General features: G+C 68.9%; 50 protein-coding genes and 2 pseudogenes. 31 read left to right on the top strand and 21 right to left on the bottom strand.

The features are described 5' to 3' along the window. The 5 genes from Q7W02_24390 to Q7W02_24370 form a co-directional block, all read left to right on the top strand. The coding region (locus Q7W02_24390) for a helix-turn-helix domain-containing protein (protein MDO8479272.1) at window positions 1–369 on the top strand (369 nt) is incomplete at its 5' end. Between the two features lie 417 nt (window positions 370–786). After that, window positions 787–1,149, top strand: a complete 363-nt coding sequence (locus Q7W02_24385) for a CHRD domain-containing protein (GenBank protein MDO8479271.1) — start codon at window positions 787–789, stop codon at window positions 1,147–1,149. Window positions 1,150–1,458: 309 nt separating this feature from the next. Beyond that, window positions 1,459–1,956, top strand: a complete 498-nt coding sequence (locus Q7W02_24380) for a hypothetical protein (GenBank protein ID MDO8479270.1) — start codon at window positions 1,459–1,461, stop codon at window positions 1,954–1,956. Continuing rightward, a complete protein-coding gene (locus tag Q7W02_24375; GenBank protein ID MDO8479269.1) occupies window positions 1,956–2,396 on the top strand; it encodes a GNAT family N-acetyltransferase in 441 nt (146 codons plus the stop codon). The genes Q7W02_24380 and Q7W02_24375 overlap by 1 nt, the downstream gene beginning before the upstream one ends. Beyond that, window positions 2,393–3,379 carry an aminotransferase class III-fold pyridoxal phosphate-dependent enzyme gene (locus tag Q7W02_24370; protein MDO8479268.1) on the top strand — a complete coding sequence of 329 codons (987 nt, stop codon included), beginning with the start codon at window positions 2,393–2,395 and terminating at the stop codon, window positions 3,377–3,379. The genes Q7W02_24375 and Q7W02_24370 overlap by 4 nt, the downstream gene beginning before the upstream one ends. Before the next feature lie 98 nt (window positions 3,380–3,477). Here the strand turns inward: Q7W02_24370 and Q7W02_24365 are convergent, their stop codons facing one another. The 7 genes from Q7W02_24365 to Q7W02_24335 are packed head-to-tail and all read right to left on the bottom strand — an operon-like array spanning window position 3,478 to window position 8,085. After that, complete coding sequence (locus tag Q7W02_24365) at window positions 3,478–3,963, bottom strand: GNAT family N-acetyltransferase (GenBank protein ID MDO8479267.1); 486 nt, start codon at window positions 3,961–3,963, stop codon at window positions 3,478–3,480. Continuing rightward, window positions 3,963–5,291 (bottom strand): M20/M25/M40 family metallo-hydrolase, encoded by a 1,329-nt coding sequence (locus tag Q7W02_24360; protein ID MDO8479266.1) that lies wholly within the window; start codon window positions 5,289–5,291, stop codon window positions 3,963–3,965. Before Q7W02_24360 ends, Q7W02_24365 begins: the two co-directional genes overlap by 1 nt. Continuing rightward, a complete protein-coding gene (locus Q7W02_24355) occupies window positions 5,291–5,494 on the bottom strand; it encodes a hypothetical protein (GenBank protein MDO8479265.1) in 204 nt (67 codons plus the stop codon). Before Q7W02_24355 ends, Q7W02_24360 begins: the two co-directional genes overlap by 1 nt. A 5-nt stretch (window positions 5,495–5,499) precedes the next feature. Further along, on the bottom strand, window positions 5,500–6,477 hold the full coding sequence (locus Q7W02_24350) for an alpha/beta fold hydrolase (protein MDO8479264.1): 978 nt from the start codon (window positions 6,475–6,477) through the stop codon (window positions 5,500–5,502). A gap of 22 nt (window positions 6,478–6,499) precedes the next feature. After that, complete coding sequence (locus Q7W02_24345) at window positions 6,500–6,727, bottom strand: hypothetical protein (protein MDO8479263.1); 228 nt, start codon at window positions 6,725–6,727, stop codon at window positions 6,500–6,502. Window positions 6,728–6,748: 21 nt separating this feature from the next. Then, window positions 6,749–7,036: a hypothetical protein gene (locus Q7W02_24340; GenBank protein ID MDO8479262.1), complete on the bottom strand. Its 288-nt coding sequence runs from the start codon at window positions 7,034–7,036 to the stop codon at window positions 6,749–6,751. Beyond that, entirely contained in the window at window positions 7,036–8,085 is a 1,050-nt protein-coding gene (locus Q7W02_24335) for a hypothetical protein (GenBank protein ID MDO8479261.1), read from the bottom strand. The genes Q7W02_24340 and Q7W02_24335 overlap by 1 nt, the downstream gene beginning before the upstream one ends. Before the next feature lie 74 nt (window positions 8,086–8,159). On the opposite strand from Q7W02_24335, the gene glgP reads away from it, so the two are divergent. After that, entirely contained in the window at window positions 8,160–9,749 is a 1,590-nt protein-coding gene (gene glgP / locus Q7W02_24330; GenBank protein MDO8479260.1) for an alpha-glucan family phosphorylase, read from the top strand. Window positions 9,750–9,782: 33 nt separating this feature from the next. Next, complete coding sequence (locus Q7W02_24325) at window positions 9,783–10,598, top strand: mechanosensitive ion channel (GenBank protein MDO8479259.1); 816 nt, start codon at window positions 9,783–9,785, stop codon at window positions 10,596–10,598. A gap of 15 nt (window positions 10,599–10,613) precedes the next feature. Here the strand turns inward: Q7W02_24325 and Q7W02_24320 are convergent, their stop codons facing one another. The 4 genes from Q7W02_24320 to Q7W02_24305 form a co-directional block, all read right to left on the bottom strand. After that, entirely contained in the window at window positions 10,614–11,858 is a 1,245-nt protein-coding gene (locus tag Q7W02_24320) for a hypothetical protein (protein MDO8479258.1), read from the bottom strand. Between the two features lie 63 nt (window positions 11,859–11,921). Then, on the bottom strand, window positions 11,922–12,200 hold the full coding sequence (locus Q7W02_24315; GenBank protein ID MDO8479257.1) for a hypothetical protein: 279 nt from the start codon (window positions 12,198–12,200) through the stop codon (window positions 11,922–11,924). A 2-nt stretch (window positions 12,201–12,202) separates the two neighbouring features. Beyond that, window positions 12,203–13,414: an MFS transporter gene (locus Q7W02_24310; protein ID MDO8479256.1), complete on the bottom strand. Its 1,212-nt coding sequence runs from the start codon at window positions 13,412–13,414 to the stop codon at window positions 12,203–12,205. Next, window positions 13,411–14,598, bottom strand: coding sequence for an MFS transporter (locus tag Q7W02_24305; GenBank protein ID MDO8479255.1), 1,188 nt, complete (start codon window positions 14,596–14,598; stop codon window positions 13,411–13,413). Before Q7W02_24305 ends, Q7W02_24310 begins: the two co-directional genes overlap by 4 nt. 23 nt (window positions 14,599–14,621) lie before the next feature. On the opposite strand from Q7W02_24305, the gene Q7W02_24300 reads away from it, so the two are divergent. Genes Q7W02_24300 through Q7W02_24285 form a run of 4 tightly spaced genes read left to right on the top strand, consistent with a single transcriptional unit; the run spans window position 14,622 to window position 16,703 of the window. Then, a complete protein-coding gene (locus Q7W02_24300; protein MDO8479254.1) occupies window positions 14,622–15,356 on the top strand; it encodes a sulfite exporter TauE/SafE family protein in 735 nt (244 codons plus the stop codon). 51 nt (window positions 15,357–15,407) lie between these two features. Next, window positions 15,408–15,803, top strand: a complete 396-nt coding sequence (locus Q7W02_24295; protein MDO8479253.1) for a thioesterase family protein — start codon at window positions 15,408–15,410, stop codon at window positions 15,801–15,803. After that, window positions 15,803–16,258, top strand: coding sequence for a MaoC family dehydratase N-terminal domain-containing protein (locus Q7W02_24290; GenBank protein MDO8479252.1), 456 nt, complete (start codon window positions 15,803–15,805; stop codon window positions 16,256–16,258). Before Q7W02_24295 ends, Q7W02_24290 begins: the two co-directional genes overlap by 1 nt. Before the next feature lies 1 nt (window position 16,259). Further along, window positions 16,260–16,703 carry a MaoC/PaaZ C-terminal domain-containing protein gene (locus Q7W02_24285; GenBank protein ID MDO8479251.1) on the top strand — a complete coding sequence of 148 codons (444 nt, stop codon included), beginning with the start codon at window positions 16,260–16,262 and terminating at the stop codon, window positions 16,701–16,703. Between the two features lie 6 nt (window positions 16,704–16,709). On the opposite strand, the gene Q7W02_24280 is transcribed toward Q7W02_24285, so the two are convergent. Then, window positions 16,710–17,246 (bottom strand): NUDIX hydrolase, encoded by a 537-nt coding sequence (locus Q7W02_24280; GenBank protein MDO8479250.1) that lies wholly within the window; start codon window positions 17,244–17,246, stop codon window positions 16,710–16,712. A gap of 109 nt (window positions 17,247–17,355) precedes the next feature. On the opposite strand from Q7W02_24280, the gene Q7W02_24275 reads away from it, so the two are divergent. The 13 genes and pseudogenes from Q7W02_24275 (at window position 17,356) to Q7W02_24215 (ending at window position 29,175) form a co-directional block, all read left to right on the top strand. Then, window positions 17,356–18,642: an ABC transporter substrate-binding protein gene (locus tag Q7W02_24275; protein MDO8479249.1), complete on the top strand. Its 1,287-nt coding sequence runs from the start codon at window positions 17,356–17,358 to the stop codon at window positions 18,640–18,642. A 15-nt stretch (window positions 18,643–18,657) separates the two neighbouring features. Next, complete coding sequence (locus tag Q7W02_24270) at window positions 18,658–19,539, top strand: branched-chain amino acid ABC transporter permease (protein ID MDO8479248.1); 882 nt, start codon at window positions 18,658–18,660, stop codon at window positions 19,537–19,539. Between the two features lie 13 nt (window positions 19,540–19,552). Next, complete coding sequence (locus Q7W02_24265) at window positions 19,553–20,524, top strand: branched-chain amino acid ABC transporter permease (protein ID MDO8479247.1); 972 nt, start codon at window positions 19,553–19,555, stop codon at window positions 20,522–20,524. Continuing rightward, entirely contained in the window at window positions 20,511–21,236 is a 726-nt protein-coding gene (locus Q7W02_24260) for an ABC transporter ATP-binding protein (protein ID MDO8479246.1), read from the top strand. Before Q7W02_24265 ends, Q7W02_24260 begins: the two co-directional genes overlap by 14 nt. Then, window positions 21,223–21,927 carry an ABC transporter ATP-binding protein gene (locus Q7W02_24255; GenBank protein MDO8479245.1) on the top strand — a complete coding sequence of 235 codons (705 nt, stop codon included), beginning with the start codon at window positions 21,223–21,225 and terminating at the stop codon, window positions 21,925–21,927. The genes Q7W02_24260 and Q7W02_24255 overlap by 14 nt, the downstream gene beginning before the upstream one ends. Window positions 21,928–21,940: 13 nt before the next feature. Further along, a complete protein-coding gene (locus Q7W02_24250) occupies window positions 21,941–23,164 on the top strand; it encodes a Zn-dependent hydrolase (protein ID MDO8479244.1) in 1,224 nt (407 codons plus the stop codon). A gap of 15 nt (window positions 23,165–23,179) precedes the next feature. After that, window positions 23,180–24,295: pseudogene (locus tag Q7W02_24245) on the top strand (acyl-CoA dehydrogenase family protein). After that, window positions 24,269–25,459 carry an acyl-CoA dehydrogenase family protein gene (locus Q7W02_24240; GenBank protein ID MDO8479243.1) on the top strand — a complete coding sequence of 397 codons (1,191 nt, stop codon included), beginning with the start codon at window positions 24,269–24,271 and terminating at the stop codon, window positions 25,457–25,459. Before Q7W02_24245 ends, Q7W02_24240 begins: the two are co-directional and overlap by 27 nt. Further along, entirely contained in the window at window positions 25,456–25,938 is a 483-nt protein-coding gene (locus Q7W02_24235) for a MaoC family dehydratase (protein MDO8479242.1), read from the top strand. Before Q7W02_24240 ends, Q7W02_24235 begins: the two co-directional genes overlap by 4 nt. Window positions 25,939–26,005: 67 nt before the next feature. Then, window positions 26,006–27,253: a CoA transferase gene (locus Q7W02_24230; protein MDO8479241.1), complete on the top strand. Its 1,248-nt coding sequence runs from the start codon at window positions 26,006–26,008 to the stop codon at window positions 27,251–27,253. Beyond that, complete coding sequence (locus tag Q7W02_24225; GenBank protein ID MDO8479240.1) at window positions 27,250–28,533, top strand: acyl-CoA dehydrogenase family protein; 1,284 nt, start codon at window positions 27,250–27,252, stop codon at window positions 28,531–28,533. Before Q7W02_24230 ends, Q7W02_24225 begins: the two co-directional genes overlap by 4 nt. Then, window positions 28,530–28,847, top strand: a complete 318-nt coding sequence (locus Q7W02_24220) for an ATP-dependent Clp protease adaptor ClpS (protein ID MDO8479239.1) — start codon at window positions 28,530–28,532, stop codon at window positions 28,845–28,847. Before Q7W02_24225 ends, Q7W02_24220 begins: the two co-directional genes overlap by 4 nt. 190 nt (window positions 28,848–29,037) lie before the next feature. Beyond that, complete coding sequence (locus Q7W02_24215; GenBank protein MDO8479238.1) at window positions 29,038–29,175, top strand: hypothetical protein; 138 nt, start codon at window positions 29,038–29,040, stop codon at window positions 29,173–29,175. A gap of 142 nt (window positions 29,176–29,317) precedes the next feature. Here the strand turns inward: Q7W02_24215 and Q7W02_24210 are convergent, their stop codons facing one another. Then, window positions 29,318–29,605 carry a hypothetical protein gene (locus tag Q7W02_24210; GenBank protein ID MDO8479237.1) on the bottom strand — a complete coding sequence of 96 codons (288 nt, stop codon included), beginning with the start codon at window positions 29,603–29,605 and terminating at the stop codon, window positions 29,318–29,320. A gap of 279 nt (window positions 29,606–29,884) precedes the next feature. Then, on the bottom strand, window positions 29,885–31,429 hold the full coding sequence (locus Q7W02_24205; protein MDO8479236.1) for an altronate dehydratase family protein: 1,545 nt from the start codon (window positions 31,427–31,429) through the stop codon (window positions 29,885–29,887). A 213-nt stretch (window positions 31,430–31,642) separates the two neighbouring features. Here Q7W02_24205 and Q7W02_24200 point away from each other — a divergent pair, with 213 nt between their 5' ends. From Q7W02_24200 to Q7W02_24190, 3 genes are read left to right on the top strand one after another with little or no spacing between them, the layout of a single operon-like run. After that, a complete protein-coding gene (locus Q7W02_24200) occupies window positions 31,643–32,962 on the top strand; it encodes an adenylate/guanylate cyclase domain-containing protein (GenBank protein ID MDO8479235.1) in 1,320 nt (439 codons plus the stop codon). Window positions 32,963–32,972: 10 nt separating this feature from the next. Then, the gene (locus tag Q7W02_24195) at window positions 32,973–34,139 is read left to right on the top strand and encodes an MFS transporter (protein ID MDO8479234.1); all 1,167 of its coding nucleotides are present in this window, start codon (window positions 32,973–32,975) and stop codon (window positions 34,137–34,139) included. After that, the gene (locus Q7W02_24190; GenBank protein MDO8479233.1) at window positions 34,136–34,531 is read left to right on the top strand and encodes a Rid family hydrolase; all 396 of its coding nucleotides are present in this window, start codon (window positions 34,136–34,138) and stop codon (window positions 34,529–34,531) included. Before Q7W02_24195 ends, Q7W02_24190 begins: the two co-directional genes overlap by 4 nt. A gap of 195 nt (window positions 34,532–34,726) precedes the next feature. On the opposite strand, the gene Q7W02_24185 is transcribed toward Q7W02_24190, so the two are convergent. Genes Q7W02_24185 through Q7W02_24165 form a run of 5 tightly spaced genes read right to left on the bottom strand, consistent with a single transcriptional unit; the run spans window position 34,727 to window position 38,188 of the window. Beyond that, the gene (locus tag Q7W02_24185; protein ID MDO8479232.1) at window positions 34,727–35,368 is read right to left on the bottom strand and encodes a sulfite oxidase-like oxidoreductase; all 642 of its coding nucleotides are present in this window, start codon (window positions 35,366–35,368) and stop codon (window positions 34,727–34,729) included. A gap of 59 nt (window positions 35,369–35,427) precedes the next feature. Continuing rightward, window positions 35,428–36,105 (bottom strand): response regulator transcription factor, encoded by a 678-nt coding sequence (locus tag Q7W02_24180; protein ID MDO8479231.1) that lies wholly within the window; start codon window positions 36,103–36,105, stop codon window positions 35,428–35,430. Window positions 36,106–36,107: 2 nt separating this feature from the next. Next, window positions 36,108–37,604: a HAMP domain-containing sensor histidine kinase gene (locus Q7W02_24175; GenBank protein MDO8479230.1), complete on the bottom strand. Its 1,497-nt coding sequence runs from the start codon at window positions 37,602–37,604 to the stop codon at window positions 36,108–36,110. Continuing rightward, entirely contained in the window at window positions 37,601–37,909 is a 309-nt protein-coding gene (locus Q7W02_24170) for a redoxin domain-containing protein (protein MDO8479229.1), read from the bottom strand. The genes Q7W02_24175 and Q7W02_24170 overlap by 4 nt, the downstream gene beginning before the upstream one ends. 15 nt (window positions 37,910–37,924) lie before the next feature. After that, entirely contained in the window at window positions 37,925–38,188 is a 264-nt protein-coding gene (locus Q7W02_24165; protein MDO8479228.1) for a hypothetical protein, read from the bottom strand. A gap of 200 nt (window positions 38,189–38,388) precedes the next feature. Here Q7W02_24165 and Q7W02_24160 point away from each other — a divergent pair, with 200 nt between their 5' ends. Continuing rightward, window positions 38,389–39,150: an NYN domain-containing protein gene (locus tag Q7W02_24160; GenBank protein MDO8479227.1), complete on the top strand. Its 762-nt coding sequence runs from the start codon at window positions 38,389–38,391 to the stop codon at window positions 39,148–39,150. A 45-nt stretch (window positions 39,151–39,195) separates the two neighbouring features. Here Q7W02_24160 and Q7W02_24155 read toward each other — a convergent pair whose 3' ends face one another. Further along, entirely contained in the window at window positions 39,196–39,573 is a 378-nt protein-coding gene (locus Q7W02_24155; GenBank protein MDO8479226.1) for a phage holin family protein, read from the bottom strand. 90 nt (window positions 39,574–39,663) lie between these two features. On the opposite strand from Q7W02_24155, the gene Q7W02_24150 reads away from it, so the two are divergent. The 3 genes and pseudogenes from Q7W02_24150 (at window position 39,664) to Q7W02_24140 (ending at window position 40,610) form a co-directional block, all read left to right on the top strand. Continuing rightward, window positions 39,664–39,801, top strand: coding sequence for a hypothetical protein (locus tag Q7W02_24150; protein MDO8479225.1), 138 nt, complete (start codon window positions 39,664–39,666; stop codon window positions 39,799–39,801). A 12-nt stretch (window positions 39,802–39,813) separates the two neighbouring features. Continuing rightward, window positions 39,814–40,242, top strand: a pseudogene (locus Q7W02_24145) (thioredoxin domain-containing protein). Between the two features lie 35 nt (window positions 40,243–40,277). Then, window positions 40,278–40,610: a cupin domain-containing protein gene (locus tag Q7W02_24140; protein MDO8479224.1), complete on the top strand. Its 333-nt coding sequence runs from the start codon at window positions 40,278–40,280 to the stop codon at window positions 40,608–40,610. A gap of 179 nt (window positions 40,611–40,789) precedes the next feature. Here the strand turns inward: Q7W02_24140 and Q7W02_24135 are convergent, their stop codons facing one another. Beyond that, window positions 40,790–41,596 (bottom strand): alpha/beta fold hydrolase, encoded by an 807-nt coding sequence (locus Q7W02_24135; protein ID MDO8479223.1) that lies wholly within the window; start codon window positions 41,594–41,596, stop codon window positions 40,790–40,792. Window positions 41,597–41,746 lie beyond the last annotated feature (150 nt).

Here is a 41,746-nt window from a genome sequence, read left to right as displayed (position 1 = left end):
GAGTTTGATCGATGCGGTCCGCTTAATAAGTTAGTGTTGCACTACCTGCATACCTTGATCGTGGTGTTGTCTCAGTCGGGCGCCTGTAACCGGTTTCACACCATACAGAAACGCCTCTGTCGCTGGCTGCTGACGTCCCAGGATCGCGCGCGATCCAGCGAGATCCAGTCCACTCAAGAACTCCTGTCGCAGATGCTGGGAGTAAATCGCGGGAGCGCCAGTCAAGCGGCCAGCGCCTTGCAAAGGGCAGGGCTGATCAGCTACCGGCGTGGCCGGATCACCATCCTCGATCGCGCGGGTTTGGAAGCGGCAGCTTGTGAGTGCTACCGCATTGTCAAAGGCGAGTTCGATCGCTTCTTTCGCGCTTAGTACCGGGGGGTGGATGCGATATCAGTCCAGGGAGAGCAAGGACTTCCCAGGCGCCTGGATTGTCGAGGCGGTGGACCTCGCTGACGGCGACTCCCCTCGGTCAGTCCGGTTCTGCGGTTTCGAAGCCCGCGAGCGAGCCGACGCATATGCAGCCGAGAAGAATGCGGCGCTTGGTCGCGACACTCCTGAGTGAGGGGGGCCATCGCTCCGGCTGTGCCAGGTCGTGCATTGCACCAAGGTCCAATAGATACCGTTGCTGGATGGCTGTTAGCTTGTAGCACGCAGGCCAACACTCTTCTTTTGCACCATCAACCAAACGGAGACAGGACAATGCATCCACTACAACAGGTCGTGAGGCGGGTCCTCTGGGCGAGCGGCATGGGCGCAGCGGCACTCCTCGCCGCGGGATGTGCCCAGATGTCGAGCCCCGCGCCTAGCGGCGCGAACGTCATACTCAACGGCAACCAGGAAGTACCTCCCGTGAGCACCGCCGCGACGGGCAGCGGCACCATCAGGGTCCTCATGGACAGGTCGGTCAGCGGCAGCGTGATGACCTCCGGCGTCGCCGGCACCGCGGCCCATATCCATCTGGGTGTGCCGGGTGAGAACGGGCCGGTGATCATCCCCCTGAACAGAACAGCCGACAACACGTGGTCCGTTCCGGCGAGCATCCGACTCAACGACACCCAGTACGAGGCTTTCAGGTTGGGAAACCTCTACGTCAACGTGCACAGCGCCGCCAATCCGGGCGGAGAGATCCGCGGTCAGCTGACGCCGTAACGCCCCTCGATTTCTCAGCCCTGAGAAACAGCCCGCCGCCAACGCGGGCTTTTTCTTTTCCACCACGCTCGTGCCTACCAGCGCAGCGCGCCAACCCACGCCAGGACCGACCGGATGATCGAGCGGCGCACCTTCATAGCGATGGTCGCTGGCGGCCCTCTCGCGTCCCCGCTCCCCTCCGAGGCGCAGCAGGCGGGAAACGTGTATCGGATCAGTGCGTTTAGCCCGACTCCGGCCCCTTCCTCCTGCAGCGTGCCCCCGTGAGATCTGACTTGACAACGGCCGGCGGATGGATAATTATCCATAATAATGAATAAAAATAACGATGCAGGCTCGCTCCGGCGGCAAGAGGCGATCGCAGGACTCGTTCGGGTGGGACACGTTCGCTCCCAGGCCGAGCTGCAGCGCCTGCTGCGGCATCGCGGCATCGTCGTCGCGCAGCCGACGCTGTCGCGGGATCTCCGGGAACTGGGCCTGGCCAAGACGCCGAGGGGATACGTCGCGCCTGACGCCACGCTCTTTCAGTTCGCGCCGGCCGACCTGCGCGAGGCGAAGCTGGACCGCGTCCTGCGGAGCTCGGCGCTGTCGGTGCGGGCGGCGGGCACGCTCGTCGTTGTCAAGACGCCGGCGGCCGGCGCCCACCCGGTGGCGCGCGCCCTCGACGAGGCGAGCCTGCCGGAGGTCGCGGGGACGATCGCGGGTGACGACACCATCTTCCTCGCGACGCACAGCGAGCGGGCGGCGCGGCTTCTCGCCCGGCGGCTCACGGCTGCGCTCGAGAAGCGGGCCGTCAGGAAGGGCGCGTGATGGAGGCCACGGCGCGGGACATCCAGATCACCACGGACGCCTCACGGTTTGATCTCGAGGCGATCCATGGCTTCCTGACCACATCCTACTGGTCGCCCGGGATTTCGCGCGAGGTGGTTGAGCGGGCCGTCGCGCACTCGCTGTGCTTCGGGGCTCTCGATGGGGACCGGCAGGTGGGATTCGCCCGGGTCGTCAGTGACCGGGCTACCTTCGCCTACGTCTGCGATGTCTTCGTGCTGGAGTCGCTCCGCGGGCGCGGAGTAGGCAAGAGCCTCATGGCCGCCATCATGGCGCATCCCGACCTCCAGGGGCTGCGGCGCATCATGCTCTTCACCCGCGACGCTCACGGCCTCTACGCGCAGTACAGATTCGGAGCGGCGCGGTATCCCGATCGGCTGATGGAAGTCTTCAACCCCCATCCCTACGGAGCCCGCAGATGATACATGCGCGCGACCTGGAGTTTCCCGTCCAGAGCCTCATGGAGGTGACGGAACGACCGGAGATCGTCTTCGTCAAGGGGCAGGGCGCCTGGCTGACCGACCATCGCGGGAAGCGCTATCTCGACTTCGTCCAGGGCTGGGCGGTCACGTGCCTGGGGCACTGCCCGCGCGTGGTCGGGGACGCCCTGGCCGCCCAGGCGCGGGAGCTCATCACGCCGAGCCCGGCGTTCTACGTGGAGGGCTTCCCCAAGGCCACGCTGAACGACCTGGCCTCCGTGGAAGAGCGGATCACGGGGCGGACCGCGGCCGTGATGCTGGAGCCCGTCCAGGGCGAAGGCGGCGTCGTCCCGGCCACGGTCGAGTTCCTGCGCGAGCTGCGCGCGCTCACCCGGCGGCGCAACTGCCTGATGATCGTCGACGAGGTGCAGACGGGCGTCGGTCGCACCGGCAGGCTCTGGGCCTACGAGCACTTCGCGCGGAGCGCCGCCGATGCGCCAGACATCATGACGCTCGGCAAGGGGTTCGGCGGAGGCGTGCCGCTGGCCGCCCTGTGCGCGACGGAGAAGGTCTCGGTCTTCGAGCACGGCGAGCAGGGCGGCACCTTCAACGGCAGTCCCTTGATGACGGCCGTCGGCTGCGCCGTGCTGGAGGAGGTCCTGAGGCCGGGGTTCCTGCGGAGCGTGGTCGACGCCGGGAACTATCTCGGCGCGCAGCTGACCACCCTGGTGCGGGAGCTCGGCCTGTCCCACGAGCGGGGTCTGGGCTTGCTGCGCGCGCTCGACCTGGACGCCGGCTTCGGGAGCAGGGTGGTGACCTACGCGCGGGACGAGCTCCAGAAGCACCCGGGCTGGGAGAACACGGGCCTGCTGCTCAACTCGCCGCGGCCCGACGCCATCCGCCTCATGCCGGCGCTCAACGTCACGGGCGCCGAGATCGACCGGATGATCGAGGGTCTTCGGGTCGCGATCGACGCCGTCCGATAGAACAGGCCGGGGAGCGCAAATAACATAAAACCCGTTCTCGGTCATGGCGCCCCGCGGCCCAGGGCGTCAGCGCCGCCCAGGTCCGGAAGCGTGGCCGCTCATCGCGCCAGGCGGCGGAGCGCCGGGCCGGTGAGCCGCGTCAGCACCCACTCCTTGTGGAGGCGGGCGCCCAGGCTCTTGTAGAAACGGATCGACGGCGTGTTCCAGTCGAGCACCGTCCACTCCATCCTGCCGCAGCCGCGCGCGACCGCGATCTTCGCAAGCGCCCTCAGCAGCGCCTTGCCGGCGCCCCGGCCCCGCTCCTCGGGCAGCACGAAGAGGTCTTCGAGATAGAGGCTCGGGCGGCCGAGGAAGGTCGAGTACGTGTAGAAGTAGAGCGCGAAGCCCACGGGCGTGCGCCCACGCCGGCAGACGAGGGTCTCGAAGTACGGCCGCCGTCCGAAGCCGTGGCGCCTGAGCCTGGAGGGCGTCGCCTCCATCTGGTGCGCCAGGTGCTCGTACTCGGCGAGACCGCGGATCAGGGCGAGGATAGTCGGCAGGTCCCGCGCCGTCCCGCGGCGGATCGCGAGCCGCGGCCGCGCCATCAGGCCGCGGCCATGTCCAGCAGCATCTCCGTGTAGCAGCGCACGCCGGCGCATAGGTTCTCCACGGAAATGCGCTCGTCGTTGCCGTGGACCCGCCGCCACTCGGCTTCGTCAAGGACGAACGGCCCGAAACCGTAGGCGTGTAGCCCGCAGCGCCTGAATACCCAGTTGTCCGTGAACCCGGTCATGATCTCGGGCGCCACCACCACGCCGGGCGCGCGGCGGCGCAGCGCGTCGGCCAGGCTCTTGTACAGCTCCGTGTCCGGCGGCGAGAGGTTCGGCACCTTGGGCGTGGATGTCACGCTGACCTCGACGTGGGGATCGGCGATGACCTGCCTCACCCAGGCCATGATCTCCTCGGGGTCTTCTCCCTCGAGCATCCGGCAGTCGAGGTCGGCGACCGCCTCGGGCGGGATGACGTTGCGCTTCTCGCTGCCCTTGAGCATGGTGACGGCGAACGTGGTCCGCACGAGCGCGGCGCGGTGGCGGTCGTCGAAGAAGCGGGCGCGGAAGGCCGGATCGCGGAGCGACGCTTCGAGGCGCTCGTAGCCGGCGCCTTCTCCCGCCGGCAGGACCGAGGCCATGCGCGCGAAGTATTCCTGGATCTCCGGCAGAATGCGCGGCGGCCGCTCCGCGGCGAGGAGCCGGCCCAGAGCGCGGACCAGTCGGTGGGGCGCGGTGTCCGGCCATGGCATGGACCCGTGGCCCGGGTCGCTCCGCGCCGTGAGCCTGAGCGGCAGGCCGGTCTTCTCCGAGATGACGATGGAGCCGAAGGGCGCCCGGTGCGGCGCGTCGCCGGCCGCGATCAGCCCCAGCTCGGAGAGCGCGTACTCGGCACCTTCGAGCCAGACCCGACGCTCATCGGCGACCCATTGGGCGCCGAAGCGGCTCCCGGCTTCCTCGTCCGCCGTCGCGAGCACGATGAGGTCTCGCTTCAGGGGCACCTTCGCGCGCTTGATGGCGAGGACGGCCGCCAGCTGGAGGATCCCCGTGGACTTCATGTCGAGCGCCCCGCGGCCGTAGACGTAGCCGTCCCGAAGGAGGCCGCCGAAGGGGTCCACGGTCCAGTAGCGCTCGTCCGCGTAGACCACGTCGATATGGTGGTGAAGCACGATGCCGCCGAGCGATCCGTCGCCCTTGAGGCGCGCGACGAGGTTGGCGCGCCCGGACGCCGACTCGGCCGTCTCGCTCGCGATGCCGTCGCCCTCGAGCACCTGGGCCAGGAAGCGCGCGCCCTCCAGCTCGTTTCCCGGGGGGTTGGTCGTGTTGATCCGGAGGTAGGCGCGCATCAGGTCGACCGTCTCGTCGCCGATCTTCGTCCAGTCCATCAGGCGCGGGCCTCCAGCCAGTGCCGTCCCGGGTTGGGCCGCTTGGCGACGCGCCGATCGAGGAGCGCCTCGACGGCCGCGCGGAAGTCGTCGATGACGGAGGCGCCGAAGCCGAGGAGGGCGCGCACGCCGCGGTCGTACGCGTCGACGGCCGCCCTAGAGGACGAGGAGACTGGGTTGCCGTAGGCATCCTTTAATCCCACGGCGGTCATCCTGGCAGGTGACGCTTGAGGAACTCGACGGCGCGAGCCTCGGCCCACGAGCGCGCGCCCGAGGCGCCCTGAAGGAAGCCCGCATGCCCGCCCCCGGCCACGAACGCGGCCTCGAGCCAGCGCGACTTGGCGATAAGGGCGCGCGGCAGCGCCGAGGCCGGCATGAACGGGTCGTTGAGCGCGTTGATCAGGAGTGTCGGCCGGCGGATCTGGAGCAGCAGCGGCCCGCTGCTCGAGCGCGCCCAGTAGTCGCGCTCGCTGGCGAAGCCGCCGAGCGGCGCCGTCACCAGCCGGTCGTACTGGGCAAAGGTCTTCGCCTTCCGCGCCGCCGGCAGGTTGATCACGCCCTCGTAGAGCGCCGCCTTCTTATCGAGCTTGACCTTCATGGTCGCGAGGAAGTTCACCGTGTACAGCGCCCTGTTGAGCCCGCGGTCGAGCGCGGCGGCGCAGGCGGCCAGGTTGAAGGGCGTAGAGATGGCCACGGCCCCCGCCACCTGCGCCGGGGCCTCGTCGCCGCGCTCGGCGAGCCACTTGAGCGCGACGTTGCCGCCGAGCGACACGCCCACCAGCCCGAGGCGCATGTTGGGCTCGCGCCCGGTCAGGCGGCGGAGTACGAAGTCGAGGTCTTCCGTCTCCCCGGAGTGGTACATGCGGCGAGAGCGGTTGACCTCGCCGCTGCACCCGCGGAAGTTGACGACGACGCCCCGCCAGCCGGCCTGCTCCACCTCGCGCAGCAAGCCAGACGCGTAGTGCGAGCGTGACGATCCTTCGAGGCCGTGGAGGATGACGACCAGCGGGGCGCCGCGGTCGCGCCCCGTCAGCCAGTCGAGGTCGAGAAAATCGCCGTCGGGCGTCTCCACCCGTTCGCGGCGGAGCGCGGGCTGCCGGCCGCGCCTGAGCAGCGGGCCCCAAAGCGTCTGGAGATGGCGGCCCCGATACCACCAAGGCGGGCGGTAGTCGGGGCCGATGGTCACGCTCGAGGCTCCCGTGTCGCGCTTACTCTTGGCCCTGGAGGAGCAGCTTGACGATCTCCGGCACGATCTCGCGCGCCCGCTGGTCCAGCTGCGCCTCGCTGAGGTTGGCGATCGGGTGCGGCAGCGAGAGGAACTTGTAGTCCGGCAGGCCCCAGGACTGGGCCATCGCATGACCCGTGCCCTCGAAGACGTCGGTCACGATGGACGCGGCGGGGATGCCGGCCTTCTCGAACAGGATTCCGTCGAGCACACTGCCCGACGAGCAGGACCCTCAGTCGCCGACGCCGGCGACGACGCAGTCGACACCGCGTTTCGCCTCGTCGATGATCTCGTCGTGCGCCGGGACGCTCGAGTTGTGCTTGCGCCACATCTTGTACTCGGCGGCGCCGTACTCCTTCTTGAGGATCTCGCCGACCTTCGCCAGCAGCTTGTCGGAGTTGAACTTGGTGTTCTCAACGAGGCCGATCCGCTTGCCCTTGAGCGAGCCGGGCCTCGGCACGTACGTCAGCGCCTGTTTCCGCGGCTCGACCGTCGGGTCGAGGATTTCGAAGCCTGCCATCATGCCCTCCTGTCCTGGATGAGTTTCGAAACGCTCTGGCTCGATTTCTTGCCGCCGGCCCACGCGGGGATGTAGCAGGAGAACGCCCCCGCCCGGCCGCCCGCCGCGATCACGTGCACATCCTCCGGGCTCGGCACGAGCGGCCGCATCGTGGTCTCGTCTTCGGGGGTCACGGCCCCCGCCAGCCGCTCCACGCGCTTGATGTGCGCCAGCGAGTTCTGCGTGTTCTCGAAGACGAACTTCTGGATGTCGGCCTTCGACCAGCCGTCCCTGGCGATGGTGCGCATATGCTCGCCCGCGAGCACGACGACGTACTGCGGCTGGCCATTGGTGCTGCCGTGATGCTTCATGTCGTCGCAGAGCGAGGTCAGCACGCCCTTGGCCGTGCTCGAAAGCTGGTTGTAGAACTGGTGCGGCCCCTCCGCCGCCATGACGGTCACCACGCTCTGCTCCGCCTTGAAGCCGCGCTCAACGTGGAACGGCGTCCACGGGCTGTCGGCCTCGTTCTCGGCGATGACGTAGCTGTACTTGCCCGGATGCCCCACCGTCCCCCGGTCGAGCGCGCCCGGCAGCGTGCCGATGACGTTGCGCATCACCAGGCGGACGGCGCGGCCCGTCGTGGCGTTGGCCCGCCAGCCGGGTCCGAAGAGGTTGTCGCCCGAGTTGAAGCCGAGCCGGGCCGCGATGGGACCGTTGACGATCATGAGGACGGCGGCGCCACCCGTGGACGTGGCGGGGCCGTGGTACCCCCACTTCGGCTCGGCGAGCGCCTCGACCGCCGCCACGACGATGGGCATGTACTCCGGAAGGCATCCTGCCATGACGGCGTTCACCGCGACCTTCTCGGCGGAGACGGCGACCTGGCGGTTGGTGATGAAGGCGACCTGCTTGTCGGGCTCGAGGCCGGCCGCGTCCAGCATGGCGCGGACGGCGCGCTCGGTCGGGGGGACGACGGGAAGGCCGTCGGTCCAGCCCTGCTGGTAGCAGAACTCGATGGCGTGGTTCAGGTCTTCGACGGCATAGCGCTTGGAGGCGAGTTGGGTCGTCATACGCGGGATTATACTCCAGCCCGGCGCCTTCGCGAGGCTCGCGCCGAGGCGCGCTTTGTCGTATCCTTTCGCCTGTGACGCCGCTCGTCGCCTACATCTCGATGGAGTACGGGCTCCACGAGGAGTTCCACTCCTACGCCGGCGGGCTCGGTATCCTCGCCGGCGATTTCATGAAGTCGGCCGGCGACCTCGGCCTCCCCGTCGTGGGCATCGGCCTCCGCTGGGCGCAGGGCTACACCGTCCAGCGGATCGGGCCCGACGGGTATCCATACGACGAGTGGCGCGACTACCCGCCCGACGCGCTCACGGACACGGGCGTCCGCGTCCGGGTGCGCGTGGCCGCGCGCGAGGTCGAGTGCCGCGTCTGGCGCGTCGGCCGCTACGCCATCGCGCCGCTCTTCCTGCTCGAGTCGGTGGACACGCGCGACCGCTGGATCACCCGCCGCCTCTACGACCCCGCACCCGACTGCCGCATCGCCCAGGAGATGCTGCTCGGCATCGGCGGCGTGCGGGCGCTCCGCGCCCTCCACCTTCCCGTCGATCTCTACCACTTCAACGAGGGGCACGCGGTCTTCGCCGGCATCGAGCTGATCACCGACCGGATGGAGGCCGGGACGGACTTCCACTCGGCATGGCGGGAGGCGCGGGAGAAGATCGTCTTCACCACCCACACGCCCGTGCCCGCCGGCAACGAGGTCCACGCCGTTCCGGACCTGCGGCGGCTCGGCGCGGGCTGCGAGCTCGTGGACGCCGAGCTGCGCGAGATCGGCGGCGATCCGTTCAACATGACCGTGGCCGGGTTGAGACTCGCCCGCCGCGCGAACGCCGTGGCGCAGCTCCACGGCGAGACCGCGCGCGCCATGTGGGCACACGTGGACGGCGGCGCGCCCATCATCGCCGTCACCAACGGCGTGCACCGCGGCACCTGGCAGGACCCGCGGATCGCCGCGGCGGCTTCGGCTCACGATGACGCGCTCCGCGCCGTGCGGCGGCAGATGAAGGACGAGCTGCTGGCCGAAGTCGAAGCCCGCACACGAGTCAGGCTCGACAGCGACGCGCTCACCATCGGCTTCGCGCGCCGCGCGGCGACCTACAAGCGCCCCGATCTCCTCCTGCGCGACCCCGACAGGCTGGCGCCGCTCCTCAAGGACCGGCGCGTCCAGCTCGTCTTCTCGGGCAAGGCGCACCCGGCCGACCAGGCCGGCAAGTCCGTCATCGCCCTCCTCGTCGAGACAATCCGGCAGTGGCCCGAGTCCATCGTCTTCCTCGAGGACTACGACATGGCGCTGGGCAGGCTCATGACCCGAGGCTGCGACGTGTGGCTGAACACCCCGCGGCGGCCCATGGAAGCGAGCGGAACCTCGGGCATGAAGGCCGCCATGAACGGCACGCTCAACCTCTCCATCCTCGACGGCTGGTGGCCGGAGGGGTGCGAGCACGGCGTCACCGGCTGGGCGATCGGCGACGAGCGCGTCGGGGGCGACCAGGACGCGCGCGACCTCGAGGCCCTCTACGCAACCCTCGAGCGGGACGTGCTCCCCGCGTGGGCCGACCCCGGGCGCTGGGCGCGCATGATGCGCGCCTCGATCGCGATGGCCGTCGAGCGCTTCTCCTCGAACCGCATGGTCAGCGAATATTTCACCCGTCTCTACACCGCGCCGTAGCCTGCTGCGGCGCCATCCTCGAAGGAGGCCCTCATGAACATGAACATGAAAGAGATGACGATGGAGCTCCTGCTCCGCTACGGCTTCCAGGTGTTGGGCGCCATCGCGATCCTTGCGGTCGGTTTCCTGGTCGCGCGGTGGCTCGGCGGGATGGCGGACCAGCGCTTCCAGAAGCAGCAGATGGAGCCGCCCATGCGGATCCTCATGGTCCGCGTGATCAAGATCCTCGTCCTGGTCATGGCCTTCGTGGTGGCGCTCGACAAGTTCGGCTTCTCCATCGCGCCGCTGGTGGCCGGCATCGGCGTGGCGGGCATCGGCATCGGCTTCGCGCTGCAGGGCGTGCTGGGCAACATCATGGCGGGCCTGACCATTATCTTCACCAAGCCCTTCCGGGTCGGCGAGTATATCGAGATCAACAACGTGCGCGGCGACGTGGCCGCGGTCGAGCTCTCCACCACGACGTTGATCCAGGCGGATATGTCGCGCGTCATCGTGCCGAACAGGAAGATCGTCGGCGAGATCCTGCACAACTTCGGCACCATCCGCCAGCTGACGCTGACGCTGCGCGTGCCGCACGCGACGGATCTGAACGCGGCGCTCCGCGCGGCCAGCCAGGTGGTGACACAGAGCGCGCGCGTGCTGAAGGACCCGGCGCCGAGCGTGGGCATCGCGTCCGTGGAGGACACCGGGATCAAGATCGCGGCCTGGGCATGGGTCCGCGTGGTGGACGTGGTCCCGGCCGAGCCCGAGCTCTACCAGTCTCTCGTCGAGGCCTTTCGCGCCCTCGGCATCGGCGCCCCGGCCAGCGCGCACGACGTGCGTTTGCGCGAGGGGGCCGTCTCACGCTGAGGCGGGCGTCGCTGATCAGTCTGCGATGCGTCGGGTGACCGACCGCGTGCTGCCGAAGGTCGGGATGAACACCGAGTGCTTGCCCGCGCCGCCCGCCACGATGACCATGACGTCCCGCCAGTCGCGCGCGATGGGCGCCAGCGTCTCGGGCGGCCTGTCCTTGAAGCCCTCCGGGTAGATGGTCGCGAAGCGCTCGATGTTCTCCGGCGCCAGGCGCGCGAGCGGCACGCGGGCCCTGTCCCACACCGCGCGCTTGAAGTCTTCCTTGCTCCAGCCGGAGGACGCGGCGGTCGCGGCGTGCTCGGGCCCCAGGACGATCAGCGGCTCGCCGCCCAGGTAGATATTGTTGGAGCCGGCGATCGCCGCCGTCCCCGCCACGGTCGTCACGATACCCTCGGGCGTGGTCGAGCCGTGGTCGTTGATATTGTGCGGCCCCTCCGACCCGCAGACGGTCACCGTGCTGTCCCGGGAGGAGAAACCCCGCTCGACGGACAGCGGTTCCCAGGGAGACGCGGCCTCGTTCTCGGCAATGCAGTAGGCGTACTTGCCCGGCTGGCCGTGGGTGGCGCGGTCCTCCTTGCCGGGTCGCGCGCCGCCCACATTCTGGAGCGCCAGCCTGAGCGCCCGTCCGACGGCGGCGTTGGCGCGCGTCCCCTGCCCGAAGACATTGCCCCCGGCGTTCATGCCGAGACGCCCCGCGATCGGCCCGTTGACGATGCAGAGCGGCGAGCAGGGGTGGGTCGTCGTCTGCACGGCCTGCAGGTTAAAGGATGCGTCTGCCACGGCCTCGACGGCTGCCAGCACCACGGGCAGGTGCTCGGGAAGCGCCCCCGCCATCACGGCGTTGGCGGCTATGGCCTCGACTGTCGCCCTACCGAGCCTCGGCACCAGGAGTGCGACGACCTCGTCGGGATTCCTGCGAGTGCCCGCGAGCATCGCCGCGACGCGCTCGCGGGTGGGCGGGATGGCGGGCAGGCCGTCGCCCCAGCCCCGCTCCATCAGCCATGCCTGGAAGCGGTCGAGATCGTCGGGCGCCTCGACGTCGCCCGCGGCCGCGCTCGCCGCGTGTACAGCCGCGGCAGGGTCGGATGTGAGCGCGCGCAGCACGCTCTCGACGATCGGCGCGGCCTTGGCGGCCGCGGTCGCCGCCGGGATCCCGCCGATCGGATGCGGCACGGTGACGATGGGAAGCCCGGGCAGGCCCTGGGCCGCCACCTGGGCGCGCGCCAGCGGAATGAACTCGTCGGTTCCCAGCACCACGCAGGCTACTCCCCTCGCCTCCAGCTCCGCGGCGTCGTGGACACTCCACGACGTACAGGAGCCTCAGTCGGCCGAGGCGGTCAGCGCGACGCGCGCGGCGGCTGCGATCTCCTCGATGACGGCCGGCGCGGCGCCCGTCGAGGCGCCGGGCTTGCTCCATGCCCGTACCGCGCGGGCGCCGCCGCGTGCGGCCAGGAGCGCGCCCACGCGCTCGAGCAGGACGCCCGCGTTCGGCTTGGAGTTGTCGAGCAGCGCGATGGTCACGCCCTCGAGCGAGCGCGGCCGGGCCGCCAAGGACTTGGCGGAGACGGCGCTGCTCCCGATCGGATCGACGATGCGCATGGTCAGGTCACCATGACGGGGCGCCGGTGCATTCCCGTCTCACGGGTGAAGGCGGCGCTCGCGAGCGCCACGGCCTCGAAGGCCGCGCACGCCGTGAAGGCCGCCGGGAAGCTGTCGCTCATGTCGAGTATCTTGCCGACGAGCACGGGAATGAGCAAGCTTCCCACGAAGCAGAACGTGTTGACGACGCCCGAGGCCGTGCCGATGAGGTCGGCGGGGAACAGCTCGACCACCATCACGAAGGGCGTCACGAGCCCGCCCAGCATGAAACCGGTGAAGAGCGCCACGAGGGCGGCGCCGGCCCACCCCGTGCCCGGGACGAGCAGGGCGAAGGCCAGGCACGAGAGCACGCACATGCCCTGGCTGAAGAGGTAGATGACCTTGCGCCGGCCTACCCAATCCGAGATGAAGCCGGCGAGTGGCCAAGAAACCACGGTACCCGCCGTGATGAGGCCGGTGACGAGTCCGGCCCGGCCCGGCGTCAGCCCCTCCTGCCTGACGAGGAAGGCCGGCAGGAAGGTGACAAGAGCGAAGAAGGCTCCGTAAGAGAAGAGCACCGCCATGTTGATCGGCCACAGGGCGGCGACGCTCAGCACATCCTTTAACACGGCCGTGGTGCCGCGGGAGGCCGCGGCCGGGGAGCGCCGCTCGGCGAGCGGGCCCGGGCGGACGAGGAGATAGATCAGCGCGAGCGTGGTCAGGAGCGGGACCAGCGTCATGGCGTAGCCCCACCGCCAGCCGAGATGCGCCGCCAGCACCGGCACCAGCACCAGCGCCGCGGTGCCGCCGATGCCGCCACCCGCCGAGAAGAGCCCCGTCGCCCGGCCGCGCTCCTGGGGCGGAAACCACTCGTGGATGAGCCGGAGTCCGGGCAGCCAGACTCCCGCCGCGCCGAGCCCGATGAGGCTGCGCGTGACGAGGCTCTGCGTATAGTCGCGGCTCAGCGGGAAGGCGATCACGCCGACAACGAGGATCCCGAGAAAGGTCAGCATCATGCGCCGCGGCCCGAACCGGTCGGCGAGGACGCCCACGGGCACCTGCACCAGCGCATACGTCCAGAAGTAGGCGGTCATGATGGTGGCGGCCGCGGCGTACGTGATGCCGAGATCTCCCATGAAGGTCGGGATGAGCGGGGCGAAGCCGACGCGGTGGATGTGGACCTGCATGAAGCCGAGGAGACAGACGCCGAGGATGACCCACCGGTAGCGGCTCATGCCTCGTGCCTTGTAGCACGCGGTGCCCGCTCCCGTCCACGCACGAGCGAAATGACCGCGGCGAGCGCGCAGACGGCGGCCGCCGCGGCGAAGGTAAAGCGGAAGGCCGGCAGGAAGCCCAGGATCTGCGCGCGGTCGTGGAAGAGCCAGGCCGCGGTCTGGACGCCGACCACGACGCCCGAGGTGCGCGAGAGGAAGGCGAAGCCGCCGGCAGCGCCCTGCTGTCGCGGCGGAAAGGCGGCCATGGCCTGGGCGAGGTTCGGCACCTGGAACACGCCGACTCCCAGCCCGACGAGGGCGAGCGCGGCGCCGACGAGCGCCATCGGCGTCGAGCCGTCGCAGCGGGCGACGAAAAGAAGCCCCGCGGCTTCGGCCGCGAGCCCGACGGCCATGGGCCCGCGCGCGCCCCAGCGGTCGGCCGCGCGGCCTGCGACGGGCGCCGCGATGGCCATCGCCAGCGGCGTCAGCATGAAGAGGAGCCCGCCCGCGGCGGCGGAGAGGCCGCGCTCGCCGATGAGGTAGTAGGGAGCGAGGAGCCACACCGCGAACTGGGCGTAGTTGGCGAGGAAGGCGAGGAGCCCGGCCTGGAGGACCGGCCAGCGGAAGATGTCGGCGGGCACAACCATCCGCCACGCGCCGCGGCCATCGTGAGGCGTCTCGCGCGTCCAGCCGGCCAGGACGATGATCGCGGCGGTGACCGGCACGCGGTAGAGGAACACGGCCTGCCAGCCGAAGACGCCCACGAGCGCGCCGCCGATCATCGGACTCACGCTCAAGCCGATGCCGAGACCCATGCTCACCCAGCCGAGCCCCCAGGCGTGGCGAGAGGACGGCAGCGAGAGCGTCACGAGCGCGGGCGAGGCGCCGTAGATCAGCCCGCCGCTCACGCCCTGGAGCACGCGGAGGAGCAGGAAGATCTCGAAGGAGGACACCAGCGCGTAGGCCCCGAAGCAGAGGAGCGAGAGGACGAGCCCCGCGCGCACGACGCGGCCCGGGCCGAGCCTGTCCGCGAGCACGCCGGCGGCGAAGGCGGTCAGCGCGTACGTCCCGACATAGCAGATGATGACCCAGCGGATGGTCGTGGGACCAACCCGGAAGGCCGCGGACATGGCGGGGAAGGCGATGTTGACGGAGCCGTCGAGCCCGACGAGCAGGAAACCCGCTGCCGCCAGGAGGACGGGCATGGCGTCGAGTATACTAGCGCGTCATGCACGACACAGCCGGATGGCTGATCCTGGGCGCGGCGGCCATCGTCGGCTCCACGATCGGCGGCGTCGCCGGCTTCGGCACAGGCGTCATCATGATCCCGGCCATCGCCTGGAGCGTGGGCGTCAAGGCGACGGTCCCCGTGCTGACCGTCTGCATGCTGGTCGGCAACAGCGCGCGCGTCTGGTTCAGCCGCCGCGAGATCGAGTGGCGCGTGGTCGCCGCCTTCCTCGTGGGCGCCGTGCCTACGACCATCGTCGGCGCGACGCTCTACACGCGCATCGACAGCGAGTGGCTCTCCCGCATCCTCGGCGTGTTCATGATCCTCGCCGTCCCGCTCCGGTACTGGCTCGTCCACAGCGGCATCACCGTGCGGCTCCGCCACTTCCCGCTGATCGGGGCCGGCTTCGGCTTCCTCTCGGCCATCGTGGGGGCGGTCGGTCCCATCATGACGCCCTTCTTCCTGAGCCACGGACTGCGCAAGGGGCGCTACCTGGCCACCGAGGCCCTCTGCACGGTGGGCTCCTATATCACCCGCGGGATCATGTTCCGCCGCGCCGACCTCCTGACCGGCCCGCTCATCCTGACCGGCCTCTACATCGGCGTGGTGATGATCGGCGGCGCGTGGATAGGCCGCCGGCTCGTCGACCGCATGAGCGAGAAGACCTTCCTCCGCATCCTCGAGGTCCTGCTCGTCACCTTCGGCCTCCAGTTCCTGCTCTGGCCCTCGCGCTGACTCCAGCGACGGGTTGACCGCAGAGCTTCAATCGGGTAGAAGAGGGCCACTATGGCCATCCAGGTCGGGCTCACCGCTGAAGTGGAGCAGGTCGTCACCCAGGATCTGACCGCCGACGCGCTTGGCAACAAGGGCGTTCTCGTCTACGCCACGCCCTTCGTCGTCTGCCTCATGGAGACCGCCGCCCAGGCGGCCATCGCCTCCCACCTGCCCCCGGGGGCCGGCACCGTCGGCACCACGGTGGAGATGAAGCACCTGGCGGCGACGCCGCTCGGCATGAAGGTGCGGGCCAAGGCGACGCTCGTCGAGACCGACGGCAAGCGCTGCCTCTTCCAGGTGGACGTCTTCGACGAGGTGGAGAAGATCGCCGAGGGCCGTCACGAGCGCTTCATCGTGCCCAACCTCGAGAAGTTCCTCGCGCGCGCCATGAGCAAAGGCAAGGCCTGATGGCGATCCAGATCAACACGGCCGTGAAGGGCAAGGAGTACCCGCCCTATCCCGTTACGGTGGAGCGCGGCAAGATCAAGGAGTTCGCCCGCGCGATCGGCGACCTGTCGCCCTTCTATCTGGACGACGACGTCGCCAAGGCGGGGCCGTGGGGCGACATCATCGCGCCGCCCACCTTCCCCATCAGCTTCCGAGACGAGCGGTCAGACACGGGCGTTCTCCTGCGCGATCTCGGCGTGGACATCAGCAGGCTGCTCCACGGCGAGCAGGAGTTCGAGCACTTCAAGCCCATCCGGCCCGGCCGGACCTATCTCTGCCGCGGGCGCATCACGGACATCTACGAGAAGGCGGGCAAGTCGGGCCCCATGGCCTTCGTCCTCCGCGAGATCACGGTAACCGACTCGGACAACGAGATCGTCGCACTCATGCGCCAGACGTCGGTGGTGCGTCTCTAACATGAAATACGCCAAGGTCTACGCGGAAGATGTCCAGGTCGGCAGCGAGATGCCGCCGTTGGTCAAGCCGCCCATCCAGCAGATCCAGCTCACGCGCTACGCCGGCGCCTCGGGCGACTTCAACCCCATCCACCAGGACGCCGCTTTCGCGAAGGCGGCGGGCATGGGCGACGTCTTCGCCCACGGCATGCTGTCCATGGGTTTCGTCGCGCAGTCGGTGACCGACTGGCTCGGAGTCGGCAGCGTGAGGAAGGTCGGCGTGCGCTTCGCCGCGCTGGTTCGCCTGGGCGACGTCGTCACCTGCCGCGGCAAGGTCGTCGCCAAGCGCCCGCCCAAGGACGGAGACGACCCCTACCTGGTCGACCTCGAGCTCTGGGCCGAGAACCAGAAGGGTGAGAAGGTCATAACCGGTAAAGCGACCGCCTCGCTCGTCTCGCGCGGCTGACGCGAGCTAGAGGATCCGGCCGGAGAGGAAATCGCGGAGCGCCGCCTCGGTGGACGGGAAGGCCAGCTCCTCCCATGGAATCTCGGCCGGCACCACCCACTCGACGCGGTCGTTCTCGCTGCACGTCCTGACCTCGCCTTCGATCACGCGCGCCCGGTAGACGACGATCACGATCGGCGTGCCGGGGTAGGAATAGACGTTCAGGAGGCCTGAAAGATCCACCTTCAGTCCGGTCTCCTCCCAGGTCTCCCGCACCGCCGCGTCCTCGACGGGCTCGCCCCAATCTACGAAACCGCCGGGGAAGGTCCACTTTCCGCGCGCCGGCTGAATGGTCCGGCGCGTGAGCAGGACGCGCCCCTCGTCCTCGGGGATGGTCGCGGCCACGACCTTGTGGTTCAGGTAGAAGACAAAGGAACAGCCGGCGCAGACCATCTCGCGCTTGCCTTCCGGCGGCACGGCCTGCCGCTCGAGCGCGCCGCCGCAGAGCGGGCAGAAGCGGATGCTCTGGGGCGACAGCTGGTGGTGCAGGTGCGAATCGCTCACGATGTTGTCAGTTTACCACCGGGCGTTGACACCCGGGCGCGGCCGGTGTAGAACTGCGGCCTACAACCTTGACTCGAAGTACCCAACCCCTCCCGGAGGAGGAACCTTCATGCGCCGTCGCCACGCCGTTCTCTCTGCCTTCATCGCGGTCATCGCGCTCACCTTTATCTCGCCCCCCTTCGTTCGGAGCACCGAGGGCCAGGCCCTCCAGGGCGAGTACAAGATCGGCCTCCTGGAGCCCCTGACAGGGCCCCTGGCCTTCGAGGGCAAGCGGCACCTCGACGGCTACGAGGTGATGCGCGACCTGATCAACGCGCAGGGTGGCGTCATGGGCAAGAAGCTCGTCTTCGTCGTGGGTGACGCCACGGACCCGACGGCTGCGGCCAGCGAAGCCAACCGGCTCATCACCCGCGAGGGCGTCAAGATCATCACCGGCACGTACTCCTCCACGCTCTGCGGCGCGGCCAGCGAGGCGGCCTCTCGTCAGAACGTCATCTACTGGGAGTCCTCCTGCGTGGACCCGCGCTTCAACAAGCGCGGCCTGAAGAACGTCTTCCGCACCGAGATCGACGCGACCGGCTTCGGCTGGTACAACGTCGAGTTCATCGCCAAGCACCTCGCGCCGCGCTTCAACCTCAAGCCGAATCAGATCAAGGTCGCCTTTCTCGCCGAGGACTCCTCCTACGGCCAGGGTGTGACGGAGGCGGCGCGGCTGCGGGCCAAGAACGATTTCGGAATGCAGGAAGTCGCCCTCGAGTACTACGCCTATGCCTCGACCAATGACTTCTCGCCGATCATCGCCAAGTTCAAGCAGCTGAACCCCGATGTCGTCCACCACATCGCGCGGAGCTCCGATGCCGTGCTCTTCTGGCGGCAGTCGAAGGAACAGAACTTCCAGTTCAAGGCGCTGGTCCACGCGGGCGCCACGGGCTACGGCTCCATCGACTTCGGCAAGGCGCTGGGCGCCGACGGCAACGGCCCCTTCGTCCTGGCCGAACCCGGCCCCGGTCTCCGTCTCGAGTCGTTCCGGCCGGAAGCCCGCAAGCTCGAGCAGGACTTCAGCGAGGCGATCAAGAAACGGACGGGCGACGAGCCGCTGGCGAGTCACCGCCTGGCCGGATCCGGGCTCTGGGTGCTCAAGGTCGTCCTCGACCAGTCCAAGACCGACGAGCTCGAAAAGTTCCGCGCGACAGTTCTGGCCCTCGACATGCCTGTCGGCTCGATGCTGAACGGCTGGGGGGTCAAGTTCGCCGAAAACGGCCAGAACGCCAACGAGCGCGTCCAGCACTACATGCTGCAGTGGCAGCAGGGACGGATGATGACAGTGTGGCCGGAGGAGTTTACGACGGGCCGGGCGAAGTGGATCCCGCTCGGCGCCTGGGACCAGCGTAAGTAAGGGCCCGCGACCCCGGTGTCAGCGGTCCCGCAGCTGCTCGTCTCCACCGTCCTGTTGGGCGGCATCTACGCCCTCATCGCGGTGGGCCTGACGCTGATTTTTGGGATCATGCGCGTGGTCAACTTCGCCCACGGCGAGTTCCTGATGCTGGGGATGTACCTGGCGTTCTGGTCCTTCACGCTCTGGGGCCTAGACCCGTACTTCATCCTGGTGGTCGCGATTCCGCTCTTCTTCGCGATCGGGCTCGCGGTCTATGCCCTCGTCATGCGAGGGGTCATCCACGCCAGCCACAACGTCCAGATCTTCACCACCGTGGGGCTCTCGACCGCGCTCCAGAACGTGGCGCTCGTTCTTTGGACGGGCGACTTCCGCTTCGTCAGGCCCTGGGAGTCCTCGGTGGTCATCCGCATCTTCGGCGCCGCCACCAACCTGTCCCAGGTGATCGCGTTCTCCGTCGCCTGCCTCTTCACGCTCGCCCTCTTCGCCTTCATGAAGTGGACGCACGCCGGTCGCGTCATGCGCGCAACCGCGCAGGACGGCGAGGCCGCCACGCTCATGGGCATCAACACCGACCGCGTCTACCGCCTTGCCTTCGCCATCGGCATCGCCTGCGTCGGAGTGGCGGGCGTGCTGGTCTCGCCCCTGTACTCCGTGTACCCGACGGCCGGGCTCCAGTTCGTGCTCCTCGCCTATGTCGTCGTCGTCCTGGGAGGTCTCGGTGACATGGTCGGCGCGCTCCTGGGCGCCCTGATCGTGGCGGGCATCGAAGTCATCGGCTCCTACGTCTTCGGCTCGGCCTGGAAGGAAGTCATCTACTTCGTCCTGTTCATCGCGGTGCTGATCTTCCGGCCCGCCGGGATCTTGGGCCAGCGCGGCGCCGAAGCGCTCGGCGCCTGACGCGGCTGCCATAGTGCGCCGCCACGCCCTCGCCCTCGTTGTCTTCGGCGCCGCCGCGCTGACGCCGCTCGTCATCCGTGACGGCTTCTTCCTCGACAGCCTCATCCTCATCCTGATGTGGGGCGCCATCTCGGGCGCCTGGAACGTCGCGGGCGGCTACGCGGGCCAGGTGTCGCTCGGGCACTCGGCCTTCTTCGGCATCGGCGCCTACTCGGCTGCGCTGATGGCCACGCGCTGGAACGCCTCGCCCTGGCTCGGCATGCTGGCGGGCGTCGTGCTGGCGATGGGCGCCGGGCTCGTCATCGGCTACCTGTCGAACAGGCTGAAGGGGCCCTACTTCGCGCTCGCGACCATCGCCTTCTCCCAGGTCCTGCTCATCGTGGCGAGCCGCTGGCGCGGCTTCACCGCGGGCTCAGAGGGTGTGCCCGTACCCTTCAGACCGGGCCTCTGGACGCTCGGCTTTGCGAGCAAGGTCTCGTGGGTCTACCTTGTCCTCTGTCTGGCGCTCGCCGTCTACCTCGTACAGGTCTACCTCGAGCACTCGCGGATCGGCTACCAGCTGGCCGGCGTCCGCGAGGACGAGGACGCCGCGCAGGCGCTCGGCATCCCCAGCCGCAGGCTCAAGGTCATGGCGGTGGCGGCGAGCGCCGCGCTGACAAGCGTCTGCGGCACGCTCTGGGCTCAGTACGTGGGCTTCGTCGATCCCTTCTACGTCTTCTCCGTGGATCTCTCGATCCGCTTCGCGCTCAACGCGATCATCGGCGGCATCGGCACGGCCATGGGCCCCTTCATCGGCTCCATCCTGATCACGTCGCTCGAAACGTTCCTCCGCGCCGCCTTCAGCGACATTCGGGGCGGGCTGGTCGGCATCTACCTCATCATCTACGGCTGCCTGCTGATCGTCGTGGTCCGCCTCATCCCCCAGGGCCTGGTCGGCTGGTTCGGCCAGCGCTTCCGCGTCATGCGTCGCTATGCTCGAGCTTGACGCCGTCACCAAGCGCTTCGGCGGCCTGACCGCCGTGCGGGAGATCTCGCTCCGGGCCGCGCCGGGCGAGATCGTCGGCATCATCGGCCCGAACGGAGCGGGTAAGACCACCCTCTTCAATGTCATCTCGGGCTTCTTCGCGCCCGACGGCGGCCGCGTCCTCCTCGACGGCCGTGACGTGTCCCGGGTGCCGGCACACAAGATCTGCGCGCTCGGCCTCTGTCGCACGTTCCAGATCGTCAAGCCCTTCGGCAACCTCTCCGTCGAGGACAACGTGATGATCGGCGGGCTCACCCGCCTGACGTCCGTGGCGGCGGCGCGCGACGAAGCCCGCCGAGTCATCGCTCTCTGCCGGCTCGAGCCCTACGCGGCGAGCCCCGCGCGCTCGCTGCCGATCGGGCTGCGAAAGCGTCTCGAGGTCGCGCGCGCCCTCGCGACCAGGCCGCGACTCCTCCTGCTCGACGAGGTCATGGCGGGCCTCAACGCGACCGAGATCGGCGAAATGATCGCGCTGATACGGGCGCTCCATGCCGAGGGACTCGGCCTGATCATCATCGAGCACATCATGGCGGCCATGATGCGCCTCGCCCAGCGCATCGTCGTCCTCCACCACGGCGAGAAGATCGCCGAAGGCCCGCCGGAGAGCATCGCGCGCGACCCGCGCGTCGTCGACGCCTACCTCGGGGAGGAGTTCGTGCTTGCTGACGCTTGAGGGCATCGACGCCTTCTACGGCGACCTCCAGGCCCTCCACGGCGTCAGCCTCGACGTGCGCGAGGGTGAGATCGTGGCGCTGGTCGGCGCCAACGCCGCCGGCAAGACGACCACGCTCCGCGTGATCTCGGGCACGCTGCCCGCCGGCGCCGGCCGCGTCACCTTCAACGGCGAGAACCTCTCCCGCGTCCCCGCGCACGAGCGTGTCGGCCGCGGCATCGTCCAGGTGCCCGAGGGGCGTCGCCTCTTCCCCTTCATGACGGTCCGCGAGAACCTGCTCCTGGGCGCGCACCCGGCCGCGGCGCGGGCCGAGCAGGCACAGAGCCTCGACCGCGTCCTCGACCTCTTTCCAATCCTGAGCGAGCGGACGAGCCAGCTGGCGGGGTCCCTCTCGGGGGGCGAGCAGCAGATGTGCGCCATCGGCCGGGCGCTCATGACGAAGCCGCGATTGCTCATGCTGGACGAGCCGACCCTCGGCATCGCCCCGGTGCTCGTCCAGAAGATCTTCGAGACCGTCGCCACCATCAACCGCGCGGGCGTGACCATCCTCCTCGTCGAGCAGAACGTGCGCCGGGCGTTGGCACTTGCCCACCGGGCCTGCGTGCTGGAAAATGGGCGTCTCGTGCTGGCCGGCGCCGCCCGCGACCTGGCCGCGGACGACCGGCTCAAGAAGGCGTATCTCGGACTCTGACCACGGAGGGGCCATGCGCATCAACCGCAAGCGGCTCGAGGAGAGCATGGAGGCGCTCGGGCGAGTCGGCGCGACCGCCAAGGGCGGGCTCAACCGCGTGGCGCTCACCGACGACGACCGCCGCGGCCGGGATCTCCTCGTGGAATGGATGCGCCAGGCCGGTCTCAGCGTCACGGTAGACCAGATGGGCAACATCTTCGGCCAGCGCGCCGGATCGGACGGCGTGGCGCCCGTCATGATGGGCTCGCACGCCGACTCGGTGCCGACGGGCGGGAAGTACGACGGCCAGCTGGGCGTCCTCTGCGCGCTCGAGGCCATCCGGACCCTCAACGACCGCAAGGCCGCGACGCGCCACCCGGTCGCGATGGCCATCTTCACCAACGAGGAGGGGGCGCGCTTCCAGCCCGCCATGATCGGCTCGGGGGTCATGGCAGGGAAAATCCCACTCGAAGACGCCTACAACGCGCGCGACAGGGGCGGCGTCCGGCTGGGCGACGAGCTCGAGCGGATCGGCTATCTCGGCTCGGAGCCCTGCGTTCCGCGCCCGCTTCGCGCCTACCTCGAGCTCCACATCGAGCAGGGCCCCATCCTCGAGGAGCAGCACCTCTCGGTGGGCGTGGTCGAGGGCATCGTCGCGATCTCCTGGTCGCGGCTCACGCTCACGGGCGTGCAGGATCACGCGGGCCCGACGCCCATGCGTATCCGCCACGACGCGCTCGTCGCGGCCGCCGAGATCGTCCGCGGCGTGCGCGAGATCCCGCGCAAGATCGGCGGCGACATGGTCTCGACCGTCGGCCGGCTCGACCTGACGCCCAATATTCCCAACGCGATCCCGGGGCGCGTCAGCCTGTCCGTCGACCTGCGCGCGCCCGACGAGCATCACGTCACCCGCGCCCTGGGCTTCCTCGACCGTCTCGTCAAAGACGCCGCCCGCGTCGAAGGGGTGACGTACGAGCTCGATCATTACTGGCGCGTGCCGCGGACCCACTTCGACATCGAGGTCGTGGACACGATCGAGGAAGCGGCCAAGGGTCTCGGGTACGGCTACCGGCGCATCCTCTCCGGAGCCGGACACGACGCGCAGTACATGGCGGCCATCTGCCCCACGGGGATGATCTTCGTCCCATCCCGCGACGGGCGCAGCCACTGCGAGGAGGAGTTCACGTCCATGGATGACATCGAGAAGGGCGCCAACACCCTCCTGCTGGCGGCCTCCAAGCTCGCCGGCGCGGCCTAGCGCCTGAGAGCGGTCATGCCGACTCCGCTCCACCACGCGCACCCGATCGTCGCGGCGGTGCGCCGGTTCGTGGACAAGGAGGTCGTCCCCGCGGCCTCCGCCCTCGAGCACGCCGACGCCTATCCCCACGACCTGGTCGCGCGCATGCGGGAGATGGGCCTCTTCGGCGCGCTCGTGCCCGGCGAATACGGCGGCCTCGGTCTCGACGTCTCCACCTACGCGCGCGTCATCGAGGAGATCTGCCGCGGCTTCATGTCGCTGGCGGGCGTGATCAACAGCCACACGATGGCGGCCCTGATCGTGCTCCAACACGGCACGGACGAACAGAAGCGCCGGCTGCTGCCGCGCTTTGCCAGCGGCCTGGCGCGCGGCGGCCTCTGTCTGACGGAACCGCACGCGGGCTCCGACGTCCAGGCCATCCGGACCGTGGCCGCGCGGCACGGCGATGGCTATCTCATCTCCGGGTCCAAGATGTTCGTGACCAATGGCCGCGAAGGCACGACCTTCGCGCTCCTCGCCCTGACCGACACCTCGGCGCGGCCGCGCTACCGCGGCATGTCGTGTTTCATCGTCGAGAAGGGAGAGCCCGGTCTCCAGGTCGTGAAGTCCATCGCCAAGCTCGGCTACAAGGGCGTGGACACCGCCGAGCTCCTCTTCGAAAAGTTCCCCTGCCCCGCCGCCAATCTGGTCGGAGGCGTCGAGGGGCGAGGCTTCAAGCACGTCATGTCGGGGCTCGAAACGGGACGCATCAACATCGCCGCGCGCGCCGTCGGCGTCGCGCAGGCAGCGCTGGAGGAAGCCGCGCGCGGCGCCCTCGGCGTGGTCGAGCCGCCCGCCGCGCTGGCCTCGATCGCCATCCGGGTGGACGGAGCGAGGCTCTTGACCTACTGGGCGGCGGGGATGAAGGACCGCGGTGAGCGCTGCGATCTCGAGGCCGGCATGGCCAAGCTGTACGCCTCGGAAAGCGCCCAGGAGGCCGCGGCCGACGCCATCCGCATCCTCGGCGGCCCCGGCCAGGCGACTTCTGGCGTGGTCGAGCGCCTCTTTCGCGACACGCCCCTCATGATGATCGGCGAAGGCACCAACGAGATCCAGCGGACGATCATCGCGAAGAACCTGCTCCAGCGCCATGGCGAGCGGCTGGGCGCCCTCACGTCGCTCGAGGCCGAGCCCGAAGAGCGCCGGCAGATGGCTCTCGCCGTGCGTCAACTGGTCGAGCGCGAGATCGCCCCGGCCGCCGTCGAGGACGACCGCGCCGGGCGCTTCCCTTCGGCATCGCTGGACAAGCTCGCGGATCTCGGGCTCTTCGGCGCCGTCATCCCGGAGGATGCTGGAGGCCTCAACCTCGACGGCCTCGCCTACGCCCTCATCGCCGAGGAGATCGGGCGCGGCTCGGCGTCGGTCGCATCCGTGCTCCAGGACCACCTCGACGCGGCCGATCTCATCCTGCGCCTGGGCTCGGCCGAGCAGCGCCTGCGGCTCCTGCCCGGGTTGGCCTCTGGCAAGCGCCGCGGCGGAATCCTGAGGCGCCTGCGCGAACCGGCGGTACGCGAGCTGAACGCGCTCAGGCATGCCGACGACTTCATCTTGAGCGGCGACGGCCTCGTCGCCGGCCCCGGCCGACACGCGGACCTGTTCGTTCTTCTGGCGCCCGTCGACGAGCAGATGCTCGCCTTCGTCCTCGCGGCGGGGCAGCCGGGCTTCGCCATGACCGAGCCCTTCGAGACGCCCGGGCGCCGCGGCGCCGATCTCTGGCACGCCCAGCTCAAGGGCTGCGTCGTGCCGGCGCGCCAGACGCTCGGCGGCACGGCCGCTCCCGACGCCGCGGTCATCGCGGGGGTCCAGGCGGCGGCGCGGGTGCGCGAGGCCGCCGCCGCCGTCGGCCTGGCGCAGGCCGCCTTCGAGACGGCGCTCCGCTACTCCCAGCAGCGCAGCGCGTTCGGCGCGCCCATCTGCCAGCACCAGGCGATCCAGCTCAAGCTGGCCGACATGGCGACGGCCATCGCGGTGGCCCGTCTCCTCACCCACCGGGCCGCCGCCGAAGACGGGGCGGGCGAGGCAACGCCGGCGCACGCGGCGATGGCCCATCTCCACGCCGCCGAGACGGCCTACATGGTGACGCTCGAGGCTATGCGCATCCATGGCGGCTACGGCTACAGCGCCGAGTTCCCCGTGGAACGCTACTATCGTGACGCCGCCGCGCTCCTGGCTGGCGAGGCCGGCGACGAGGCGCTTCGCCGCGCCATCGCGCGCCACGCCGTGGCCAACAACTATCTGCACGGCGGATCGGCGTGAGCTACGGGCGCTACTTCGAGGAATTCGCCGTCGGGCAGGCCTTCAGGCACTGGCCCGGGCGCACGATCACCGAGGCGGACTGCACGTGGTTCGCGCTCTTGACCATGAACCAGCACCCGCTCCACTCGGACGCCCACTACGCCGAGACGTACACCCAGCACAAGCAGCGCGTGGTGCTGGGACCGCTCGTCTACAGCGTCGTCATCGGCATGAGCGTCGCCGACATCTCGGGGCGCGCCATCGCCAACCTCGAGGTGAACGCCCTCAAGCACGAGAAGCCGACCTTCATCGGCGACACCCTCTACGCGCAGAGCCGCGTGCTCGAGCTTCGCGAGTCGAGACAAGGCGATCGCGGCATCGTCACCGTCGAGACCATCGCGACCAACCAGCGGGGAGACCAGGTCTGCTCGTACACGCGGAAGGTTCTCGTGCCGAAGAAAAACCACGCCACGCTCGGAGAAGGGAAACTTCCCTACTGACATGACCACCGACCCTCACCCCAGCCCCTCACCCCGGCCCTCTCCCGAGGGGGCAGCGGGAGGCGCTCTGCAACCCTCTCCCCCGCCGAGGGGGAGAGGGCAGGGTGAGGGGGAGGCGAGTCGGGCACCGCTCGAAGGCACGCGCATCCTGTCCGTCTCGCAGTTCGGGGCCGGCCCGTTCGGCACGCAGGTGCTGGCGGATCTCGGCGCCGAGATCATCAAGATCGAGGACCCGGGCGTGGGCGGCGACAGCTCGCGGTACGTGCCGCCGTACCAGCACGAGCAGGACTCGCTCTATTTCCAGTCGTTCAACCGCGGCAAGAAGTCGCTGACGCTCAACCTCCAGCATCCGACGGGCCAGGCCGTGCTCCACGACCTCGTCAAGGTCTCCGACGCGGTCTTCAACAACCTCCGCGGCGACCTTCCCGCCAAGCTCGGCCTGACCTACGACGTGCTCAAGGCCGTCAACCCCCGGATCGTCTGCTGCTCGCTCACCGGTTTCGGGACGACGGGGCCGCGCGCCGCCGAGCCGGCCTTCGACTACCTCATCCAGGGCTACGCGGGCTACATGACCGTCACCGGCGAGCCCGACGGCCCTCCGGGAAAATGCGGCGTGTCCGTCATCGACTTCGCGGGAGGCTACGCCGGCATGGTCGGCCTCATGGTCGGCCTCTACGACGCCCAGCGCACGGGGATCGGCCGCAACGTGGACATCTCGCTCCTGGACACGGCGGTGAGCATGCTTTCGTACTTCGCGATCTGGGCGCTCAACCGCGATTGGGAGCCTCAGCGCGTGGCGCACTCCGGCCACCAGACCCTCGTGCCGACGCAGAACTTCCCGACCAGGGACGGCTGGATCGTGGTCTTCTGCAACAAGGACAAGTTCTGGCAGGCGCTGATCGAGCGGATGGGACTGCCCGAGCTCGGACAGGACCCGCGCTTCACCGGCTTCCCGGATCGCTTCGCCCACAAGGCGGAGCTGGTCGCCATCCTGGAGGCGCGCTTCGTGGAGAAGACCACGGCCGAATGGCTGGCCCACCTGCGCGGGCATGTGCCATGCGCGCCCGTGAACACCGTGGCGCAGGCGCTCGAAGACGAGCAGGTGCGCGCCCGCGAGATGATCGTCGAGGTGGACCACCCACAGTTCGGCCGCATCCGCGAGGTGGCGAGCCCCATCAGGACCGAGGGCGAGATCCGGCATCCGGCGCCCGCCCCTGCCCTCGGCCAGCACACCGAAGCGATCCTGACCGAGATCCTGGGCTACGGAAGCCAGACCATCGCCCGGCTCCGGGCGGAAGGAGTCATCGGCAAATGAGCGACGAGCGCTTCAAGGCAATCGGCATGGACGACATCAGCATGCCCGGCGGCTGGTCGGTCAGCGACGGGCAGACCTTCCTGTACACGCCCGCCGAGCGCGAGATCATGCACCAGAGCCGCGCCTTCGTCCAGCGTGAGATCCTCCCGCAGGCGGCCGGCGCCCACCGCGAGGTCAAGCAGATCAAGGCGCGCCACGAAGGCAAGGAGCGCCGCGAGAAGCTCCGCGCCCTGGCCAAGGCCTACCTCAAGCAGCTGGGCGAGGCGGGCCTCACGGGCGCGCTCTTCCCCGAGGAGTTTGGCGGCAACGGGCGCGGCGTGGTCGCCGAGTGCATCATCGACGAGGAGCTGGGGGCAGCCGGGCACCCCGGCGACACCATCCGCGCCGTCTCGCTGACGCTCGGGACGATTTCAATCCTCCGCTACGGCACGCCCGAGCAGAAGAAGCGCCACATCCCCGCGCGCCTCAGGGGAGATGAATTGGCCGCGCTCGCCATCACCGAGCCCCAGGTCGGCTCCGACACCTCGCGGATGCAGACGAAGGCAGTTCTCCAGGGCGACCGCTGGGTCATCAACGGCCAGAAGCGCTTCATCACCGGCGGCGGGCTCGCGGACTACCTGACGCTGTTCGCCATCACCGAGGAAGGCGCGCACCCGCACAAGGGCATGTCCACCTTCATCGTGCCCATGGACCACCCGGGGGTAAGCATCCAGCGCCAGCTCGACGAAGTCATCATGGGCGACATGATGGACAACGCCTGGATCGATTTCAAAGACGTGGACATCCCCAAGGAGAACCTGCTGGGGCCGCTCAACGGCGGCTACCACGTGCTCATGGACGAGCTCGACACCGAGCGCGTCACCTACTGCATGGCGGCACTGGGCTCCGCGCGCCGCGCGCTCGAGATCGCCGCCGAGTATTCCACCAAGCGGATCCAGTTCAAGCAGCCGATCGCCATGTTCGAGGGCGTGTCCTTCAAGCTGGCCGAGATGTACACGGCGCTGGATGCCGCCCGCCAGCTCGTCTACCGCACTGCCAAGATGGTCGAGGCGGGCATCCCCGCCCAGCGCGAGTCGGCGGTGACCAAGCTCTTCGTGGCCGAGTCCGTGTGGAAGATCGTGGACCACGCGATGCAGGTCCTGGGCGGGATCGGCTACACGACCGACTTCCCCATCCAGGCCATCTTCCGCAACGCGCGCCTGCTGAGGATCGGCGCGGGATCGGACGAGATCATGAAGTTCCTGATTGCCCGAGAGATCCTCAAGGAAATAAAGGGGTGAGTGAGCTACTGGTCCCGTACGCCGCCGCCGGCGCGGGGACGGCCCCCGAGGTCGAGGCGGAGCACGGCGAAGAGGTCGCGCTGGCGCCGCCCTGGATCACCATCCTCCATAACTGCGACTGCCATACCTTCGAGGACGTGGTGAAGCAGCTGCTCAAGGCCATCGGCTGCTCGGAGGAGCGGGCGTGGGAGCTCGCCTGGGAGGTCCACAACACCGGCAAGGCCGTCGTCAAGGTCGGCCCCGAGACCGAGTGCGTCCGCGTCGGCAATATCCTGGCCGCCATCGGCCTGGTGGTCACCGTCACCCAGTCCTAAGCCGCAGTCCCCCGCGTTTCGTCGCCCGCCCTTCCCCTTTTTGTCGGAGCCGCGTGTGTCAGCGTACGAACACGCGCTTTAGCCTCGTGAATTTCTGCGTTTACGCCGATCCGGGCCGCTGGCACCAGCTTTGCTCTGTACAAAGGCAAGCAGGGCGCAACCGACAACGACGACAGCGAGGAGACGGCGCATGACACGAGCACCCTGGTACATGAGGCAGGAGTTCTGGATGGTGGTGGGAACGCTCGTGGTGCCGTTCTTCTGGATCCTGCCGCTCAGCCGCGCGGCTTACGCCCGCGTCAACTCGCGCCGGGATCGCCGCTTCTAATCCCGCCGCTTTTACCCAGGGCCCCGGCGGGCACCGGGTCGCCACGGCCTTCGCCTGTGGGACCGCTACGGTGTGACGGGCTCACCAATACCGGCCCCCGGCAAGGCGGCGGCCGGCTTATTCAACCGTAAACGAGCGGCTGCTAGGACTGCTGGGCCGGGGGCCCGCTGACCAAGGTCCAGTCGTCAATGCTGGGCACGTTGGGAGCCTCGGCTGAGGAGGTCGTGAGGGTACGTCCCTTGCTGGGCGAGAACCACACCCACTCCACCGCGCCCTGACCGAGCGCCTCGGCGGCCTCGCCCATCTCCGGGCCCGACTCGCCGGTCTCCTTCCGCTCCGCCTTGCGCGCCTTCTTGGCCTCCTGCTTGGCCTTGCGCGCGTCTTCCTTCCGTCGCCGGTCGCCGCGGTACATCCCAGGACGTCCCGCCATCCGCTCCCCCTTAGGCTGCCTACATCCTCAGGATCAGGTCCGCCGCCTACCGCCGATCATGATAACCGGGGCCTCGGCGTTGTCGCCAACATTTCTGGACTTCATCCACCTCGTTGTCCATGTGGTCGCCTCGCTGTCGCCGTGGTCGCCTCGCCTTCGGCTGCGGCTCCCCAAACGGGCTGCGGCTCCCCCTGCGCTCATCTTGTGGTCGCCTCGCCTGCGGCTGCGGCTCCCCCTGCGCTCATCTTGTGGTCGCCTCGCCTGCGGCTGCGGCTCCCCCTACATTACCGGCCCGATGATCCAGGGGGCGAACTCCTCTTCGCCGACGCCGGAGAGCTCGCTCTTGGAGCGCTTACCGGAGGCGACCGCCACGATCTCCTCGAAGATCTGCCGCCCGACTTCCGGGAGCGGCGTGCCCTCGAGGATGACGCCGCAGTTTATGTCCATGTCCTCCTGCATGTGGCGGTACATGAGCGAATTGGTCGCGAGCTTGATCGAGGGCACGGGCTTGCAGCCGAAAACCGAGCCGCGGCCCGTTGTGAAGCAGATCAGGTTGCAGCCGCCCGCCACGAGGCCCGTGATGGACACCGGATCGTGACCCGGCGTGTCCATGAAAACGAAGCCGCGCGTGGTGATGGGCTCGCCGTAGAGGAAGACGTCCATCATGGGTGTAGTCCCGCCCTTGGTGACGCCGCCCAGCGACTTCTCGAACACCGTGGTGATGCCGCCCGCCTTGTTGCCGGGCGCGGGATTGTTGTCCATGCGCTCGATGCCGCGGCAGTACCACTCCCACCACTTGTAGCGGTCGATGAGCTTTTTGGCGACGCCTTCGCTCACGGCACGCCGGATAAGCAAATGCTCGGCGCCGTAGATCTCGGGCGTCTCCGCCAGCACGCCGGTGCCGCCGTAGCGCACCAGCTCGTCCACCGCCCAGCCGAGCGCGGGGTTGGCGGTAATGCCGCTGTTGCTGTCGGAGCCGCCGCAATTGGTCGCCAGCGTGATCTCGGATACCGGCTGCTTCGACCGCTTGGCGGCGTTCGCCATGGGCAGGAGCTTGGCGACCTCGGCCGCGGCCTTCTCGACGGTCTTCTTGATGCCGCCCGCCTCCTGGATATTGATGACCATCGGCTTGCGCTCGGGATGCCCGGGCGCCGCCATGCGCTGCTTGTCCACCATGACGGCGGCCTGGTTGACCTCGCAGCCGAGCCCGATCAGGATGTAGGCGGCGACGTTGGGGTGCTTGGCGTAGCCCGCCAGGACGCGCTGGAGCGCCATGTGGTCCTCGCCGAAAAGCTCGGTACCGCAGCCCGACTTGTGCGTGACGGCGAGGACACCGTCGATGTTCGGGTAGTCCTTGGATACGTCGCGGAACTTGTCCTTGACGAACTGGCTCACGCTGGCCGAGCAGTTGACGCCGGAGATGATGGCGACATAGTTGCGCGTGCCGACGCGCCCGTCCTCGCGAAGGTAGCCGTCGAAATAGCGCATCTTGTCAGGCGGGTAGAAGCTCACCGGACGCACGTCGGTGCCGATCTCGTACTCGCGGTGGAGGTCGCCCACGGCCAGGTTCTGGGTGTGGACGTGATCACCGACAGCGATGTCGGCCGTTGCGAAGCCGATGACCTGCCCGTAGCGACGCACCTCTTCGCCCAGGCTACGCGCGCGCCGCGCCACCTTGTGCCCCGGGCGGATGTCCTGGCGGACCTCGATGCGCCCGCCCGCGTCCTCGAGGACAGTGCCGGCGGGGATCTCCTTCTTCGCGATGGCGACATCGTCCCCGGGGTTGAGCACGATGGCGACATCAGTGATCGCGTGTGTTGCCATGGACACCTCCTTGGCGGCTCCGGTATGCAGCAGAATCTACAGGCCGCGCGCGGCCTTTGCAACGACCTTCCCCTTTCTGCACTTCCTCTCCCCCCATTCCCCTCTCCCCCACCGCCCAACTTCCCCCTCTCCCCCACCGGGGGAGAGGGTAGGGTGAGGGGGCCGCCGACTTGACCGCTTCCCCTTGGCCGTCCATATTCTTGGCACCGCCCCATGCCTTCACCACCCAAGACCCAATACGCGAAGAGCGGCGACCTCCACATCGCCTACCAGGTGACGGGCACCGGGCCGCTGGACCTCGTCTTTGTGCCCGGGTTCGTGTCCCACCTCGAATACCAGTGGGAGCATCCTGAGTCGGCCCGCTTCTTCGAGCGTCTGTCCTCCTTCTCCCGTCTGATCCGCTTCGACAAGCGCGGCACTGGGCTCTCCGACCGGGTCGGCGGCATCCCGACGCTCGAGCAACGCATGGACGACGTGCGGGCCGTCATGGACGCCGTGGGCTCTGAGCGCGCGGCGCTCTTCGGTATCTCGGAAGGTGGGCCGATGTCGCTGCTCTTTGCCGCGACGTATCCCGAGCGCACATCAGCGCTCGTGCTGTACGGCTCATACGCACGCCGGGCGTGGGCGCCCGATCATCCCTTCGGGCGCACGGACGAGGAGATGGGCCGCATCATCGAGACCATGGAGCGCGAGTGGGGCGGGCCCGTCGGCGTCGAGATCTGGGTGCCGAGCATGGCCGGCGGCGAGCGCTTTCGCCACTGGTGGGCCAACTACCTGCGCCTCGCCGGGAGTCCGGGCACCGCCGTCAGCGTCATGAGGATGAATATGGAGATCGACGTACGGCACGTGCTGCCTATCGTCCGCGTGCCCACCCTCGTAATCCACAGGACGGGCGACCGCCTCACGCGGGTCGAGCAGGGACGGTACCTCGCCGAGCGCATCCCAGGCGCGCGGCTTGCCGAGCTGCCGGGCGACGATCACCTGCCATTTTTCAACAGCGACCAGATCATCGACGAGGTCGAAGAGTTTCTGACTGGCACGCGGCACGCGGCCGAGGCCGACCGGGTGCTGGCGACGGTGCTCTTCACCGACATCGTGGGCTCGACGGAGCGCGCCGCGGCGCTGGGCGACCGGAAGTGGCGCGACCTGCTTGATGGCTATTACGCCCTCGCGCGGCGGGAGCTGGCCCGCTTCCGCGGCCGCGAGATCGACACGGCGGGCGACGGCTTCTTCGCGGCCTTCGACGGCCCGGCCCGAGCCATCCGGTGCGCGGCAGCCATCACGGCCGGCGTCCGCTCTCTCGGCATCGAGATCCGCGCGGGGCTCCACACGGGCGAGTGCGAGGTCATCGGCGGCAAGGTCGGCGGCATCGCCGTCCACATCGGCGCCCGGGTCGCCTCGCTCGCCCGAGCAGGCGAGATCCTCGTGTCCAGCACCGTCAAGGACCTCGTCGCCGGCTCGGGGCTCGGCTTCGAGGAGCGGGGCGCCCACACGCTCAAGGGCGTCCCGGCGAGTGGCGGCTCTACGCGGTGACGCGGGCCAGTTGACCTCAGGTGGCGGCACCCGGATCGCGTCGCCGCAGTTCCTGCTCTTGTGGTCGAGCTCCTTCACCTTCTACCTCTCGTTCTATCTCCTGCTGCCGGTTCTGCCGCTCTACGCGCGGATGCTCGAGATCCCCGAGGGGCAGATCGGGTTGATCATCGGGTTCTTCGCGGTCTCGTCCATGGTTATCAAACCACTGGCCGGTTGGGGCGCCGACCGGCGGGGACGCAAGCCCGTCCTGCTGGCGGGGGCCACGCTCTTCCTCGTCTCGACGCTGCTCTACCCATGGAGCCGGACCGTCGGCGCGCTGCTTGGTGTCCGGCTCCTGCACGGGGCGGGCATGGGCTTCTACCCGGCCGCCGGCGCGGCGATGGTCGCCGATCTCTCACCGCCCGCCCGCCGGGGCGAGGCCATGGGCTTCTGGGGCGCCGCCGGCAGCGTGGCGCTGGCCATGGGCCCTCTCTGCGCCATCTGGGTCATGGACCGCTGGGGCTTCGATGCGCTGTTCCACGTCTCGGCGTCCGTGGCGCTCTCCGCCCTTGTCCTGACCGCGGCGAACAGAGAGACCCTTCTCACCCGCGTCGCCTCGCGCTTTGCGTGGGGCTCTCTCCTGAGCCGGGCTGTCGCCCTCCCCTGCGTCGTCGTCTTCTGTCTCATGACGACCTACGGCGCCCAGATCGCCTTCCTCGCGATCTACGCGCAGTCGCGCGGCGCGAACCCCGGCGTCTTCTTCCTCGTGATGGCGGCCGTCATCGCGCTGGCGAGAGGCTACGCGGGATCGGTCTCGGACCGCGTGGGCCGCGCCCCCGTAGCCGCGGCGGGTCTCGTGGTGGCGGCCATCGCCCTGGTGGTGCTGGCCTCGGGCGGAGGGATGGCGGCCTTGGCGGCGGCCGGCGCGCTCTACGGGCTCGGGCTGGGCGCGACCCAGCCCGCGACCATGGCCTGGGCCGCAGACCTCGTGCCCCCGGACGAGCGGGGCAAGGCCCTGGGGACCTTTTACACCGCGTTCGAGCTCGGCATCGCCACGGGCGCCATCGGCTTCGGCGCGGTGCTCGCGCGCTCGAGCTTCCCCGTCATGTTCCTCACCGCGGCCGCCGTGTCAGTCACAGGCGCCGCCCTCGCTGTGAGCCGCTGGAAACCCCTATCCGATCGAAGGGAGACATCATGAAGAAGAAGATCTCGAGCCCGCACGTGCCCGACCCGCCGCCCCAGACGTGGTCCAACTGTCTCGTCGTCGGCAACCAGGTGTTCATCGCCGGGATGGTCGCCCGGGGGCCGGCGGGCCTCGTGGGCGGCGACAGCATGTACGCCCAGGCCCAGGCCATCTTCACCAAGATCAAGCACCTGATGGAGGCGGCCGGCGGGACCATAGACGACCTCGTCAAGGTCGTGATCTTCGTGACGGACATCAAGCGGCGCGAGGAAGTGTGGAAGGCGCGCCGCGAGGCCTTTACCGGCGACTTCCCCGTCTCGACGCTCGTCGAGGTCCGGGCCCTGGCCGCGCCGGAGTTCCTCGTCGAGGTCGAGGCGATCGGCGTGCTTGGCGCTGGAAAGCCTTAGCGAGAAGCAGAAAGACCAGTAGGCGGCTCAAAAGGGTCCAGATGCGAGGCGGCGCCCCGCCGTTCGAGATGAGCGGCGGCCGCCGGCCGACGCGAGACGAGGGCTGAGTCGATCCGCACGCGAGGCGTACTCCCTGTACGTTGAGCGTGCGGCCGAGGGCGCCAACGAAGCAGATGGGCCCTTTTCAGCCGCCTGCTACTTGGAGCGGAGCTTGCGGGCGACCTCGGCGCGCATCTGCTGCATCGCGCGCGTCTCCTGGTCGGAGTAGCGCTCGTCCTTCCAGGGGTCGGCGTGCATGTGGTAGCCGTTGACCTCCCAGAATCCGGGCGGGTTGACGTCGAGGAACTCGAACCCGCGGAGCCACTTGGCGCTCTTCCAGAAGTAGAGCTTGGGGACGACGAGCCGCAGTGGCCCGCCGTGGTCGGGCTCGAGGTCCTTGCCGTCGTGCGTGAGCGCCAGCACCACGTCGTCGTCCACGAGATCGTCGAGCGGCAGGTTCGTCGTGTAGTCGGGGTCGGCGTGGATCATGACGAACTTGGCCTCGGGCTTGAGGCGCACGCGCTTCATGATCTCGCGGATGTGGACGCCCTCGAAGCGGTTGTCGAGCCGCGACCAGCGCGTCACGCAATGGATGTCGCAGTGGACCTCCGTGCGCGGGAGCGCGAGGAACTCGTCCCACGTCCACGCCACCTCCTCATCCACGAGGCCGAAGCAGCGGAAGGTCCAGGTCTTCGGGTTGAACTTGGGCGTCAGCCCATAGGTCAGCACCGGCCACTTGGTGGTCAACGACTGGCCTGGGGGAGTCCGCTTCGCCAGATCTTCTGAGTTCGCGCTCATGACCGCTCCTTGGAGTCGATCCTGTTGGGGAGTCGATCCTGCGGCCTAGCATCCCACACCTAGCCCGCGAAGCGGTAGCCCTGGCCGTGGACGGTCAGGATGTAGGCGGGGTGCTCGGGGTCGTCCTCGAACTTCTGCCTGAGCCGGAGAATGTGCGTGTCCACGGTCCGTGTCGTCGGGAACTGCTCGTACCCCCAGACCTCGTCGAGCAGCCTGTCGCGCGTGATGACCTCGTCGCGGTGCTCGACGAGGTAGCGCAGGAGGTCGAACTCCTTGCGCGTGAGCCGCACCTCCTTGCCCGCCCGGAAGATCTGCCGGCCTCGCAGCCGGATCCGCACGTCCCCGAACGCGAACTCCTCGAACTTCTGCCTGGGCCCGGGACGCCTCAGCACCGCGCGAATGCGCGCCATGAGCTCCCGCAGGCCGAACGGCTTGGTGACGTAGTCGTCGGCGCCCAGCTCGAGCCCCTGCACGCGGTCGGCCTCCTCGCCCCGGGCCGTGAGCATGATCACCGGGATGTCGAGACCCTTCGCGCGGAGCTCGCGGCAGACATCCCAGCCGCTCATGCCGGGCATCATGATGTCGAGGAGGACCAGGTCGGGCGCCTCGGACAACGCCAGGGCGAGCCCGCGCCGGCCGTCCGTCGCCGACAGCGTCTGGTAGCCCTCGAAGCGCAGGTTGTCCTCGAGCCCCCGCACCATCTCCGGCTCGTCGTCCACGATCAGAATCCGCGGCACCTTTAGTCCTCTCGGGCCACCGGCAAATAAAGAGTGAAGCGGCTGCCCTCGCCCAGGCGGCTCTCGACGCTCACGCGGCCCCCGTGGGCCTCCGCGATGTGCTTGACCAGCGCCAGGCCCACCCCGCTGCCCCGGCTGCCCTGGGTCTCACTCCGTCCGATGCGATAGAACTTCTCGAAGATTCGCTCCACCTCGCCCGCCGGGATGCCGATACCCTCGTCGGCGACCTCGATGGCCACCCGGTCGCCCTCGGCCCGGGCGGCGACGACCAGCCGCCGGCGCTCGCCCGAGTACTTGATGGCGTTATCCACGAGGTTGCCCAGCGCCTGCTTGACGGCCACGGGATCCATGGGCACGTCGGCCAGGTCGGGCGCTACCACCACGTCCACCTTGAAGCCCCGCTGGGCGAACGGGTAGCGGAACGCCTCCATCACGTCGTGGACCAGGGGCTCGACAGGGTGCGGGGCGATGTCGTAGCGCTGGCGCCCGCTCTCGATGCGCGAGAAATCCAGCACGTTGTCGATGAGCCGCGTCAGCCTCTCGCTCTCCCGCGTGATGACGGCGTAGTATTCGCGCCGGGTCGCCTCGTCGGGGGCGCGTCCGAGCTCGAGCGTTTCGCCGAACATGCGGATCAGCGACAGCGGGGTCTTGAGATCGTGCGAGACGTTGGCGACGAAGTCGGACTTGAGCCTTGCCATCTCGGACTCGCGCCTGACCACGCGGTAGGTCGCGCCCAGTCCCAGCGCGATCACGACCAGGAGCAGCGCGAAGGCCGCCGTGAAGAGCATCGCCTGCCGCCTGACGCCGCTGACCGGCGAAACGCCGTCGGGCTGGTAGAGGGCCACGCGCCAGGTGGGGAGCGCCTCGCCGAACGCCACGGTGAGGACGCGCTGCGCCCGGTCGATCGGGCGCGACGGGTACACCTGGTTGTCGGCGCGGTCTATCACGGCGAGCACGCTCGGCCCCTCGAGCCCGCCCAGGGTTTTGGCCAGAACCTCGCGCTTGACCGCCTCTTCGCTGCGCCCCAGGGCGGCGAGGACGGGAGCGCCGGAGGGCCCCGGCATGACGGCGGCCAGCACGACCTGATCGCCCACGAGGAGGTGGCGGCGCCCGCCGCGCTCCCAGAGCCCCTGCGGAATCTCGAGCAGGAGGCCGGGGTAGGCATCGGGGCCGCCCGGCGGGTAGAGCACGCGGCCCTGGCGGTCCATCAGGCTGACTCGGTCGAAGAGGGGGTTCTTGCGGCTCCAGGCCTCGAGGGACTCGGCGCGGAAGGCGGGCTCCATCAGGATGACCTGCAGGCTCGAGAGGCACTCCTCCTCGGTCTTGAGGATGGCCATCTCGACCTTCTCGGCGGCCATGGTGGCCATGTCGCGCGCCTGCTCGCGAAAGAGGAGCTCGGCCGAGGCCTGCCACTGGCGCAGCGAGACATAGCCGAGCACCGCCAGGACGGCGGTGGCGGCGATGACCGCCCCGAAGATGAGGAGGCGGGCCCGGTTCACTTCTCCGCGAGCAGCTTCCTGATCAGCGCTTCGGTCTCCTCGTAGTCGCCCTCACCGATATGGGTGTAGCGGACGACGCCCTTCCTGTCTACTAACACCAGGGCCGGCCAGTAGCGGTTGCCGAAGCGGTTCCAGATACTGAACTCGTTGTCCTGGACTACCGGGTAGGCGACCTTGAGGTCTTTCGCCGCCTTGACCACTTTGTCGTACGGCCGCTCCCAGGTGAACTCGGGGGCGTGCACGCCGACGATGGTCAGGCCGTCCTTCTCGTATTTCCCGTGCCAGTCCCGCAACTGCGGGATCACGTTCTTGCAGTTGTATCAGCCGAAGGTCCAGAACTCCACTGCCACGACTCGTCCGCGCAGCTTCTCCATGCTGAGGGGCTCGCTGTTGATCCACGGTCCGCCCGTGATCTCGGGCGCGGGCTGCCCGGCCCGCGCCGTGAAGGCCTCGGGTCCGGGCGGCATGGCCAGGAACGCGAGCGCCGCTACGAGCCCCGCCGCCGCCATCCACGTCCCCACCGCCGTCCACGTCCCCAACGGCATCCACGTCCCCAACGGCATCCACGTCCAAAGTCTCTTCATGGCCATGAGCCTACCGCCTCCCGGGCGCTCGGGTGTCACGCCCCTGTCAATTCTACCCTCCGGAGCCCCGCCGGCGCCCCGGCTTAGAGGTTGGATAGGCCCCGCCCTGCCCCTATAATGATGAATGGCGAGAGGATGGGCATGGGCCCGCCCGGAACCACTGGCGCCATTGGGCAACACCCGAACAGGAAAGGCATTGGATGAGCGATGACAGGAAGTTGGCGATGTTCATGGATTTCGAGAACATCGTCCGGGGAGTGAAGGAAGCGCAGTACAAGCAGTTCGAGATCAAGCTGGTCCTCGAGAGGCTCGTCGAGAAGGGCAAGATCATGGTCAAGCGGGCGTACGCGGACTGGAATCGCTACGCCGAGTACAAGCGCCCCTTCCACGAGCACGCCATCGAGCTGATCGACGTCCCCCAGAGCCGCTACAGCGGCAAGAACTCGGCGGACATCCGCATGGTCGTGGACGCCATGGACCTGGCGTACGCCAAGCACCACGTGGACAGCTTCGCGCTGGTCTCGGGCGATTCGGACTTCTCGCCGCTGGTCTCCAAGCTGCGGGAGAACGACCGCTACGTGATCGGGCTCGGGGTCAAGTCGTCCTCGTCGGAGCTGCTCGTCGCCAACTGCGACGAGTTCATCTTCTACGAGGACCTGATCCGCGACTCGAAGAAGACCACGGCGCTCCGCGGGATGCCGGAGAAGAAGATGGAGGCGATGGCGCAGCTGATCGAGGCCATCCAGGCCCTCCAGCGCGAGAACAAGGACACGCTCTGGGGCTCCATGGTCAAGCAGACCATGCAGCGGAAGAACCCCGCCTTCAACGAGTCCTACTACGGCTACTCGACCTTCTCGAAGCTGCTGGAAGAAGCGGCGAAGCAGAAGATCGTGACGCTGGAGAAGGACTCGAAGAGCGGGACCTACATCATCACCTCGGTCGAGGAAGGCAGAGCCGCGTAGCGCGCGACACGGCCGGCCGGGCTGAGCCGGGGCGCAGTTCCCGGCTCAGCCGGGCGGTCGATTGGTGATGACCACGACCTTGCCGCTGTCGCTGATGAGCGCCGTGACGATCCAGCTCACAGCGCTGACTGCGAGCGCGCCCAGCATGGCCGAGCCGAAGCCCGCCACGTGGAAGCCCTTGACCACCGAGGCCACCAGCCAGAAGCAAAGCCCGTTGAGCACCAGCAGGAAGAGCCCGAGCGTCACGAGCGTGATCGGCAGCGTCAGGATCAGCAGGACGGGCCGGACGAAGGCGTTGACGAGGCCGAGGAGCACGGCCGCGGCCAGCGCCGGGACGATCCCGTCCACACCGATACCCGGCAGGATGGACGCGGCGAGCATGATCGCGAGCGCGTTGACCGCTACCCGCACCAGGAATCCCATCTGCGCCTCCGTTCGGTGAGCCGTCGAACCCGGAGCGTCTCGGCGTATACTGGTCAGACCGTGCGTCGATTCCATTATAGACCATTGCTCGTGGCGTCCCTGTGCGCTCCGCTCTTCTGGGGCGCGGCCTGCGCGTCCGAGACCCGCAGCGTGACCATCGACCCAGCGCTCGCACGCGGGGCCGCCGATGCGCCCGTCACCATCGTGGAGTTTGCCGACTACCAGTGACCCTACTGCAAGCGCGCCCAGCAGGTGCTGGGCCAGGTGCTGCAGGAGTTCAAGGGCAAGGTGCGTATCGTCCACAAGGACTTCCCGCTGTCCTCCCACGCGGGCGCGCTCCCCGCGGCCGAGGCGGCGCGCTGCGCCGGATCGCAGGGCGTTTTCTGGGAGTACCACGATCTCCTCTATCTCAGCGTGCCGGACTTCTCGCGCGACGACCTCATCCGCTACGCCGGCCGCCTCAACCTCGACCGCGCCGCCTTCACCACCTGTATCGACACCGGCAGGCTCCGCAAGGACGTGGAGGCCGATGTGGCCGAGGGCCGCGCGATCGGTCTCAGGGGAACGCCCACCTTCCTGGTCAACGGCACGCTGCTCGTCGGCGCCCAGCCCATCGAAGCCTTTCGCGAGGCGATCCGGGAGGCGCTGAAGGAAACCGGCGCCAAGTAGCCGGATCCCAAGCAGCCGGATCGAGGAGAGTCCGCATGACCACACCTCCCGTCAGCCTGTTCGTCGACAGCGCCAAGGTCCCTTGGGTCGAGCGGCGGCCCGGTGTCTTCTGGAAAACCCTCTGGGAGGACGCCGACGGCCGCCACAAGGCCGTCCTCATTCGCTACACGCCCGGCTCCGTCATCGCGCGTCACCGCCACATCGGCGACGAGCAGATCTGGGTGCTCGAAGGCGAAGTTGCGGACGACACGGGCGTCTGCACTGCCGGGAGCTACGCTCGACGGCCGCCGGGCTGCGTGCACACGGTCACGAGCCCCGCTGGCGCTTTGGTCTTCGCGGTGATCTCAGGACCGACCGAGACGGTCTAGCAGGCCGCCAATAAGGGCCCATCTGCTTCGTTGGCACCCTCGGCCGCACGCTCAACGTACAGGGAGTACGCCTCGCGTACGGCCGTCGGGCGCCGCCTCGCATCTGGACCCTTCTCGCCGGCCTGCGCCCCTCGGGCGCCGCCTTGCATCCGGATCCTTTTGAGCAGGCTGAGGGCTGTTCAACACCCTTCGAGGAAGTCGAGCAGGGTCCGGTTGAACGCCTCGGGCTCGTCGAGGTTGACGAAGTGCGTGGCGCCCGGCACCTTCCACACTTGCGACCCCGGAATCGACCGCCCCATGAACTCGGACGTCTGCACGCACGCCTCGTCCCGCTCGCCGTAGACGACGAGGGTCGGCACTCGGAGCGCGCGCAAGCCGGCCTCGAGCGCATAGATGGGCTTGCGCGGCGCCAGGGCATGGCGCGCGGTGAGCGCGATGCCGTGGGGCGGCTGGGCACGAACGAGCTCACGCAGCAGGGCGGCCTGAGCCGGCCCCTGAGCCCCGTAGTCGGCGAACACGGACCAGCTGAAGGCGGCCTCGACGAACGCGTCGATGCCTCGCTGGGCGGCGACCGCGTACTCCTCGCAGCGCGCAGCGAAGGCCGCCGGGCCCTCCGAGCCCGCCCCCGTGTCGCAGGCGATCAACGCGGAGACGGTCTGCGGGTGAGCGAGAGCCAGATTGACGGCGATGTTGCCGCCCATGCTGAGCCCGCACACCGCCGCCGGGACCGCGCCCAGGCCTTCGAGAAGCGCGCGGGCGTCTTCGACGGGGATGCCCGGTGAGTAACGCTCCGACTCGCGCGGCGCTTCCGACAGCCCGAAGCCTCGCACGTCGTACGCGATCACGCGGTGCCTCGCGGCGAGCGCCGCCAGCTGCGGCTCCCACATGCGCCGCCCGACGGGGAAGGCGTGGATGAACACCACCGGGGGGCCCGAGCCCGCCTCGTCGTAGTGGAGCCTGACCCCGTTAACCGTGACATCCGGCATCACGCCTCCTCGACGCGCCCCAGGTCGAGCGCGTCGGTCAGTGTCTTGAGCAGGCAGAAAAGGCTCGCGCGCACGGTCTCGTCGTAGTCGCCGGCCGCCGTCCCGCCCTCGTAGAACACCGAGAGGATGTAGGCCGGCAGGCTCGGATGC

The organism is Candidatus Rokuibacteriota bacterium (assembly GCA_030647435.1).
In the GTDB taxonomy this organism is placed as follows: Bacteria; Methylomirabilota; Methylomirabilia; order Rokubacteriales; family CSP1-6; genus AR37.
Note: the sequence above shows the minus strand (reverse complement) of the source record. Positions and strands in the feature narration are given on the sequence as shown.

Excerpts from the sequence above, each read along its gene's own strand:
- Q7W02_24160 (MDO8479227.1), top strand. The coding sequence starts at position 38,389 with ATGAGCGATGACAGGAAGTTGGCGATGTTCATGGATTTCGAGAACATC.
- Q7W02_24285 (MDO8479251.1), top strand. The coding sequence starts at position 16,260 with ATGAAATACGCCAAGGTCTACGCGGAAGATGTCCAGGTCGGCAGCGAG.
- Q7W02_24205 (MDO8479236.1), bottom strand. The coding sequence starts at position 31,429 with ATGGCAACACACGCGATCACTGATGTCGCCATCGTGCTCAACCCCGGG.
- Q7W02_24250 (MDO8479244.1), top strand. The coding sequence starts at position 21,941 with ATGCGCATCAACCGCAAGCGGCTCGAGGAGAGCATGGAGGCGCTCGGG.
- Q7W02_24190 (MDO8479233.1), top strand. The coding sequence starts at position 34,136 with ATGAAGAAGAAGATCTCGAGCCCGCACGTGCCCGACCCGCCGCCCCAG.
- Q7W02_24155 (MDO8479226.1), bottom strand. The coding sequence starts at position 39,573 with ATGGGATTCCTGGTGCGGGTAGCGGTCAACGCGCTCGCGATCATGCTC.
- Q7W02_24370 (MDO8479268.1), top strand. The coding sequence starts at position 2,393 with ATGATACATGCGCGCGACCTGGAGTTTCCCGTCCAGAGCCTCATGGAG.
- Q7W02_24275 (MDO8479249.1), top strand. The coding sequence starts at position 17,356 with ATGCGCCGTCGCCACGCCGTTCTCTCTGCCTTCATCGCGGTCATCGCG.
- Q7W02_24165 (MDO8479228.1), bottom strand. The coding sequence starts at position 38,188 with ATGAAGAGACTTTGGACGTGGATGCCGTTGGGGACGTGGATGCCGTTG.
- Q7W02_24315 (MDO8479257.1), bottom strand. The coding sequence starts at position 12,200 with ATGCGCATCGTCGATCCGATCGGGAGCAGCGCCGTCTCCGCCAAGTCC.
- Q7W02_24305 (MDO8479255.1), bottom strand. The coding sequence starts at position 14,598 with ATGCCCGTCCTCCTGGCGGCAGCGGGTTTCCTGCTCGTCGGGCTCGAC.
- Q7W02_24140 (MDO8479224.1), top strand. The coding sequence starts at position 40,278 with ATGACCACACCTCCCGTCAGCCTGTTCGTCGACAGCGCCAAGGTCCCT.
- Q7W02_24200 (MDO8479235.1), top strand. The coding sequence starts at position 31,643 with ATGCCTTCACCACCCAAGACCCAATACGCGAAGAGCGGCGACCTCCAC.
- Q7W02_24225 (MDO8479240.1), top strand. The coding sequence starts at position 27,250 with ATGAGCGACGAGCGCTTCAAGGCAATCGGCATGGACGACATCAGCATG.
- Q7W02_24360 (MDO8479266.1), bottom strand. The coding sequence starts at position 5,291 with ATGGACTGGACGAAGATCGGCGACGAGACGGTCGACCTGATGCGCGCC.
- Q7W02_24135 (MDO8479223.1), bottom strand. The coding sequence starts at position 41,596 with ATGCCGGATGTCACGGTTAACGGGGTCAGGCTCCACTACGACGAGGCG.
- Q7W02_24310 (MDO8479256.1), bottom strand. The coding sequence starts at position 13,414 with ATGAGCCGCTACCGGTGGGTCATCCTCGGCGTCTGTCTCCTCGGCTTC.
- Q7W02_24335 (MDO8479261.1), bottom strand. The coding sequence starts at position 8,085 with ATGACGACCCAACTCGCCTCCAAGCGCTATGCCGTCGAAGACCTGAAC.
- Q7W02_24340 (MDO8479262.1), bottom strand. The coding sequence starts at position 7,036 with ATGGCAGGCTTCGAAATCCTCGACCCGACGGTCGAGCCGCGGAAACAG.
- Q7W02_24295 (MDO8479253.1), top strand. The coding sequence starts at position 15,408 with ATGGCCATCCAGGTCGGGCTCACCGCTGAAGTGGAGCAGGTCGTCACC.
- Q7W02_24260 (MDO8479246.1), top strand. The coding sequence starts at position 20,511 with ATGCTCGAGCTTGACGCCGTCACCAAGCGCTTCGGCGGCCTGACCGCC.
- Q7W02_24290 (MDO8479252.1), top strand. The coding sequence starts at position 15,803 with ATGGCGATCCAGATCAACACGGCCGTGAAGGGCAAGGAGTACCCGCCC.
- Q7W02_24300 (MDO8479254.1), top strand. The coding sequence starts at position 14,622 with ATGCACGACACAGCCGGATGGCTGATCCTGGGCGCGGCGGCCATCGTC.
- Q7W02_24185 (MDO8479232.1), bottom strand. The coding sequence starts at position 35,368 with ATGAGCGCGAACTCAGAAGATCTGGCGAAGCGGACTCCCCCAGGCCAG.
- Q7W02_24325 (MDO8479259.1), top strand. The coding sequence starts at position 9,783 with ATGAACATGAACATGAAAGAGATGACGATGGAGCTCCTGCTCCGCTAC.
- Q7W02_24385 (MDO8479271.1), top strand. The coding sequence starts at position 787 with ATGTCGAGCCCCGCGCCTAGCGGCGCGAACGTCATACTCAACGGCAAC.
- Q7W02_24380 (MDO8479270.1), top strand. The coding sequence starts at position 1,459 with ATGAATAAAAATAACGATGCAGGCTCGCTCCGGCGGCAAGAGGCGATC.
- Q7W02_24365 (MDO8479267.1), bottom strand. The coding sequence starts at position 3,963 with ATGGCGCGGCCGCGGCTCGCGATCCGCCGCGGGACGGCGCGGGACCTG.
- Q7W02_24210 (MDO8479237.1), bottom strand. The coding sequence starts at position 29,605 with ATGGCGGGACGTCCTGGGATGTACCGCGGCGACCGGCGACGGAAGGAA.
- Q7W02_24375 (MDO8479269.1), top strand. The coding sequence starts at position 1,956 with ATGGAGGCCACGGCGCGGGACATCCAGATCACCACGGACGCCTCACGG.
- Q7W02_24215 (MDO8479238.1), top strand. The coding sequence starts at position 29,038 with ATGACACGAGCACCCTGGTACATGAGGCAGGAGTTCTGGATGGTGGTG.